Origin of the sequence: Hafnia sp. CBA7124, from assembly GCF_002355555.1 — a bacterium.
Classification (GTDB): domain Bacteria; phylum Pseudomonadota; class Gammaproteobacteria; order Enterobacterales; family Enterobacteriaceae; genus Hafnia; species Hafnia alvei.
In genome coordinates, this window is sequence record NZ_AP017469.1 from 1900196 (window position 1) to 1957866 (window position 57671).

The following is a 57671-nucleotide window of genomic DNA, read 5'->3' on the forward strand; positions in this document are numbered from 1 at the left end:
CGCACAGCGTAATGTGAATGTTGGAGAAAATATTAGTGTAGGGCAGAGCCTGATGGCCATAGTTCCAATGGATCAGTTTTGGATAAATGCTAACTTTAAAGAAACTCAGTTAGGTCGTGTCAGAATTGGGCAAAAGGCAAGCTTTACGACTGATATATATGGAGATAGTGTTGTTTATACTGGATATGTAACGGGTATTAACATGGGGACAGGCTCAGCATTTTCATTACTTCCTGTTCAAAATGCTTCAGGGAATTGGATTAAAGTAGTTCAACGTGTTCCTGTTAAAATTATGGTTGATATTGACCAACTCGAAAATAATCCACTTAGGATTGGTTTGTCTACAAATGTGAAAATTAAAACAATTGGTGGTGAGGCGTCTTCACTTCCGAAAACGCAACGCGGCACACCAGTGTACAGCAGCAAGACGTTGGTTTTAGATACTGCCGATGTAGATCGGGAGATTGTCGAAATTATTAATACCAATTAAGATATTCTATGACGACTCAAACGAATAATATGTCTCCTCTCAAAGGTATGAATCTAGTTTTAGTGACTATTGCATTGTCGATGGCGACTTTTATGCAAATGCTCGATTCAACTATATCAAACGTAGCTATACCTACCATTTCAGGATTTCTTGGTTCTTCAACAAATGAAGGTACTTGGGTTATTACTTCATTTGGTGTTGCTAACGCAATCTCCATTCCAATTACAGGACGACTGGCCCTACGATTTGGTGAATTAAAACTTTTTATTATATCGGTTTCATTATTTTCCTTAGCTTCTCTTTGTTGTGGTTTATCTAACAGCTTAGATGTGCTGATTTTTTTTAGAGTGATTCAGGGGGTAGTTGCAGGGCCATTAATTCCTTTATCTCAAAGCCTGCTATTGCGGAACTATGCACCAGAAAAAAGAAATATTGCACTTGCCTTGTGGTCTATGACAGTCATTATAGCTCCGATATTCGGTCCTATTTTAGGTGGGTATATCTGTGATAATTTCAGCTGGGGATGGATATTTTTGATAAATGTTCCCTTTGGTATTATTGTTGTTTTAACAACTACAGTTGTCTTGAGAGGTAGAGAGACAGACATTGTTCCTGTGAAGCTAAACTTGGTTGGACTTAGCTTGCTGGTGCTAGGTGTTGGCTGCTTACAAATAATGCTAGATAAAGGCAACGACCTTGACTGGTTTAGTTCTAATCTGATAGTTTCGCTGTGTATTATATCGGTTCTCTCTATTATCCTTTTAATTATTTGGGAGGCAACGTCACCTAATCCGTTAATTGATCTAAGTTTATTTAGATCTCGCAATTTCTGCATTGGTGTTCTAGCCATAAGTTGTGCATATTTAATATATTCTGGGGCAATAGTCTTGATGCCACAATTATTGCAAGAGGTCTTTGGATACACATCGGTATGGGCCGGATTGGCGTATTCGCCTATAGGTATTATTCCTCTTATAATTGCACCCATTATTGGCCATTATGGCAATAAAATAGATATGAGGATATTAGTAACATTCAGCTTTATCGTTTATTCGGGATGCTATTATTGGAGAGCTATAACTTTTAACACAGATATAGATTTTACAGCAATTATTGTACCTCAATTTATCCAAGGCTTTGCGGTTGCTTGCTTTTTCTTACCTCTTACGACAATCACGCTTTCTGGGCTAGCTCCCGATAAATTTGCAGCCGCAACGAGCATGAGTAACTTTTTTCGTACGCTAGCGGGTTCAATAGGTACGTCGATCACTATCACACTATGGAGTCGAGGAGGATCTTTTCATCATAGTAATTTATCTGAATCGATATCCACTTTTAGTGAGGAAAGCGTAGAACTAATAAAAAAACTTAGCTATGAAGGGTTGGATTTATCACAGTCGTTGCAATATATAAATACTCAGGTTACACAACAAAGTTTGTTAGTTTCTGCAAATGATATTTTTTATTACTCATCAGGCATTTTTCTAATGCTTACACTAATTGTGTGGTTTGCACGCCCTCCATTTAATACTAAACCTGCTACATGATATTACTTTATGGATACTAGGAGAAACGTTTCTCTTAGTATTCAAGTTTATTTATTGATTTTTGGTCACAATGTCTAGATAGTAAAATAAGTGTGGGTTTACTTAAACACCTAGGCCTCATTTCTCATCGCGTTAAGCACTGCTTTAGTGTTGCATGCTAGCACAGAATTTTCATAGACTTCCCAATAGTCGAATGCAACATTTCGTTAGCTAGTAGTCGAGATATTTAAATAATTATTGCAATATAATATACAAAGAATCTTTAGCAGTTTTTCGACAGGTTCGACATCTATTGATCGCTGATAGAAGTATATTGTGAGTTAAGCTCTTTGCAATGCTAGTGATTTATGGATAGGGACTATATTGAGTTTTCAATGCATTTATGGCGAGTAGGGGGTTTTACAGAGCCAAAAAATAAAGAGTAGGAGGTTTTGAATAATACAGTGAGTCATTGAAAATGATAATTTCTAGCCTTAGTATTTAATCAAAATAAATAATTAATATTGTAAGTCTGCTAGAGCAGGTGCCGACCTTTCAAATAGTAAGGTCGGTATCGAGGTGGTCCAAATAACCTTAAAGAGCTTTATTTAACTCGTAGAGATCTATGCTATCGGCTTCCTTATTATTTAAACTCTCTTTTTTTCTAAGAGTTGCTATCTCTTGAGATAACGAGTACATATCATTCTTGATTGAAGAGTAACTCTGAAATATAGCTATATTATCTTCGTTTGTATCTGACATTCTCTTTTTAATTTTATCTATTCCGTGGCTGATTTTCTTTAGTTTGAAGTAAAAAAATATCATTATAAATAAAGATATAATGATATAGGTAAATATTACTATCGGAATTAAGGTTATTGAGTTCATATTAATAGATTTTAAATTATTTTCCCAAATGGTAAATTATCGTAAGGAATGGCTTTGCTATAAGCATTACTATATATGCTACATAGCAAAGCGTGGTCCTATAGCTATTTTATCAACGAAATTATATATTCACTCTGTGTTAGGTAAATCCACATTGGTGCTGTAATAACAAACATGATCGTACTTACTGCTAGGGATGATGTGCCTGTTCTTACATAAGTATCATAACGACTAGCGATAATAATACCTGAGAATGCAGGCGGAAGAGCTGCAATTAATACAAGCATCTGCAGTTTTTCCGTTTGAATACCAAACATTATACCGGCGATAAGAATTATAGCGGGCGTGAGTATTAATCGATAGAAAGTGTTGAAGACGATTTCGCGATCAAATTCAAATTTATGAGCAGATAGTGTAAGACCGGCCGCAAACACGGCTACCCCGGCATTTGCCTTGGCGATTAGGTCAAATGTAGGATCTAAGATTGGTGGAAAATGTATGTCTAGCATAACAAGGCAAACTGCTAATACTGGGGCCCATACAACAGGTTCTTTAAGTGCAGAATATAATGCACTTAGTTTACTGGTGTCAGAGCTGTTAGCACTTGATTGAGGGCCTAGCAAAAAGAGGCCCAATGGTATAGTTATTGCGTTGACTATAATTGCAACGATGGCTACCACTAAACCTGTTGCCGTCCCTGTACCATAGATTGGTTCTAGCACAGCAAACCCTAGGAAACCAACTGTGGGTGATCCTGCAATCAGTGCGCAAACTGCTGACTCTGGCTTAGTTCTTTTAAATATGTATTTGCAACTAAAATAACTAAGCATGAAGAGTACAACTAGAACGACAGTACTTACTAGCGTTAATGTTGAGTCTTGAAATATTTCAGCTCTATTTGATTTAGTTATTGATACGAATAATGCTGCAGGCAAAGCATATGTAAGAACCATTTTATTAAATGCCTTGGCTTGAGTTTCTGTGAAAGAATTTTTCTTTCCAGAAATATAGCCTAGAGCCATAATAATAAATATAGGGACGAGATCAACCATAAAAATATGGAACATTTAGAACCTCTCGGTTTTATTATATGAATTTAAGTTTACAAAAATTCTTTGCGAATTTTTTCACCATGCTCGTTTAGGTTTGGTGCTGCTGGGCGTTTTTTTGGATCTGGATACCCGCTGAGTTTTATTGGGTTCCCTGGCATCTTAATGCCACCTGATTCAATAAGCATATTTCTATCAACAATCTGTGGTAACTCCATTGCCTCTTTAACTGTTAATAGTGGTGCTACCGGCACGCCAAAATTCCTAATAATTTCTACCCACTCATCACTTGCTTTAGTTTTAAGGGTGAATTCTAGCTCAACCTTCAGTTCAGCTTGGTTTGCAACTCTTAAAGCATTACAAGAGAATCGAGGGTCATCTGCAAGATCGGTTCTCCTAATTCCATTGCATAATTTTTCAAATAAAGAATCATTGCCGCAACATATAGATATATATTTATCATCCGTCATGTATATATCAAATGGAGACATCGAAGGATGTCTATTTCCTATTCTCTCAGGTGCTTTCCCAGTAGCAACATACGCCATAAGTCCGTGTTCAAGAAAGGCTATTGTTGAATCAAACATTGCTATGTCAACATGTGATCCCCTGCCATTTCTATCTCGGCCATATAATGCACTGGTGATTCCACAAAACATAAATACACCCGCGCATAAGTCTGAAATGGAGGTACCAACACGTGTCGGGGGAGAATCTGGAAATCCAGTTTCCATCATAATTCCACTCATTGCCTGTATAATAGTATCGTAGGCAGGTGAGTTTTTAAGTTCTCCGGTCTGTCCGAAACCAGAAGAGGACGCATAAATGATATTTGGGTTTATTTTTACAATATCTTGGTATGAAAAACCTAACTTTTCCATTGTCCCTGGGCGAAAATTTTCAGCTAATACATCTGCTTTTTTTACTAGGGCTGTGAATACCTCTCTATCACACTCATCTTTTAGATTTAATGCGATACTTTCTTTTCCTCTATTAACAAAACTGTAATATAAAGATTCGTTATCAATAAATGGACCATAACTTCTCGTATCATCCCCGTGTTCTGGGATTTCTACTTTAATGACTCTAGCGCCTAAGTCAGATAATAGCTGTGTTCCAAATGGGCCATTTAATACGTGTGTAAGATCTATAACCAATAGACCATCAAATGGCCCTTTGTCATTGTCAGTTTTAGTTGGCATTAAATCACCGATTATTTTACAGAATTTGTCTTCGGGTTTAAATTTTTAAGATGCCCACTTTCAACGCCAGCGGATGCATCAATAATACAGTTAATGAGAGTGGGGTGTTTATTGTTTAAGCTGTTTTTTAGGGCATTGAGCAACTCATCAATTGACTTAGCACATACACCATACCCACCGAAAGCCTCCATCAATTTTTCATATTGCGAGCTCATTAGCAATGAAGTAGGAGCTGGGTCACTTGATGTGCCATTAATTTCATCACCTCGATATATGCCACCATTGTTAAATACAATAATGGTCACTGGAAGCTTATAGCGACATATGGTTTCTATTTCCATACCACTGAATCCGAATGCGCTGTCACCAACAATAGCCACAACTTGTTTGTTTTCTGTAACCGCAGCTCCGATTGAGTAGCCCATGCCAATGCCCATTACTCCCCATGTACCACAATCTAATCGGCGGCGAGGGTGATACATATTAATAATATTCCTAGCATTATCCAGAGTGTTCGCTCCTTCGTTAACTAAATAAATATCTCTCCATTTTTCCAGCTCATTATTGATTGCACCGAGAGCATTGAAATAGTTCATAGGCTCGGTTATTTGCTCAATTTTTAAAGCCATTTTTTCTGCATTAATTTTTTTGTGTTCTTCTATAGCATCTATCCAGTCATTGTATTCATTCAAAGAGAGGGGATTAAGAGAAGATAATAGCTCTTTAATAACAGAGCACATATCTCCAACTAGCGGAGCTTCAATCGGTCTATTGCTATCAATCTCCATAGGCTCGATATCGACTTGTATAAAGCGCGTTTTACTTGACCAATGAGGGCCTTTTCCATGACCTAATAACCAATTTAATCTGGCTCCGAGCAGAATCACAACATCTGCATTTTCGAGAACAAATGATCGAGCAGTTGCTGCAGATAAAACATGATCATCTGGCAAAACTCCCTTGGCCATTGACATAGGTAAAAATGGGATCCCGGTCATTTCAATGAATTTTTTTATTTCATTTTCTGATTGAGAATATGCTGCACCTTTGCCGAGAATAACTAAAGGCTTCTTCGCTTCGCTTAATACTTGTAATGCCTTATCTACAGATTTCTTTGAAGGAAGCATATCTGGTGCAGGATCCTCAACAACAAACACCGATTTTTCAGCATCTGTTTCTTTTAAAGCCGCTTCAAGAACACTGGCTGGAAGGTCTAAGTAGACGCCACCTGGACGACCGGATACTGCCGCGCGAATTGCACGAGCGATACCAATACCAATATCTTCTGGTTTGTTAACTCGATATGAGGCTTTAACAAATGGCTTTGCGATATTCATTTGATCTAGCTCTTCATAGTCGCCTTGCTGCAAATCTACGATTGAGCGATCACTTGAGCCGCTAATTTGAATCATCGGAAATGCATTTGTAGTGGCATTTGCGAGGGCGACTAGCCCATTTAGGAATCCAGGCGCTGATACAGTTAAACAAATCCCTGGTTTCTTTGTGATGTAGCCACTTATCGCGGCGGCATTTCCAGCATTTTGCTCATGCCGAAACCCGATATAGCGGATACCTTCGTTTTGTGCAATTCGGGCCAAGTCTGTAACTGGAATGCCTACAACGCCATAAATGTTTTCTACTCCATTGGCTTTAAGAGCCTTAACGACAATATGCATGCCATCGGTCATTGCGCTATTATTTTCCATAATACGTTATACCTTGATATTTATTAATGAGAGGTATGGCAACAAGCATGTTGTTGCCATATACATTTTTAAATGACTTTATTAATCTTTAATTCTGATACTTCTTTTTCTGTATAGCCAAGTTGATTCAAAATCTCTTCTGTATGTTCACCAAGCAATGGTGCAGCTTTAATTTCTGGACAGAATCCAGAGAATTTAATAGGACTACCCACGGTTAGGAACTTACCACGTCCAGGTTGTTCCACTTCTACTACAGAAGCGCTCTCACGCAGAGACTTATCATATGCAATATCTTTCATACTCATCACAGGAGCACATGGAACGCCGTACTTTCTCAAAATCTCCACCGCTTCAAACTTATCTTTATCCGATAGCCATTTTTCAATATCAGAAAAAATATCAAAGATATGAGGCTGACGTGCCTTTGCAGTATTATATTTTGGATCATCAATCCATTCTTTTTTATTAAGAACGATGCACGTGTTTTCCCAATTTTGCTCTTGTATTGTGAAGTAAATGTATGCGTTCGGGTCCTCCTCCCATCCTTTACATTTTAATACCCATCCTGGTTGGCCACCGCCGCCAGCGTTACCTCCACGAGGTACGACATCTGTGAATACGCCATTTGGATACTGCGGATACTCTTCTAGATAGCCAATCTTTTCTAAACGTTGCTGATCTCGTAGTTTTACACGGCACAGATTTAGCACGCTATCTTGCATAGATACTGATACTTTCTGGCCGACGCCTGTTTTTTCACGGGCTAATAAAGCAGTAAGGAGCCCAATTAGTAAGTGCATTCCTGTGTTACTGTCACCCAAGGCAGCCGAACTTACTGTAGGCGGACCGTCCCAAAAGCCCGTTGTAGATAACGCACCACCAACAGCTTGAGCCACGTTCTCATAGCTCTTTAAGTCGTTATAGGGTGAGCATTCGTTAAATCCTTTAATTGAACCAAAAATAAGTCTTGGGTTTAATTCATGAATATGTTCCCAACTTAAACCCATATGGTCTAATGCGCCTGGATGAAAATTCTCAACAAGAATGTCTGCGTCTTTTATAAGTTTCTCCATGATAGACTCGCCCTCTGGAGTTTTAGTATTTAACTCTAGTGAACGTTTATTGCTATTTAGCATCGTGAAATATAAAGCATCTAGATCAGGAATATCTCGTAATTGTCGACGAGTGACGTCTCCGATACCTGGTCTTTCAATCTTAATTACATCTGCACCATACCATGCCAGCATCTGAGTACATGATGGGCCAGATTGTACGCCCGTAAAATCGAGAACTTTAATACCGCTTAAAGGCAATTCCATATAGAAACCTATATTTGTTGTGAGTGGATTTTTATTATTTAGTTATTCACTTAAACCTATCGACAACGGCCATATTGAAGTTTTTTTGTGGTTTATAAAAACAATGTTTTTCGGTTACATCTTTTTTAAATAGTTTCATTGTGGTAATAATTATTTTCTAAATGCACAGTCAATGATATTTTTTTCAATATAAATAAATATGCTTTGTTTATTTGCTGTTGAATTGTTTTTTAGATGAAAGTATCAAATTTAATATCAATTTTGTAATTTATCATTCAGATGTTTAAAATATCACATCAACTTAACTCGTTTAAATTTCATTAAAGAAGTGATGTTTTTCTATTATCGGTTTACAATTTATTTAATTGACAGGCGTTACTCCGTCCTTTTCGTGAAAATGAACGAGGGAGTCACTATTTAGGATATAACTATATAGAATTGATCATGGTCACAAAACAAACGCGTATAGCCAAACCCTGATGGAAGAGGGTTCCTCATCAGCTGTTGTCGGCCACGCCATCGGCATAAGAATCTATCTACGCAGTAGGGGCGCATGTGTATTAGGCGAAAATTCAGAAGCCTCAGAACTAATCAATATAATGAAAGCCGGAAGCCGAATGGATCAGAGTGATTGTTCTGTAAAAGTCTAACATTGGAGTTTTGCTAAACGGTACAAAAAACCCTACGCGAGCACGTAGGGTGAGATAATATTTAGTGATGTAGCATATCGTCAACGACCTGTTGCGTTGTCAGCTGATAAGGGTAGTAAGTAGGCCAATTATTCATTTCTGTCAGTAGTGCTTCTTGAGAGGTATTGCCCATGAATATATGGAAATGACTCGATTTGCGCGGGGCAATAATATGATCGCTAAATTGCACATATTTAGGTGCTTGGCTGCCAGCATCTTTACACTCAAAGAGATAGCGCACTCCTTTCTTCCCTGATGTGTAGTTCAGAATTTTGTATCCGCTATAATCATACTTGCAGGAACTTTCCTTGTTCCCGCGCTGGAACGACATTACGCCATTTTCAATGCCGATAATATCCACATCGCTGGCGTATCCCTTACGATAATAGGATTTAATCTGCTCAAATGTTTGACTGGAGTCTTTTTTAGCTTTCATCTTGAACACTGGATCGAGCTCACCGCTTTGCAAGTATGGATAAACTGACTGCCATACACCGTCCCAATCCGTCAGTTCTCTGTCTTTAACATTCTTATCGCTGAAAACACCGAGGGCTGCCTGCTGCTCAACTTCGCTCATTGGCTTACCATGCGAATGATGTCCATGAGATTGTACATAGCCGCTAACTAAAAGCGCAGCCAGAGCCAATGAAAGCTTACCAATATAATTTGCCAAGATACTCTCTCCCTATGAGTTAAGATTTGCAATGATATATTATAACATATCATTACTCAATCCCGTTTCTATCGGATGTGACATCACTGGGTACAATCGCTCGCCTTCTGCAAACAGGCTGATGGCCGTATGGTGGGAGTGGTGGGGCTCTGAACGATTCACTCATAGATATCATTCTGATTCGGTGGGGCACATAAACTCAGCGGTTCCAGCGCTACCCTTAGCCAAATATTGAAATAGGCTATATTCGGCTCGAAGTAAAAATATGATGGATATTTAGTTGATGAACCAATGCATGAGGGTAGGCATAATTTGATGATGTACTTCTGAATATGTGGAAAATGTAAATGATGATTTTCTCAAGGGGCAGGGGACTCTCCCCTTGAGAAGGGCGAGCATCATAGCTTCGATGATACTCACTGAATAGGACATTTTCCTAAAGAGAAATTCTACCTGTCATTAGCAGACCAATAACGATGGCATCCAACAAAAGTAGAAGTGCCAAATAGATAATTTCTTTATTCTGTAAAATAGGCTGATTATTTCCTTTTTCTTTACGTGACCAAATAAATACAGGTAGCCCGCAAGTGAGGAGAATAGGCACCAGTGCAACATATTGAATTTGGCTGGCATATAGAATAAAGAGGCAGAATATAGCACCCAAAACACCGCTAGTAAGCGCTAATCCTCTGCCTTTCTTAGCATACTGATCATATTGGCGATTAAGGCAGATTTTTACCATATATAACGTTGTTGTAATGTAGGCGGGAACCACCATTAGGGCACTAATGTTATACATCGTATTCCATGCATCGTTTGAAAAATAAACGAGTAGCATCGCTGCTTGCATGACGAAACTGCTGACCCACAACGAAACATTTGCCGCCTGCTTTTTATTCGTCCGAGCGAAGGCCTGAGGGAATGTACCTTTCTGGCCTGCCACCATCGGGATCTCAGCGCAAAGCATCGTCCATGCTAACCAACCGGCTAATACGGAGATGATTAACCCGATGTTCATTAGCCATTCACCCCATGGCCCTACAACCTTAGCCAACACGCCCGCAGTTGAAGGATTGCTGACTTGAGCTAATTCCGCCTGAGGCATTACGCCAAAAGGCAAGACTGACATCAACATATAGATGATAAGAGCTATTATGAAACCTAGCAGAGTCGCTTTACCGACATCTTTCTTGTTTTTGGCTCGACCCGAAAGAACGACCGCGCCTTCAACACCAATAAAGGCCCACAATGTGACTGTCATAGGCGCAAGAATTTGCGACATCAGCGAAATGGATTCTGAATGATTATTCACCTTTTCAAAGATGTGTGGTGCAGTACCCCAAAAGTTTGTTAACAGCTGTGAATAATTTATTAAAAAGCCCAGCAACAGGACGAATAGCACTAGCGGGATGAGCTTAGCGATTGTACCTATTGTATTTATAAAGCCTGCTACTTTTGTCCCTGAGAGAACAAGGAAGTTATAGCCCCAGATTAATACCGACCCACAAATGATAGAATTGAGGTTATTTCCGTCCGTAAATACACCAGGGAAAAATTGATTAAATGCATCCATCAGGATTACGGCAAAAGCGACGTTACCGAAGGCTGTCATCAGCCAGTAGCCCCAGGCAACATTAAACCCTATGAATGAGCCAAAACCTTCCTGTGCATACATATACACACCTGCCTGTAGGTCAGGGCGTAAGTCAGATAACAGACGAAATGAATTGGCTATAAAATAGATACCAATACCCGCAATGATCCACGCAATAAGGACGGGGCCTATTGCGGATGTTGCTGCTGTATTTTGAGGAAGGCTAAATACACCACCACCTAACATTGAGCCAACGACTATCGCGATTAGCGCAATGAGTCCAAGTTTATGCTCTCCGCTTTTACTTTCATTATCAGTTGCATTAGCTACCGACGTTGAGGATTGATTTGACATAAATAAGATCCTGACATGGTAATAGGAATCAACCCAACTCTATGAGAGTCAGGTTGTCGATATTAAAAACTCGCTATTGGCGGCCTTTTTTGATTGTTGAAGCAACCTGACGTTTAAAGCGAACATGCTCCGGCTTTTTCACCGCGTCACGTTCATCTTCAATTATTGCTCTCACCCAAAAGTCACCATTTTCATCGACATTGACGCCTTGTATTTCATGCTCAAAGCCAGGGTAATGCTTATCAAATTCTTGCAGGGCACGCAGATAGCCCATGATCCCTTTATCACCATGAGGTAAACGCTCACCGGGCATTAATACAGGGATTCCCGGTGGGTATGGAACCAACATACTCGCCGCAATACGACCAGAAAAATCATCTAGACGGATATGTTCTGCCTTATAGCGGAGTACTTTTTGATAAGCAGCAGCAGGTGTCATGACCGGCTCTGGATCAGTATTCACGGCAGCACTAATATGGTTCATAAGATCCAACTCACGCATCTTTTCATGCATTTGCTGGCAGAGTTGTTTAAGCGTCATTGTGTCATAGTGTGGCGATTTACCCTTCAGTGATGGAATAGCGTCTACAGCCAAGGCGTCGGTGTCATAGAGTTTTTTGAAGGCCAGCAAACTTTCAATTAACGTTCCCCATTTGCCTTTCGTAATACCAACAGAAAACAGAATAAGGATCGTATAGTCACCAGTGCGCGCAATTTCGATGCGTCTATCATCTAGGAATTTTGTGATCAGATATCCAGGGATCCCTTGATCTTCATAGCCGCCGTCGAGATTGATGCCGGGGCAGGTGATTGTGACTTTTACGGGATCAAGCATACTGTTCGTGTTGATTAGGTCATTATCCTGAAAACCGTGCCAACGCTCACCCGCTCGCAGCTCCCAGCAGTCAGCGCTTTGATTGAGTAACTCAAGAGGTGCCTGTTCAAAGCTGTATGTCGTATTCGTTGCCTTATCGTGAACCTCGGTCGGCTGCAAGACATCGAAGAACCATGAAGATTGACCTTCCTGCTCGTGGATCTGGCGCTTAACCGATACCACTGCTTTACGAAAAGCGATAGCTTCATCGATAGACTCTTGTACTAAAGAACGTCCCGATTCTCCCTGCATCATACTGACCGCAACATCAATAGAGGCAATAATTGGGTAGAATGGAGATGTCGTGCCATGCATCATGAACGAATCATTGAAGTCGTCATAATCTAGCGGCGCTCGACTACTTTTTTTCACATGGATCATTGATGCCATTGATAACGAAGGCAGCATCTTGTGTGTCGACTGTACAGAGAAAATGGTAGGGCGCTCAGGAGTATCCTCAGCATCCATAGCAAAACGATTTTTATACATGGGATGGAAACGCGCATATGCATACCATGCTTCGTCAAAATGAATGCGCGGGACGCTGGCGCCTAACTCTTTAACGACGTCATTAACGTTGTAGCAGAAACCATCATAGGTGCAGTTGGTGACAACGGCGTAGGTTGGCGATGAGCTAACAGCGTCAGAAGTGAGTGAGCTTTTAGCAATGAGCTCATCAATACTCTCTTTTTTTAAGCGCTGATTTGGGATCGGACCGATGAGGCCATAGGCGTTTCGTGTTGGCTTGAGATAGACGGGACGCGCTTGTGAAAGTGTCAGCCCATGATTTAACGACTTATGACAGTTACGATCCACTATCGCAATTTCATCTGCCGCTACGGCTCCTTGGGCAACGATTCTATTCGAGCCTGATGAACCTGATACGCCATAAAAGGTCCAATCAGCCCCGAAAAGCTCAGCGGCAATATCTTCCGATTTTTTGGATGGTCCTGCATGGATGAGATAGTCACCCATTTCTGCGGTAGCAACGCCGATATCAGCGCGCATCATATTTTCACCGAAGAAGTTGATAAACTCAGCGCCAACAGGGTGTTTTAGATAGGCCATACCGCCCATGTGGCCAGGGCAATCCCAATAATAATCGCCATCCTCGGTAAAATTCTTTAATGTTTTAAAATAAGGTGGTAGAAAGTTCTCTGCATATCGATGTACAAGAGTATAAATTCGATTAGCAGTAAATGTTGCCGTTTCCGAGAATAAATAAATATATTCAGAGACTTCTTTGAGAAGAGCTAGAGGAGTTTGAGTCGTTATATCTTCTTCAGATAATAAGAATAATGGCGTCGACGAATTTCTTTGACGGAATGATTGAACAAATTTCTGACACTCTGCGCTCATGTCAGGATTGTTTGCGTCCCAGTAAATGCCGATGGCACTATATTTCTGACTTTCCTGGATAAGTCTTACAGCATCATTCAGGTTATTTGCAACAGAAGTTGAAAATCCTCTTTCAGCGACTGCTAGTTTGAGTTCTTCCAGTGATTGTAAGGCTGGACTATCTTGTTCTAGCCTCGGAGATGACACAAATAAAATATTATGATTAAACTTCATAATTAAATTCCTTTAGTTTAAATATATAATGTCTAACAATATGAATGAGCGATACCACCTCTAAATGATTAGAGGCCTAGTCCTTTCTTGAGATGACGTTGTTTAGCTAAAATTTTATCGTATCATTTAAAAATAAAAATCCAGTAAACAGATCAAGAACGATTAGGGAAATGAGAAACTTCATCTCCTCTGGCTGGAATATATTCCTTTCACCACTATCCTTGATTCGTGCAAAAATAAACAATGGTAAACCCAGTGTTAATAAAATAGGGACCATGGCCAAGTATTTTACTTCACTGGCATAAACCATAAATAAACAAAATAAAATACCTATCAAAGAAGTGACTAATGCAGTTTTCCGGCCGTTTGGGGCGTATTTTTTATATTCGCCAGTCATGCATAATTTACATAGATAAGCCGTAGACATTAAATACGCAGGCAACACGGTTAGAGCTGAGATCGCCAGCATTGCTAGCCAAGCATTACTAGAAAAGTAAACCATTAATACAACAAGTTGCATTAAAATACTGCTAGCCCAAAGAGATACAGAGGCTGCTCCTTTATTATTTTTTCGTGCAAAACTTTTGGGGAATGTCCCATTCTGGGCCGCCGCCATAGGGATCTCAGCACAAATCATTGTCCATGCTAACCAGCTGGATAATACTGAAATTAGTACGCCAATGTTGATAAGCATTTCTCCCCATTCGCCAACGACCACCTTCAAAATTCCGGCTGTCGACGGTGTTGGTATCACGCTGAGCTCTTTTTGAGTCATGACGCCAAAGGGTAAGATTGAAATCAAAATACATACGACAAGTGAAATAACAAAGCCAATGAACGTTGCTTTTCCGACATCCTTCTTATTTTTTGCTCTACCGGATAACGCCACTGCGCCTTCAACCCCAATAAAACACCACAGGGCTACATCAAGAGGTGATGTGATTTGTGAGAACACCGAGCCTAAGTGCTCTTGAGGCAAGGATGGATTATTTCCCCATATATTGCTTGTGATCTCGGTTACATTGAGAAGATAAACAAGAATAAATATAAATACGATTAGAGGTATTAATTTTGCTATGGTGCCTACAATGTCAATTTTTCCAGCGAGTTTTGTTCCTGATAATACTAAGAAGTTAAATCCCCAAACAAGAATAGAGACACCTATGACAGAAGTGATATTGTTCCCGCCACGAAAATCACCAGGTATAAAATAGTTCAGCGTGTCCATGACCATAATTCCGAAGGCAATATTGCTGAATATGGTCATCAGCCAATAGCCCCAGGCGACAATAAATGCGCAAAAGGCACCAAAACCTTGCTGAGTATAAGTATAGATACCGGTTTGTAAGTCTGGTCTAATATTAGATAAAATTATAAACGTTCTAGAAATAAAAAACATACCAAAGCCACAGATTAACCAAGCAATAGCGACAGGCCCAACCTCGGAGTTTGCCGCCATATTTTGAGGTAATCCATCAACACCACTGCCAATCATCGAACTAACGACAATAGCGACAAGGGCCAATAAACCTAGTTTTTGGTTGTCATCTTTTCCTTTTATGCCTGTAGGCATAATCATGCTCCTCTCTTCGAAAATATTATTTGATATAGTTAGGCTGGTATTGAATGAATGGGAGCATTGTATTTGATGAGTGGATTCTCCATGAGATATTTATTTTTGGCATATAGTCTATTACGGAAATAACGTAAAGTTGTTATAACTAAACCGTTTATAGTATGTTGAAAATAAAAAAATTGGCCTTTTTGACTAAAAGGAAAATTCTGCATGATACATACCTTTAGACGATTTCATTGATTAGCTAATACAATAGCCTCGCATCTTTAAACAAATGCATAACGTTAATTGATTTCAGTATTTCATAGACGAGAAGTAAACCAATTGACAACTATTCTGGTTTGGCAATTTTTTTACTTATAGAATGAAGAAAATAATTGGATTACAGGACTGTATAGGGAGTTAAATTCTGGTGGGTAGGGTTTTATTACATATGAAGATCATGCACTTATTTAGTTTGGATGGGGACTTATAAACTCGTGTGCGCTGTAAACCAGTAGAAATATCATACTAAAGCTAAATAGGCTCTGATTGCGGGGCTAGTGCACCATATTATCATTTCAAAAATGATAAGCATTATAAGGAACTACCATTAGAATAGTTCTTGTTTATGGGACCGCTCGGCGATTAAAAGCTTCATGTTTCAACAATGACTCTTAAACGCTATGACCTCATCGCCTATGAGACTCATTCCTACTAAGGGATTAGCATTGTGAAATATTAGAGACTTAGCTTCTTAACGACTTTCATATTGAAGCCCGTTCTAACAAAGGGCTTTTAACATGGACTGTTCTTCTATGAGACTCACTATTTATGATATGCAGTGCACTCAAACGCCCAATTTCATAGTGAGGCAATTGAACCGTAGATAATGCAGGTAAGAACAGTTCACCAATGCCTACCATATTATCATACCCCAAGACACCTACATCCTCTGGAATGCGGATTCCACGACCAAGCAGCACCTGATAGACAAGAAAGGCTATTCGGTCATTACCACATACGACGGAATCAAAGGTCAATCTACCCTTAGGCATATTCGCCTGCACCATTGCGGGAATATCCTGATAATGCTCGTCACCAAATTCCATATAACAATGCATCAATGCGTCTGGATCTATTCCTGCTTCATGAAAAGCGCGTTCTAAACCCTTTAAACGACGAATTGTCGCTGGATGATTGGCAGGAAGATGTAGGCATAGAGGACGGCGATATCCTCTCGCCAACAGTGACTTTATAGCGTCGTACTGTCCCTGCTCATCGTTTGGGATATAGCTTGCAATAGGTTCATGTAGACTTTCACAATTTGCTAATACGCATGGCAAAGACAGTAGTTTATGAGGGACTGGTACCTGACGTAGCCCCATAGTGGTATAGATAATACCACTGGGTCTATGGGAAAGAAGCAGGTCAACCATCGTTTCTGGGCTATCGTCTGAGAACATATTCACGACGAAACTGTTCCATCCATGTGCTCGCGCAGTTTCTTCAATTGATAAAGTGATATCAACGGAAAAGGGAGTTGTGACCGTATCTAGAGCTAAAACACCTATTGTGTCGGGAGTTGCACGGGCTCCGCGGATTTTTTTCGCAGATAGGTCGGGAACGTAATTTAAATGATTTATGGCTGTCTGAACGCGATCTAACGTCTCAGCTTTTAGTTTTTCAGGACTGTTAAGTGCTCGTGATACCGTCATTAATGATACGTTTGCCAGTTTTGCTACATCTTTTAGTGACGCCATAATTACCAGTCCTAATGATATGAATCCTAACCTAAGTTCTAATTGCATCAGGCTATACAACTCTGTTTCTGATGTAAAAGAATGCTTTTATTTAGTGCAGTCATCGATTTAAGAAGAGGGCGCCTAGCCTGTTTGTCGGACAGCCACTTCACGAAGATATCGTTTATACGTGAGCCAGTCTCTTCCATAGTTTTAGAGGCAAACCTATCCATCGGGTCAAAAGCTCGCAGCCTGTTACATTTTACATCGTATCCCATCATTCGTGTTGAATTGCTGAGCCTTCAGAAGACCTGTCGAAAATATGATCTCTCTCTCAATTATTTTATGTTAACGTTAACTTATGTGATTAACATCATAAAGTGCAGCAAAATAGCGAGATGAACTCATTTTGTTAACGTTATCATTTCTTCATGCCCCCTATATGAGATTGCTATGATGAAGAAGCATCATTCTCGCAGTTACCCATTATTAAGTGCTTTGTTATTTTTCTTTTTTGTCAGTTGGTCATCTTCAAGCTCATTGCTTTCAATCTGGCTCCATCAGGAGGCCGGACTGAAAGCCACTGATACTGGTATCATTTTTGCTGTTTTGTCAGTTTCAGCATTATGCGCTCAGGTATGTTATGGATTTATTCAGGACAGACTGGGATTACGCAAAAATCTGCTTTGGTATATTACCGCGCTATTAATTCTTTCTGGGCCTGCGTATTTGCTCTTTGGATACTTACTGAGCATCAATATTCTGTTAGGCAGCGTATTTGGCGGCTTATTTGTCGGTCTGACATTTAATGGGGGTATCGGCGTTTTAGAGTCCTATACCGAGCGTGTCGCTCGACAAAGTACCTTCGAGTTTGGCAAGGCGCGCATGTGGGGATCACTCGGTTGGGCTACCGCGACCTTTTTTGCGGGCTTACTCTTTAATATTAATCCGAATCTTAATTTTTTAGTGGCTTCCTGCTCAGGCCTAGTTTTCTTCTGCCTGCTTGCTCGTTTGAAAGTTAGCACTCCTGCAAGTTTGGAAAAAGTTGAAGTGGGGGCTGAAAGAGTGACATTGGAAGATGCATTAAGACTCCTGACACTCCCACGGTTTTGGGCTTTGGTATTTTTTGTGGTTGGGACCTGTATTTATAGTGTCTATGACCAGCAATTCCCCGTTTATTTTGCCTCACAATTTGCAACCCTGAGAGAAGGGAATGCAATGTTCGGCTATTTAAATTCGTTTCAGGTCTTTTTAGAAGCGGGCGGTATGTTCTGTGCACCTTGGTTAGTCAATCGCATTGGTGCCAAAAATGGTCTTATATTTGCTGGCATGGTAATGGCCTTACGTATGATCGGCTCAGGTCTGGTTGAAGGGCCTCTGCTGATTTCAATTACAAAGTTACTCCATGCCGTCGAGTTGCCAATTCTGTTGGTCGCTATATTTAAGTACAACAGCATAAACTTCGATAAGCGCCTTTCCTCAACGCTATACCTTGTAGGTTTCGCTTGTACAAGCTCCGTCATCGCTTCCGTTTTATCTCCTCTTGCTGGCTATAGCTATGAAAAATATGGCTTTGCGCAATCCTATTTACTGATGGGATTGATGGTGTTTAGCACCACGTTTATTTCAATATTTCTTTTGCGAGGCCATAAGTCCTCTACAGCAGGTGTGCTTTCGCGATCTTCTTCCCTTTGACTGAAAAAGAGTATTTTTTATGACATTACACATTGCCGATGCAGAACAGGTGCTGACAGAAAAAAGCGATCAGCTAAATACGCGCTGGTATCCCTATTATCATTTGGCTGCACGGGCTGGCTGGATGAATGATCCTAATGGACTTGTTTGGTTTGATGGATGGTTTCACGCATTTTATCAACATCATCCCTATTCAACTGAGTGGGGGCCGATGCATTGGGGGCATGCTCGCAGTCGGGACCTTATGCGCTGGGAGCACTTGCCTGTAGCACTAGCACCTGAAGGTCCAGAGGATAAGGATGGCTGTTTCTCTGGTTCTGCGGTTGTTAACGGCAATGAGCTAGCTCTTATATATACAGGACATAAGTTCCATGGGGATCCAAGTAGTGAAGATAATCTCTATCAGGTTCAGTGCCTTGCTACTAGCCGTGATGGCGTCAACTTCACGCGTAAAGGACAGATATTAGATACGCCATCAGGACTGCATCACTTCCGAGATCCTAAGGTTTGGAAGGAAGGAGAGATGTGGTACATGGTCGTCGGTGCACGTGTTGAGGATACTGGGCAGGTGAGATTATATCGCTCAGAGGATCTCCATCATTGGCATGAGCAAGGAATACTTGCTGAAGCACCGCACGGCATGGGTTACATGTGGGAATGTCCTGACTTTTTCACCCTCGATGATAAACAGGTACTGATGTTCTCTCCTCAGGGGATGGCTGCTGAAGGTTATGCTAACCGTAATCTTTTCCAAAGCGGTTATATAGTGGGTCGATGGCAACCCGGTGAAAAATTCATCCAAGAAAGCAAGTTTCAAGAGCTCGATCACGGCCATGATTTCTACGCCCCGCAAAGCTTCCTCGCTCCAGATGGTCGGCGTATTGTTATCGGATGGATGGATATGTGGGAATCGCCTTTACCTGAACAGCAGGATGGATGGGCAGGTATGTTTACTTTGCCACGCGAGTTAGTCATCACGCCAAACAACCAACTACAAATGCGTCCTGTGCATGAAGTCGAAAGTCTTCGAGAGGAATGGTATAGCTGGCCAGTCAGCACATTAAAAAATAAACAATTATGTGTCATGCATAATTGTGAGGCCGCAGAAGTCATCGTTACTTGGGATACCTCGCTTAGCGAAGCTGAACAATATGGAATCGCACTTGATGATGGGATGAGATTATATATTGATAATCAAGCAAAACGTCTGATCCTTGAGCGGAATTATCCGCAGCATAACCTTTGTGGTCAACGTAGTATCCCTATGCCAACAGGTGATGAGTTAAATCTTCGCGTATTCTTTGATCGTTCATCCGTCGAGGTGTTTGTGAATGACGGCGAAGCTTGCCTAAGTAGCAGAATCTATCCACAACAGCGCCAGTTAAATGTTTTTGCATGGTCGGGAAACGCCGTTCTAAAAGAATGCGGCGCTTGGAATCTGAGATAAGTAAAAAATTTGATGTCGTCGTTTTCCACCGACGACATCAAACCTATTGCATAATATCCGCTTGGCAGGGACACATTCTATGATCGTGAAGAACGGATTGTTGTTATGTATCGGCGCATTTTCTAGCACTCTTTATGCCCAATCCCATTTGACCTTAGAGCAGCGTATTTCTCAATTAGAGGAAAGATTGATTGCAGCAGAAAAAAGAGCAGGCGTAGCAGAGGCGGAAATTAAAACATTAAAGAATAAGCCCGCTGAGAATAATAAAATCAATACAGATATTACTAACAATAAAAACACATCAGAATTTATTTTTAATCAAAAATCCAAGTTGAAATTTTATGGAGATGTTGAGTTTAATCTAGATAGTGCTAGCCGAACAGGTAGCTTAACATCCCTAAAAACAAATGCGAATAAGAAATTAGCTCCCAGTGAAAGAGAACGTTGGGATGTTAATGGCCGTATATTACTCGGCGTAGATGGCGTTCAGCATTCAAGTAATGGGAAGTACGCTGGATTTACGGTTCAGCCACTTGCCGATATGAATGGAAAAATGAATCTTGATGATGCTGCATTCTATTTTGGCAAGGAAAATGATTGGTTAATGAAAGTAGGGCGCTTTGAAGCCTATGATATGTTCCCACTCAATCAAGATACGTTTGTTGAATATTCAGGAAATACGGCCAATGACCTATACAGTGATGGCTATGGTTACATCTACATGATGAAAGAAGCGCGAGGGCGTAGCAACAGCGGTGGAAATCTACTAGTAAGTAAAACGATTGATAATTGGTACTTAGAACTAAACACATTAGTCGAAGATGGCAGCTCACTTTTCGTAGATCAACGCTATCACGGAGAAAAATTAGATAATAAAAAGAATGTTGTGTATTTTCGTCCCGTAGTTTCTTGGCGCTCGAGCAATTATTCATTGGCTGCAGCAATGGAAACTAATACGGTTAATAATGCGTATGGGTACACTGATAGTCAGGGGCGTTGGCACGATACATCTGAAAGAACTGGCTATGGTTTGACTATGACATGGAACTCCTTGAGAACTGATCCTCAAGACGGAATGATAGTTAACTTAAATACCGCGATGATGGATGCTAAGGATGAGCAAGATTTCAGTGCTGGTATAAATGCACTCTGGCACCGTGTAGAGCTTGGGTATATATATGCGCATAACAAAATATCAAACTTTAACGCTGCCGGTGTTAATGGTGAATGCGGTAATGATTGCGCCATATTGGCACCTGGAAAATACGACATCCATACCATACATTCTTCGTGGAAGGTGCCGGATATTATGAATATGCCAAATTTTAATATTTATCTTGGTGCATACGCTTCATGGTTGAATTCATCTGCAGAAGAAGATTCGAGTAATCAGCCGCGCTACGGGGCTCGTCTACGTTTTAAATACTTGTTTTAAAGTATCGTTTATTTCGAGGAGTTATCATGAATATCTGGACACTGGGTGATGCGGTTGTTGACCTGCTACCTTTATCAAATATGCAATACCAGGCTTGTGCAGGGGGAGCGCCATTCAATGTGGCTGTAGGAACAGCGAAGCTAGGTTGTCAAAGTGGATTTATTGGTCGGGTGGGTAAGGATACATTTGGCTATTTTCTCAAAGAAAGTTTAGATAAATACGGCATTAATACCCATCATATGCAGTTCGATGATAGATTTAGAACCAGTACAGTTCTGGTTTCTCTGGCTGCAAATGGAGAACGCGAGTTTACCTTCTTAGTTAACCCTTCGGCAGATCAGTTTTTGACTTTAGATTCTCTGCCGCATTTTGAGCAGGATATCCTCCATTTTTGCTCATTAGCTTTGGTTTCAAAGGAATGTCGCAACACATTGGCCTCTGCAATTACTAAAGTTAAAGACCAAGGCGGGCTTTTGAGTTTTGATGTCAACTTACGAGAGCAAATGTGGTGTGATCGCGAGCAAATGTTTACGATTATTCATCAGTTTGCATCTCAGGCTGATATTTTAAAACTATCGGAAGAAGAGTGGTATTGGCTAGCCGGAACGCATGATTTCGCTAAAGCAATTGATGTGCTTCATTCAATTCCATCCAAGCTGAAGGTCGTGACATATGGCGAGCAGGGTTCGATGGTGTTATGGCAAAACCAAGTGATCCATTTTAATGGTTATGCTGTTAATAGTGTAGATACTACCGGTGCTGGAGATGCATTTATGGCTGGCCTCCTGGCGGGTATTGCGAAAAATAATTTGCCCGTTAATCTGCCAAACCTGTATCGAGTCATGGCTCAAGCCAGCGCATGTGGTGCTTTAGCTACTACGCAAAAAGGGGCATTAACTGCCTCCCCAGACTCAAGTGCGGTAGAGATATTTATTCGTGAAACATCTCCACTTGGATATGAGATTGCAGATGTTTAGGGACGATAATATAGAGTTAACCTTATTCAAGTTATAAGCACTATCGAATGTTTAAATTAGGTAAGGTAATAGGCTGGGCTTAATAAGCCAATTAAATTATTCAATTCTATAATTGATTTTAAACTATTGTTTGCATCTCTTGAAATAAATATGCCTGTAATTGTTCAATGACTTTTACATTAACAATCATTCGGGTGGCTGTTTTATCAAATTTGAAAATCTTAATCAATTTAACCAGAGGATCATTTTGAAAAGCCGATAAACGCTATCTGCATAGTATTCAGGTCAATGTGCTCTCAGTGATGCTCTTAACTTTAACTGTGCTGTCACAATAATATCAGAGACTCTATGAAATAAAAAAATCCACGCTGATGCGTGGATTTTTTATGAGTCAGCAAGAAGGGGACTTTTAGACGTTAAACAAGAAGTTCATTACGTCGCCATCTTTAACGATGTAGTCTTTACCTTCTGAACGCATTTTTCCGGCTTCTTTCGCGCCTTGTTCACCCTTGTAGGTGATGAAGTCGTCGAACGCGATGGTTTGAGCGCGGATAAAGCCTTTTTCGAAGTCGGTGTGGATTTTACCAGCAGCCTGTGGTGCGGTAGCACCAACAGGAATGGTCCATGCACGAACTTCCTTCACGCCAGCGGTGAAGTAGGTTTGCAGATTCAGCAGCTCGTAACCTGCGCGAATAACGCGGTTCAGACCCGGCTCTTCCAGACCAAGTTCAGCCATGAATTCGTCACGGTCGGCATCGTCCAGTTCGGCGATATCAGATTCAACTGCGGCACACACGGCAACTACCACAGAACCTTCTTTCGCCGCGATTTCACGCACGGTGTCTAAATACGGATTGTTTTCAAAACCGTCTTCGTTCACGTTAGCAATGTACATGGTTGGTTTCAGCGTCAGGAAGCTCAGGTAGCGGATAGCCGCCTTGTCTTCATCGGTTAAATCCAGCGCGCGCAGCATGCCTGCGTTTTCCAGCTGTGGCAGACATTTTTCCAGCGCAGCCAGTTCAGCTTTTGCGTCTTTATCGCCGCCTTTGGCTTTCTTCTGCACACGATGCATCGCACGTTCGCAGGTGTCTAAGTCAGACAGCGCCAATTCAGTGTTGATAACGTCGATATCGTCAGCAGGATCAACTTTGTTGTTCACGTGAATGATGTTGTCGTTTTCGAAACAACGAACAACGTGGCCGATCGCTTCGGTTTCACGGATGTTGGTCAGGAACTGGTTGCCCAGGCCTTCACCCTTAGAGGCGCCTTTTACCAAACCTGCGATATCAACGAATTCCATGGTGGTTGGCAGGATGCGCTGTGGTTTTACGATCTCAGCTAGTTTGTCCAGACGCGGATCAGGCATAGGAACGACGCCGGTGTTCGGTTCAATGGTACAGAACGGGAAGTTCGCTGCTTCGATACCCGCTTTGGTCAGCGCATTGAACAGAGTGGATTTACCAACGTTTGGCAGGCCCACAATACCGCATTTGAATCCCATGTGTTATCACCTTAACTTATTGAATATCAACAACTAAAATTTAGCATGTTGAAGAAATTGGAAATTATTCGCCAATTATACACGCAAAGTATCTTTTTCTCGAATCATCCATCGGGAAAGGGCGCGCGTATATCATCAGCGTGGCGTAGATTTGAACCCGTTCATACGCGCCATTGCGCGATCGATGCCTTCTTTCAGTAGCACTTCGGTACAGCGCAGCGCTTCATCAATAGCGTCGTCAATCAGCGGTTGTTCGCTGGCTAGCGGCTTACCAAGCACAAAGCCGACAACCTTGCTTTTATCGCCTGGATGGCCAATACCGATGCGTAGACGGTAAAAGTTTGGGTTATTACCCAGCTTGCTCTGAATATCTTTTAGGCCGTTATGACCACCGTTTCCGCCGCCTAACTTTAATTTGGCAACGCCCGGTGGTAGGTCGAGTTCGTCGTGTGCAACCAGAATTTCATCAGGTTGAATACGGTAAAAGGTGGCTAGGGCGGCAACGGCCTTACCGCTTAAGTTCATAAACGTGGTTGGTACCAATAAACGCACGTCGTTGCCTGCGAGATTTAGGCGCGCGGTATAGCCGTAAAATTTGCTTTCTTCCTTCAGTGACTGGCCGTTGCGTTCAGCCAGCGCATCGACAAACCATGCCCCTGCGTTATGACGTGTTTGTGCGTATTCCGCTCCGGGATTGGCAAGGCCGACAATTAGTTTGATAGTCACGTTTTGTTCCACGTATCAGAGAAGAAATTCAGCCGCGCATTTTACCCCTATGCGGCGGGAATGCAAAAGCTTGGCTCAAAGGAAGGCGTTAAGTTAAAAAATAGTCATGAATTGGATAAATCATAAGCACACTATAGAATCAGTAGTGTTAAGGGTAATGTAAAATTAACGTAAAGAAAGATAAGCGAAAAAGCACAAATTGTGATGTATGGCGCAATAACCATACGCCATATGAGTCTATACTTTAAGCATAAGGAAAGATTGAACGCCGGAAGGCGTAACACATTAAGTGTTTTAACTTGAGGAGGTGATTTATGAAACGTAAAACTGCCATGAGGCTCGGTAACGTTTTTATGGGATTAGGCCTGATCACCATGGTTGGCGGCGTAGGTTACTCCGTTCTTGCCCAGCTGCCTCAGCTCAATTTACCTCAGTTTTTGTCACACGGCGCTGTTATGAGTATCTTCGTTGGGGCGCTGTTATGGTTGGCCGGTGCGCGTATCGGTGGTCATGAACGTGTTGCCGACCGTTACTGGTGGGTTCGCCACTTTGATAAACGCTGTAATCGTAATACTCGTCATTCTTAACCTTTCACAAACGGTTATTTTGAGTAATAAGATTGTGTTTAAGAAGTTGTTAGTGAATAACATTCAATGAATATTAGCCTAATAAAATAAAACGCCGCACTGCTTTCGCAACGCGGCGTTTTTTTGTCTGCGTCCTACCCAGTACAAACAAAAAACGGCGGATTTCTCCGCCGTTTTGCTGCATGTTGAACGAGAACTTAGTGTTCGAACATCGCAGAGATAGATTCTTCATTGCTGATACGGCGGATAGCTTCAGCCAACATGCCAGACAGCGTCAGGGTGCGAACTTTCTTCAGCGCCTTGATTTCGTCAGACAGAGGGATGGTATCGCAGACGATGATTTCATCAATCACAGAGTTTTTGATGTTGTCGATCGCGTTGCCGGAGAAGATTGGGTGGGTTGCGTAAGCAAATACACGTTTAGCACCACGTTCTTTCAGTGCTTCAGCGGCTTTACATAGCGTACCACCGGTGTCGATCATGTCATCAACCAGCACGCAGTCACGGCCTGCAACGTCACCGATGATGTGCATCACCTGAGAAACGTTAGCGCGAGGGCGACGTTTGTCGATGATAGCCATGTCAGTATCGTTAAGCAGTTTAGCAATAGCACGGGCGCGAACAACACCACCGATATCTGGAGAAACCACAATTGGGTTTTCCAGATTCTGTTGCAGCATATCTTCCAGCAGGATCGGGCTACCGAATACGTTGTCTACCGGCACGTCGAAGAAGCCTTGAATCTGTTCAGCATGCAGGTCCACGGTAAGAACGCGGTCAACACCTACGCTTGACAGGAAGTCAGCCACGACTTTCGCCGTGATTGGCACACGCGCAGAACGCACACGGCGGTCCTGACGGGCATAGCCAAAGTAAGGGATAACTGCGGTAATGCGGCCGGCAGAAGCGCGGCGCAGCGCGTCAACCATAACAACCAGTTCCATTAGGTTATCGTTGGTTGGTGCACAGGTGGACTGGATGATGAAAATATCACCACCGCGTACATTTTCGTTGATTTGTACGCTCACTTCGCCGTCGCTAAAACGACCTACAGCGGCGTCACCAAGGCTGGTGTACAAACGGTTGGCAATACGTTGTGCTAGTTCCGGGGTAGCGTTACCAGCAAAAAGCTTCATATCAGGCACGAGAAGAACCTCAGGCTTGCGTCCAGAGAAGTTGGCAGTACAGACACGTTAAACAGGGGGTGGTGATAGCGTGCTGCAATACCCTACGGGTGTTTCAGAACTCAAATATTCAAAGCAGTAACAGCGAATGTACATCACTTTGAATATGTCTAAGTTCTCTTCATTTGCCAAACAAGACAAATGGCCGAGTCGAAACGTGGCTACTTGCGCTAAATTGTGCTCATAGTTCGCGCTATTGATGCGTTGCTGATACTTAAAACGCGTATCGAGCAGGGCGCATCAAACGTAAAAATCATTTTACGGACTCAATAAGCTCTGAGCGGACAAGGTGTAACGGTGAGGTATTAACGCCACGCGCAACAAAACCCTTGATCCACTCGGGGGCTCTGCTAAGCACCTGACGGGCAGAAGACTCGGTGTCAAATTCAGCAAACACACAAGCACCTGTGCCAGTCAGACGCGACGGCGCGTATTGTAACAGCCATGAAATGACCTGTTCAACCTCACGGAAACGTTTTCTTGCGGTAAGTTCGCAATCATTTGCGTACGGAATACGGAGAAGTTCCTGCAAAGACCGCACAGGAGTGTCTCTTTTCAGCTCCGGATCGCCGAAGATCGCCGGGGTAGGAATATTTACACCGGGGTGTGCAACAAGGTACCATTTTTCTTCAGGATGTGCGGGATGTAACAATTCACCAACACCTTCTGCAAAAGATGCAAAGCCATTAACAAAAATAGGTACATCCGCGCCGAGGGTTAAACCTAACTTTGCCAGCTCGCTGTCGCTGAGATTGGCTTGCCATAATGTATTGAGTGCTACTAGCACCGTTGCTGCATCGGACGAACCGCCACCAAGACCTCCCCCCATCGGAATGATCTTTTCTAGCGCGATATCCGCCCCGCAGTGTGAGAAACGCTCAGGCAAATTGTCGCGCAGCAGTTTTGCTGCCCGAATAATGAGGTTTTGTTCATTTGGCACGCCGTCGATGGGCGTGAGTAAATTGATCTGACCGTCATTACGCGGCGTGATGGTGAGTCGATCGCCATAATCCAAAAACTGAAACAGCGTCTGTAGATTATGGTAGCCGTCTGGACGACGGCCCGTGATGTATAAAAATAAGTTTAGCTTGGCGGGTGCAGGCCAAACGCGGGTGGTCGACATCATTTTTGCAGCGTCCAATTATCCATTTTGAGCTTGATACGCTGTTCACCCTGCGTAATTTCTAGCTGAGCGGGTAGAGACGGTTTGCTGTCGGCATCATATTTTAGGTAGTTCACTTTCCACGTGAGTCCATCTTTACTGTAGGTCAGGTCTTGCAAACGATACTGGCTATCAAGGGTGAACTCTGTTGCGTCACCCGGCAGGCCTAGCATCCATAGACGCAGGCTCTGTAGCGGAATTTGCATGCCGGTCAGTTTTTGGATCATTTCATCTGCGTTATCGCTGACATAGCGCTTGCCTTTATTGTCTGTCAATTGCACCACGCCCGGAATGACGTTTAATTCCATTTCAGTGCTGCCTAGCGGATTAGTCAGCAGCAGTCGATAGCGTTCGGGTGCCGTTTGTTGCCAGAAGAAGCGGGCATATACTTTTTGCTTATCGGAAAGATAGGCAAAAGCACCGCGAGTTTGATATTCAGCGATTTTCTGAACCTGAGACTCATGTTCGCGCCACTGTGGTGCGGTAGGGCTACCGGCAGGACCTTTGTGCTGCGTGGTGCTACAGGCGGCCAATAAAACACAGCTAAGCGGCAGTAATTTAAGTAATTTTAGTTTTTGCATCGGGTTGTCCGTTCAGATTCTCGAGGGTGGAGCGGAGAATGATCATTGCGGCTAACGCTAGCGGTCTTATCTAGCAGCGTCAATGCTTTCTGCGTGTGGTGTAACAAATATTAAGGGTAAAAGTCAGGGAAATTGATTCAATAAGATACATCCCGATTTCGTGTGGCTTTTATTGATCTCGCGCATCAAGTAGAATGCCCACATAAATAAACGAATATACCCGTCATACTTCAAGCTGCATGTGCGTTGGCTGCGTTCAATCACCCGAATCACTTACTTGATGTAAGCCTATCGGGATTCGTTCTCTCGCCGTCTGCCTGCAACGCGAATTATTTAGGGTATCTGAAGCGATACTATTCGACGATTTGTCATGAGCCTGCTTGCACTTGGAATCAATCACAAAACTGCACCGGTAGCACTCCGTGAGCGGGTGACGTTTTCACCTGAAACACTGAACCATGCTATTGAAAGCTTACGCCAGCAACCACTGGTGCAGGCTGGCGTTGTGCTGTCTACGTGTAACCGCACCGAGCTGTACCTCAGCATGGAGCAACCGGAAGATGTGCCACCGCAGGATCTGCATAAACAGATCGTTGATTGGCTGTGCGCTTACCACAAACTTTCCCCTGACGAAGTCAATAAGAGCCTCTATTGGTATCAAGATAACGATGCCGTGAACCATTTGATGCGTGTAGCCAGTGGATTGGACTCTTTGGTATTGGGCGAGCCGCAAATTTTAGGGCAGGTCAAAAAGGCCTATACGGAATCTCAACGTGAGCAGTCGATGTCTGCTGACCTTGAGCGTCTGTTCCAAAAAACGTTCTCGGTCGCCAAGCGTGTACGTACTGAAACAGATATCGGCGCCAGCGCCGTCTCAGTGGCTTTTGCCGCCTGTACGCTGGCGCGCCAGATCTTTGAATCGCTTTCTGAAGTCAATGTGCTGCTGGTTGGCGCGGGTGAAACCATCGAGCTGGTGGCGCGTCATCTGCGTGAACATAAAGTGCGGCATATGATGATTGCTAACCGCACCCGCGAACGCGCTCAGGCGCTAGCGGATGAGGTTAACGCGGAAGTGATTACGTTACCCGAAATTGATGGGCGTTTGGCGCAGGCCGATATCATCATTAGTTCCACCGCAAGCCCGTTGCCGATCATCGGTAAAGGCATGGTTGAACGCGCGCTTAAAGCTCGCCGTAACCAGCCGATGCTGTTCGTTGATATCGCGGTTCCCCGTGATATTGAGCCGGAAGTCGGTAAATTAGCCAGCGCCTATTTATATAGCGTCGATGATTTGCATTCGATCATTCAAAGCAATCTTGCGCAGCGCAAAGCCGCAGCCGTTCAGGCTGAGCATATTGTGCAGCAGGAAAGTGCCAATTTTATGGCCTGGCTACGAGCCCAAGGTGCGGTGGAAACTATCCGAGATTATCGTTCACAGGCCGATCAAATGCGCGCCGAAGCGGAAGCAGAAGCGCTGGCCGCGATTGCACAGGGTGCCGATGTTGAAACCGTCATCCATAAATTGGCGCATCGGCTAACCAATCGACTGATTCACGCACCAACCAAATCCCTCCAGCAGGCCGCGAGTAACGGCGACATCGAAAAATTACAGGTGTTGCGTGACAGTCTCGGGCTGGACCAAAATTAGTTCCTCTTATTACATACAGGTAAATAGCCACGCATGAAGCCTTCTATCGTTGCCAAACTAGAAGCATTACAAGAGCGTCACGAAGAGGTGCAGGCGCACCTCGGAGATGCCGGAGTGATTGCCGACCAAGACCGTTTCCGCGCGCTGTCACGTGAGTACGCGCAGCTGACCGACGTCACTCGTTGTTTCCAGACCTGGCAACAGGTACAGGAGGATCTCGCCACGGCTGAGCTGATGCTAGACGATCCTGAAATGCGTGAAATGGCGCAGGAAGAAATTTCAGAAGCCAAAAATCAGATCGCTGACTTAGAACAACAGTTGCAAATTCTGCTGTTGCCGAAAGACCCAGATGATGAGCGCAGCTGCTATTTAGAGATTCGCGCAGGAACCGGCGGTGATGAAGCCGCATTGTTTGCTGGCGATATGTTCCGCATGTACAGCCGTTATGCTGAGGCGCGTCGTTGGAAAGTTGAAGTGATGAGTGCTAACGAAGGCGAACACGGCGGCTTCAAAGAAGTTATCGCCAAAGTGATCGGCGAGGGTGCCTATGGGCGCTTGAAGTTTGAATCTGGCGGTCATCGCGTGCAGCGCGTACCGGCAACGGAATCACAAGGCCGAATCCATACCTCTGCCTGTACCGTTGCGGTGATGCCTGAAATTCCAGAAGCTGAATTGCCGGATATCAACCCAGGCGATTTGCGTATTGATACCTTCCGCTCATCGGGCGCGGGCGGACAGCACGTTAACACCACGGACTCAGCGATTCGTATTACTCACTTACCAACCGGTATCGTGGTTGAATGTCAGGACGAACGTTCCCAGCATAAAAACAAAGCAAAAGCGTTGTCGGTGCTAGGGGCGCGTATTCGTGCGGCTGAAATGGCTAAGCGTCAGCAGGAAGAAGCATCAACGCGTCGTAACCTGTTAGGCAGCGGCGATCGTTCTGACCGTAACCGCACATATAACTTCCCGCAGGGCCGCGTGACCGACCACCGTATCAACCTGACAATTTATCGTCTGGATGAAGTGATGGAAGGGAAGCTGGATTCGTTGATCGAGCCTATCGTTCAAGAATACCAAGCCGATCAGTTGGCATCACTTTCTGAGCAAGACTAATGCGATTTGACCAGTGGCTAAAACAGGCGATTGAAAGGCTATCTAACGGTGAAAGCCCTAAGCGTGACGCCGAGATCCTGCTTGGTTTTGTCACTGGCAAAACACGTAGCTATATTTTAGCGTTTGGCGAAACCGTGCTTTCACCAGAGCAGGCGCGACAGCTAGAGCATCTGCTGGCGCGCCGCGAACGGGGTGAACCAGTGGCTTATCTGGTTGGAGAACGCGAGTTTTGGTCGCTTCCGCTAGAAGTGTCACCGGCGACGCTGATCCCTCGTCCAGATACCGAATGTTTGGTGGAAAAAGCGCTCTCGCTGTTGCCTGCAACGGCCTGTAGGGCGCTGGATTTAGGGACCGGAACGGGCGCTATTGCCTTGGCACTCGCAAGTGAAAGACCGGATAGCCAGTTTATCGGCGTGGATTATTCGGCGGATGCCGCGGCACTTGCATTGCGTAACGCAACACGTCTAAACCTCACTAATGCTTCATTTTTCACAGGAAGCTGGTTTGAGCCAGTCTCCGGGCAGAAGTTTGCGCTCATTGCGAGTAATCCCCCTTACATCGATGCAGCCGATCCGCATCTATCGCAGGGCGATGTTCGCTTTGAACCTGCCAGTGCGTTAGTGGCTCCTGAGCAGGGGCTGGCAGATTTACGCCATATTGTTGAATATGCGCCCGATCACCTCATCCATGAAGGGTGGTTGATTATGGAACATGGCTGGCAGCAGGGCGAAGCCGTACGCCAACTGCTTACGGCTCGCGGATTTGTGCAGGTCGCCACGCAGAAAGATTATGGTAACAATGACCGGATTTCTTTCGGCCAGTGGATAGCCAAATAGTGGAACACACGTCTTTATCGTGCCCAATGTCGTTGACTACAGAAAGAGGAAATAACGTATGGAAGCTTATATTGGGATAAAACATCTGCATTTGCTGACGGTGGCAATAAGCGTTGTGCTATTCATTCTGCGTTTCTTCTGGAAATGCCGTAATTCAGCTATGATAGAGCGCCGTTGGGTGAAGATTGCGCCACATGTGAACGATACCCTGTTATTTGTAACCGGTATCGCCTTGGTCTTTATTACTCGATTTTATCCATTTACCCCGCAGGGGACTTGGCTGACGGAAAAACTGGTCGGTGTTATTATTTACGTTGTGCTTGGCTATGTTGCTTTAGGCAAACGACCACGTAGCCAAAAAGTAAGATGTTTTGCTTTCGTGGCAGCACTCGTATGTTTGTACTTAATTATTAAACTGGCAATGACGAAAATGCCGTTGCTGATGGGGTATGTATGAGTTCCATAGCTGATTTTGAGTTTAACCGCTTCCCTCTGAGCGAAGGGGTTATTCTAGTTTCGCAAGCTATACGTCGTGATTTTCCTGCCGATACAGTGCGCGAAACATTGCAGCAGCTGACGGAGCAGGCGCTGGCGCATATCGATGCGGAATTAGATCAGGATCAGAAACTTGAGCAGCTAATCGATCTGTTCTTCAATGAGTGGGGATTTGGCGGGGTGGGCGGCGTATATCGTCTTTCTGACGCGCTCTGGCTGGATAAGGTGCTTAGCTCACGTCAGGGAACGCCAGTTTCTTTAGGCATTGTTTTCCTGCATATCGCGCACCAGCTTGATTTGCCTTTGCAGCCGGTCATTTTCCCAACTCAACTGATTATGCGAGCCGATTGGCTCGATGAAGAAATGTGGCTGGTTAATCCGCTCAACGGTGAAACGCTCAACGAGCATACGTTAGAAGTTTGGTTGAAGGGCAATCTTGGCTTAATGGCCAGCCTTGAAGATACCGACTTCGACGAAGCAGAAAACAGCATGGTGGTGCGCAAAATGTTGAGCACTCTCAAAGCAGCGTTGATGGAAGAAAAACAGATTGAATCTGCGCTGCGCGCCTGCGAGGCCTTGCTGGAATTTGACCCCGAAGATCCCTATGAGATTCGCGATCGCGGCTTGATTTATGCGCAGTTGGATTGTAATCATATTGCGGTTTCTGACCTCAGCTACTTTGTTGAACAGTGTCCAGAAGACCCTGTATCCGAAGTGATTAAGGTTCAGATACACTCCATTGAGCAGAAAAATATTGTTCTGCACTGATTTATTTTCCCCCATGAGCGCCGACTGCGCTGATGGGGTTTAAATTCGTTATTTTTGCCTCCATTTATTGATTCTTATGCCGGACGTTTTGTTGTCGCAGTTGCAGTCGCGACTTCAGAGCCACAAGGTATACACGGTTACTTGAACATTAAGGCGCAAGCATGAAACAGAAAGTTGTCAGCATTGGTGATATCAAAGTCGCGAACGATTTACCGTTCGTTCTTTTCGGTGGCATGAACGTGCTGGAATCGCGTGATTTGGCGATGCGTATCTGTGAGCACTACGTTACCGTTACTCAAAAACTGGGTATCCCTTACGTCTTCAAAGCTTCTTTTGATAAAGCCAACCGTTCTTCCATTCACTCTTATCGTGGCCCAGGTCTAGAAGAGGGTATGCGCATCTTCCAAGATATCAAACAGGCTTTCGGCGTTAAAATTATCACTGACGTTCATACACCAGAACAGGCGCAGCCGGTTGCCGACGTGGTTGATGTGATCCAATTGCCAGCATTTTTGGCGCGCCAAACCGATCTGGTTGAAGCGATGGCAAAAACTGGTGCGGTGATCAACGTGAAAAAACCACAGTTCCTGAGCCCAGGCCAGATGGGGAACATCGTTGATAAGTTTGAAGAAGGCGGCAACGACAAAATCATTCTGTGCGATCGCGGTGCAAACTTCGGCTATGACAATTTGGTTGTTGATATGCTGGGCTTCGGCGTGATGAAAAATGCCTCTAAAGGCAGCCCGGTAATCTTCGACGTGACACACTCCCTGCAGTGCCGCGACCCGTTTGGTGCGGCATCTGGCGGACGTCGTGCGCAGGTAACCGAACTGGCTCGTTCAGGTATGGCGATTGGTTTGGCTGGCCTGTTTATCGAAGCTCATCCAGATCCAGCCAATGCTCGTTGCGATGGCCCATCTGCGCTGCCGCTTGATAAACTTGAGCCATTCTTGGTTCAGATGAAAGCGATTGACGATCTGGTGAAAAGCTTCCCAGAGCTAGATACATCTAACTAATCTTATTGAGATTTTAGTTAGGGTATAAAAAAGGCACGCGTGTAGCGTGCCTTTTTTTATCTCTAACAAACGCTGTACTAAGAAGCTGCGCTCTCGTTCAAATGCTTAACTGCATCTGGCAGGGTAGAGAAGAAGGCGAGTTTGCCTGAGATTGGCGCGATCCGAGCGCGAGCAAAGGTTTTCAGCGGTTGGAAAGGAATATCGGTGATAATCAACTGTTTCCCTTCTGGTAACGCCTCAACGAAGCGCTGGAATGCGTTCAACCCACCTGCATCAAGCACGGGAACCGCGTCCCACTGCATGACGATGGTATCGTAATCTTCACTTTGTACCAACAGCTCAGAAAAGATACGCTCGGCAGCCGCGAAGAATAGCGGCCCGCTAACGCGTAGCATCAGCGTTGACGTCTCGGCTGATTCACTCAGTACGCTTAAGCGCGTCATCCGTGCAATACGGCGCATAAACAGCAGCGATGCCAGCACAATCCCCACGGTGATAGCAATCACCATGTCGAATAGCACCGTCAATGACATACACATCAACATAACGATGATGTCGTCTTTGGGGGCGCGACGCAGCAGATAAACCACTTTATGCGCTTCGCTCATATTCCATGCCACCATCAACAGCAGTGAAGCCATTGCGGCCAGTGGCAGGAAGGAAAGCCACGGTGCGAGCACCAGCAGGGCGAGGATCACCAGCAACGAGTGAATAACGGCTGATATTGGTGAAGTTGCTCCCGCACGCACGTTAGCCGCTGAGCGCGCAATCGCCGCGGTCGCGGTGATACCGCCAAAGAAAGGCGCCGCAATATTACCTAACCCTTGACCGATAAGCTCTCCATTAGAGTTGTGCTTTTTCCCGGTCATACCGTCGAGAACCACGGCGCACAGCAGAGATTCTATGGCACCCAACATCGCCATAGAGAAGGCCGCCGGCATCAACGCAGTCAGCGTGTTCCAGCTTAAATCAAGGGGCTGTCCATTTCCCGATGGCAGATTCCACGGCAACACAAACTGCGGCAGGATCGGCGGTATGCCTTGGCCTTGAGTGCCATCGGCTAGCAGGTAGCTAAAGCGAGAGCCGATAGTGGCTACGTGGGTATCAAATAGCGCAAAAATCCCCATGACGGCGGTGCCGGCCAGCAGTGCGGGTAAATGCCCCGGTAAACGCAGGCCTAAGCGAGGCCAGAGAATTAATACTGCCAGCGTGGTTGCGCCAATCAGCGTGTCGGCCCAGCTAATGGTGGGCAGCGCCTGCGCTAGCGCAGCGACCTTCATGAGATAGCTTTCGGGCACGTGTTCGAGGTGTAAACCGAAGAAATCCTTGATTTGCATGGTTCCAATGGTAATCGCAATACCAGAGGTAAAACCGAGAGTGACGGAAAGGGGAATATATTCAATCAGGCGGCCAAAACGAGCCAGTCCCATCAGCAGCAAAAACACCCCAGACATCAACGTCGCCAGTAACAGACCGGATAGACCAAACTGCTGTGACACCGGATAGAGAATCACAACGAAAGCCGCTGTTGGGCCTGAAACACTAAAACGTGAACCGCCGCTTAACGCGATCACGATACCTGCAACGGCTGAGGTATATAAACCGTACTGAGGCGGTACGCCGCTGCCGATGGCAAGGGCCATCGCCAAAGGAATAGCAATAATGCCGACGGTGATGCCGGCAATAATATCTTTAACAAAGCGCTGTGCGTTGTAAGGCTCACGCCAGCAGGCTTCTATTAGCGCGCTAAACGGCATCACGCCGTTAATTTTATGCGTTTTCATTATACGAATTGTTAGCTAGTGACCTAGCTCCCTAAGAGAGGTTCAACGACTACACCATTGGCATCTGGCCAAATGGACTCCCGCTGGTGACAAAATGGGCACAATTTTGGTACACCCCAAGCTTGCTTCATTGCGATAAATCCTATGATTCACACAAAAAAATCACTCAAGCGACGAATCGCTTTTTAGCCGGAAATAACGAATGAAACAGAATCTCAAAGAAGGGCACAATTTCTAACCACTGTTTTCATCAGACCTAGAACTAAGCGACTGATTCAACCACCATCGATGATAGTTTACACCCAGTTGGCAGAGGTTGCCTTGACTAAAGTCTATAACTCTCGCTCAAAGTCGAAAAAAATCTGGTTTATCAAGCTCAAAGAGTTAATCAAACTTGACGCCAATATAGCGTACACTCTCTCTAAAAAGTGAGGGGGAAAGAATGAGTTATATTAGTAGTAATTAAGAGTGGAATAAAAATCCTATATTGACTCTTATGATAATATTTATTCTTATTAGAAGATAAATTCGCATGAATTCGACATTCGTTAAGTTATTTTTTCGCGTTTAAACATGACTTATCTACCAGCGTAACTATTTTTAGTTGATTATTACCACGCTTCTATTATCGACTATTAACCTTTAGATAAGTCTATACACAGCGTTATTAATAACGTGTTGTTAGGCCTAACTGTGAGTTTATCAATTGCCTTTTACTATTATTTTAAGCAATGGAGTTCGAGAGTGAACTATTCGTCATCAGCTAAGTTATTTGTTTTCATGGTTTTTTTGTTAATTGTACTAAGCGCATCCGCATTAACCTATCTGATGAATAATTAGCCAGCGTTTACGGGTGTTGGCATGTAAGCCTTCTTGAGATGAACAGCAGAGTACAATTTTTCAGTTAAATGACGCATGCTTATATTATAGATGAAGCGTTAATATATCGATGCGAATCCCTAATTGAGACACGGGTTATTAACGGCTAATTTGCAGAAAGTCGTTGTATCGGTAGTGGTATCGCTGGTGAATAACGTTATTTCTTTGTGATAGTTCCCGTTGTTTATTGCTAAGCCATTGCTCAATATTGATAGCATATTGCGTGACAGCAATGGCGAAGCGAGATGATGTCAATCTCTGCTTTTAGTCCGCATAACGGTTAACGAGCGGTTAACTTGAGAAAACGAGATATCACGGTTGTTACTATCTGGTGATCGTCGAGTTGCGGAGCACCAGAAACAGTGATGGTGCCTACACATCCGGTGTCTTTAATGATGAGCGGAAAGCAGCCGCCGTGCGCGGCATAGTCATTTAAACCTAAGCCGTAGCGTTCTTCTAACGTGGAGTTGCGTTGCTGTAAGCGTAGGCCGATGGCATAAGAGCTTTTGTGAAAGCGATTGACCACATTGCGTTTTCTGCGGATCCATTCGGCGTTATCCGGCGATGTGCCACGCATCGCGTAATGAAACAGCGTGTGCCCAGCTAACTGAATATCGATACTGACGGCAACGCCGCGGCGCTCCGCTTCCGCTTTTAACTCAGAGCCAATTTCCCATGCGGTATCGGTATTAAATGAGGAAAACTGCAAGCTGGCTTCTTCTGCGGCAAGCAGGGCTAATTCGTCTTCAGTATTCATTGCGTGTTTTCCTTCATCTAAAAATGGCAGCATAACGTTTGGTATCGCACAGAGCTAGACCGGTTAGTTATAACTCAGTACGTTCAACGTTAATCCAGCAGCGGTGCTCATCAGAAATCTTATTCGCCAGATAGCAAAACGCCGTCTCTGCGGGCAGAAACGGCGTTTAAGAAAGAGTCTAAATTAGCGGGCGAGGGCGGTAACGGCGCTCACCAGTGGGCCACCCACGGTACGCTTTAAGGTCAGAATGGCGATACCTTTAACTAAAGAGACGGCGCTACGGCGGATGGTGCTATCGATGTAGTCTTTGTCTTTTTGCACAGACAACCAACCCATTCCCTCAATTTGAGCGAGCAGAGTGGCTGCTTTTACTTGCTTGGAGTCAAAACGAATCGCCACCGAGCCTGCGTAAAGGCGATGGGTGATCTCTTCAATTCCGTCTGTCGCTTGCAGTTTCTTGATCGCTTCTTTGATCTGCTTTGGATTGCGCTGAATAAAATCCGAACGGACACGAATGCGATTTTGAGTTTGGTGCAGGTAAGGTGACATGTGGACCTCATACATGATAACCGTAATGAGAATAATTTATATTAATGAAATCACTCTGTCTATCCCTTGCCGACTTTTTCCGCACTTTCCGATCGTATCAATTCTCACTTTCGGTCATTAATTGATGGACCGCAAACATAGCGCTAAAACCTTATTTTTAGTGTGAATACCTATAGCTTTATACGATAGATTAGCCTTAGACATCCAAAGTGCTTTGCACTTGAACGCCAATGACGAACGGGATTTTTTCATGCAGTTAGAAGATTTAAGCGGGCTCATGACGCTACGTCGCTTTGTTGAGGTGGCTCACCATATTCCAGGGCGCATCCGTTTGCGCTTCACCAACCGCCTGATTTCAGGTCTGAGTAAGAACAAACTGTCTGCACTTGAAGAAATATGCCATCCAGAGGGCTATTTGCGTAGCTATTCATTGAACACTGCCACGGGAAGTCTGGTGCTGGAATACAGCGCCGCGCACATTTCACCCGCCACGCTCAATCAGCTTTTCGGCGATGACGATGCCCTCGCTCATCAGGCTCTTGAGCAGATTTACTCCACTCTTTCACATTCAGAAAGCAAATAAGGGATCACACTATGAGTAACGACAACAATAACCCAATGAATCAGGGTGCACCTTATTACCCACCGTTTGGCTACCCGTATTACCCGCCAATGCCTGAAATGCAACAACAGCCTGCTCAGCAGATGCCCCCACAGCCGCAACAGCCGCCGATGGGCTGGCCACAGCAGCCTGTTTGGTATCCGCACATGATGCCGGGATTCCCGCCAATGGGTTACCCAATGCCGCAACAGCAGCCAATGATGCCACCTCAGCAGGCTATGCCACATCCGCATCATCCACATCACCATCATCACGCTGCCGCACCGGGATTTGACTGGAGCTCACAGGCACAGGGTATGGTTGAAGGCATGATGGGCGAACAAGCGGGTTTGCTGAAAAATATCATCAGCACCATTGGCGCTGACGATAAAGAATTCTGGAAAGGCGCGATGATCGGCGCGGCGGCCACGCTGCTGTTGACCAATGAAAGCGTACGCAACATGTTGATGCAAACCGTCGCTAACGCAGGCGATTTGCTGAAAACCGGTGGTGCGAAAGTGAAAGATGGTGTGATGAGCGGAGCAGAAACGATTAAAGAAACCGCAACCACCAGCAGCACGATTTTCCGCGACACGCTGAAAGCGGGTAAAGAAGGGTTCACTGAGTCCGTAGAACGTCATCGCCAGCCTGCGCCTGCTGCCGCTGCGATGGTCGAAGGGCAAGAGTCTGAAGGAAACCTGGATGAGCAACAATCGTGATGAATTAAGTTCCGTTAGCCGCGCGTTGATTGCTGGCGCCTTGGTGGGAACGACGACGTCCTGTATTGAACAGTGGCGTAGCTATCAAAACGGTGAGAAAAGCCTGAATCAAACGGCGGCAAAAGTGGTGAGCGATGCCACCAAAGCCGGGTTGGTTAGCGGTGCCGTGATGGCGGTTGCCAGCGCTACGGCAGGCCGCCCGCTCCTAACCATGTTGACCGTGATCAGTGCCGGTGCAGCCGGACTGTATCTGATGGACGCAATGAAGAATAAGGAAAACGACAATGAATCAGCCTAACTATCCTTATGGTTATCCGTATTACTACTACAACAACAATGGGCAAGGCTACGTTAATCCACAGCAGATGCCTGCGCAGCCCGTTGCTCCTCAGCCTACGAACTATCGTCAGGCAAATGGGCGCACTCACTTGCTGACTGGCATGGTGGCAGGTGCCGCCATTGCGTATTTATTGACGAATCGTCAGGTTCAGCAGGGCATCACCACCACGGCGAGCAAAGCATGGGGAACCGTGCGAGGCGAAGTTGAGGAGCTTAAAGAGCGTCTGGCAGATTTACAGGCTGAGCTAGATTATTACCACAGTAAGGAACAGGACACCGAGTGAAAGCTATCTCTCCTGACATGATTGTTGTTGTACACCGTCTGCCAGGGCGTATACGCGTGCGCGTTCCTCAGCTACGCACCATGCCAGATTGTGCGGCATGGTTGAAGCGTCAGCTGCTTTCATTCCCCGGTGTGACGGGGACACGCCTGCGGCCTGAGGCACGTTCGGCTGTTATCACCTATGACGTGGCGGCGACCAGCGATGAACAGCTGTTAGCTAAGCTGCGCAGCCTTGATTGGGCGCAGCGTACCGAAGGCGAATACGAAACGGAATACTGTGGCGGTGATAACCTGCTTAACATCGGTGGGCTTGCGCTTTCTCAGCTCTTACCCAAAAAATGGGCGGCGCTGCCAACCTTATTGCTGACGTCATCGACGTTGAGCGAAGGGGCGCATCAGCTTGCCCAACGTAAGCTGAAAGTTGAAGTCTTAGACGCTCTGGCACTCGGATTGTCGATGGCGCGCGGCGATTATCGTACCGCGATGCTGACCCAATCGCTGCTGACGCTCGGCGAATATATGGAGCAAGAAACCAGTCGACATTCAGACGCGTTGCTGGCGAGCCTCATGCAGCCGCGTGAGCATCCTGTTTGGGTTGAACGTGATGGGCAGAGCGTTGAAATTCAATCAGAAGCCTTAGTGAACGGCGATGTGATGCTATTGGGGCCGGGTGATAATATTCCGGCCGATGGCACTGTGATTCGCGGCGTCGGGTTAATCAACCAAGCGTCGATGACAGGTGAGGGCGTTCCCGTTCGCCGTGAAGTCGGTGCGTGGATTTATGCCGGTACGCAGGTGCAAGATGGCAATATCGCCGTGCGTGCGGAGCGCGTGGGCGATGATTCTTCCACGGCCAATATCCGTCGCTTTATCACCGACTCGCTAAGCCAGCGCAGCGAGACGCAGAAGGTCACGCAGGAAATGGCCGATCGCCGCGTGGCGATCACCATGGGCGTGGGCGCTGCGGTATTTGCGATGACCCGTGACTGGCAACGTCTGGCTTCGGTATTCTTAGTCGATTACTCGTGTGCGTTAAAGCTCAGTACGCCAATCGCGTTCAAGTCGATCATGTATCGTGCGGCTCGCAACGGCCTGTTGTTGAAAGGCGGCCGTGCAATCGAGCAATTGGCCGCGGTCGATACCGTCGTCTTCGACAAAACCGGTACGCTCACCCATGGCGATATGCTGGTGACCGATGTGGTGAGCTTCGATCCTGAGCGCACGTGGGCTGAGCGGTTACTGGCCATTGCTGCTTCGGTTGAAGAGCACAGCAATCACCCATTGGCACGAGCGGTGGTAGCCGCGGCAGAGCATCACGAACTGCCGCACATTAACCACGGCGAAGTGGAATACGTGATTGCCCATGGCCTGTTGAGCGAGTTGGACGATCATCAAATGGTGATTGGTAGCCGTCACTTCCTCAGTTGTCACTATGATATCGATTTTGCTCCATATGCGGATGAAATTGCCGAGCTTGAACAACAAGGTCGTCATCTTCTGTTTATCGGTTTAGATAATCAGCTTGTGGGCATGATTGGTCTACAGGACAACGTGCGTGATGAGGCAGCTCAGGTGATTTCCCAACTGCGCGAGCATGGCATTAATAACGTTGTGTTGCTAACTGGCGATAAAGCGGAGAAAGCGGAGCAATTAGCCGCGGAGTTGGGCATTGATCGCTTCTATGCGCAGGCTACGCCAGAAAGTAAAGTTGAGGTTGTTCGTCAGTTACAAGAGCAGGGACACCGCGTCTTGTTCGTCGGCGACGGTATCAACGATGCTCCGGTGCTGACGCAGGCAAACGTGGGCTTAGCTATGAACCAGAGTACGGAGCTGGCTCAGCAGGCAGCAGACGCCGTGCTGTTGCAGGATCACCTGCACGGTATTGTGGCAGCGCGTGAGCTCTCTTTGGAAGCGATGAAGCTGGTCAACAGCAATATTCGTCTGACGGAGTGGGTGAACAGTTCCATTATGCTGGCTGCGGCGCTGGGCTGGTTAACGCCAACCGCCAGTGCGTTGCTGCATAACGGTACTACGCTGGGGGTGCTATTGCGCTCTTTGGCAGCCAAGAACGCCGGAAAGTAGGTGGCTAACGATTCTCGGCCTGACGCAATAGTGTGAGGCCGAGAATAATCATACCCCAACTTAAATTTTGGATATAAAAAAGCCCCGAATTTTCATTCGGGGCTTTTTTATAAAATATGGCGGTGAGAGAGGGGTTCGAACCCTCGATACGCTTTCGCGTATACACACTTTCCAGGCGTGCTCCTTCAGCCACTCAGACACCTCACCGTTTTGTTGCCGTGCTATGCACTGCAACGGGGCGCTACTATAGGGATTCACCCCCTCAGGGTCAAGAATAATTTCAGCAAAAACGCGTGTCTGGCGAGGGAATAGCCAATCAGAGTGCTCTGACATCATCCTTGGCCGAGATGTACTACAGTTACCAGATGAAAGTTATCAAACAAAGTTTTCAAGTCAGTTCTCTCATAATCACAATTCTCTAATCAGCCAAAAGGAAAACGTTATGTCGATTGAAAAAGTTGTCTATCGTGCAAAAGCGAAAGCCACCGGCGGCCGAGATGGTCGTGCTACCTCATCTGACGGTGTGTTAGATGTGAAGTTGGGGGTACCAAAGGAAATGGGCGGCGCGGGTGGGGCGGTGACCAATCCTGAGCAACTCTTTGCCGCAGGATATTCGGCCTGTTTTCTCGGTGCGCTGAAATTTGTGGCATCAAAAGAGAAGGTCAAAGTTCCCGCCGATGCACAGATTGAAGGCACTGTGGGAATAGGCGAAATACCAGGAGGCTTTGGGATTGAGGTTCAGCTAGATATCAGTTTGCCAGGTATCGAACGCAGCGTGGCGGAAGAGCTAGTGAAAAAAGCCCATCAGGTATGCCCATACTCCAACGCCACCCGCGGGAATATTGATGTGAAGCTGAACGTCATTTAACTATTCAGTACGTCAGTACGAACGCATGAATGACAAAAAGCAAAAAGCAAAAAGCCCTGAATTTTCATTCAGGGCTTTTTGTTAGAATATGGCGGTGAGAGAGGGGTTCGAACCCTCGATACGCTTTCGCGTATACACACTTTCCAGGCGTGCTCCTTCAGCCACTCAGACACCTCACCGTTTATCGCGACGTCGCCGTTGCGATGGGCGCTAATGTAGGGAAAACAGCGTGATGCGTCAACTTTATTTTTATCAAAACCAACTGTTTAGCTAAACAATCAGCAGATTGTTGTTTTCCTCAACGATAGCTGGCGTCTTTTACAACATTCCCTCAGTGTCCGTAGCGTTTTTGCCATTCAGCGTCCAATGCCACTTGCCACGATGGATGAGGTTCTGCGATGGCGCTAAACAGCGGTTTCTGCTCGGTAAATAGCGCACGCTGAGCCGGTGGTAAACGCTCAACGTCTAACACGCTCGGATCTCCCCATTGTTTGCTATCGGCCTTGCGCGCCTGTGCCTCCGGTGACATCAGGAAATTAATCACAACCTTGGCAGCGGGTTTAGCGCGTGCGTTGAAGGGGATCGCTAAGAAATGCACGTTGGTGAGTGCCCCCTGATTTAATGCGTAAGTTTGTGCATTGGGCGGCAGGCTACCGGCGGCAATGGCCGCTGGCGCAATACCAGGGTTAAACGTAATCGCCATATCAAGCTCATCATCGTTAAACATCTGGATCATCTGTGCATCGCTGGTGGGGAAGATTTTCCCTTGTCGCCACAGGTACGGATGCAGGGCGTCAAGATATGCCCACAGCGGTGCCGTATCACGGGCAAACTTTTCTGGATCGACAGGTTTGTCTAGTGCAACGCCAGACGTTAATCCAATCAGCGCTGTTTTCAAGAAACTGGAACCGTGGAATTGAGGAGGGCGTGGATAGGTGATTCGCCCAGGATGAACTTTCGCATAATTAAGCAATGCGGAAAGATCGGCAGGAGGATTCGGTGTGGCTTTTACATCGTGGATAAAGACCAGTTGCCCGACGCCCCAAGGCGCTTCAAATCCGTCGGTTGGTACGGTGAAATCCTGCGTTACCGGTAGTTTTTTATCCACCCACTGCCAGTTGGGTAAAGCCTGTACGAATGGGCCATACAGCAACCCATTCTGTTTTAAAGCATTGAAATTTTCGCCGTTGACCCACACTAAATCAGCGCTGCCATTTGCGGTATTACCCGCGGCTTTCTCTGCGCGAATGCGGTTGACCGTTTCGGCAATATCAGCCACTTTGACCTGTTTTAGCGTAATGCCGTAGCGGGTTTGCAGCTCACCTGTTGCCCAGTCGAGATAGCTATTCACCTGCGTGCTACCTCCCCAAGCGTTGAAATAAACCGTTTGACCTTTTGCCTGTTGCTGAGCTTGCGCCCATGCAGTAGTGGATCCAGTGGCATCAGCGTACACCGTAGGGGCAAGCAAACACAAACTGGTCAAAAGGGTAGGGAGTAGATTTCGCAGACGCATAATCAGCCTTATCAATAATGAAAATCAGATTGTAATGGCCTTTGTATATAAAAACATTAGCGTCAAGCCAGATACATGATGCTGGTGTAAGTTTTTAAAACCAGTAAACATGAATAGTTACGCCAATAAACTGGATAAATAATGACTAAACAGACGAAATAACAACATTAATTCTGGTGTTTTGGATATTTATCCCGCTAAATGAGAACGAGGCTTGAACAAAAGATAACGGAATAATAGCCAACAAGCCCGCCGAGTCTAGGCTCAGGTAACTCTCAGGAAGAGTGTGTACAACATCATTTAGCAAGGGGAAAGCGGTGAGCTCGACGACACCCATTCAACCATCTTCACACCGCAGCGCCATTCCGGCTGGCTCTGGTGCTCTATTCTTTATCCAAACCTTTTCAACGCTTGGTTTTGCCGTGCTTTATTCTACCTTGGTTCTTTATGCGACCAAGCGCTTAGGATTTAGCGAAAGCGATGCCAATGCCATGATGGGCGTATTTGGTGCGTTTAACTATGGTCTCCACTTGTTTGGTGGCTATCTCGGCGGCCGTTGTCTGAGCAACCGTAACCTCTTCATTTTAGGTATGGTATTGCAGGTGATCGGCTGTTACATGATTGCTGAGATGGGCGTATCTGGTCTGTATTGGGGATTGGCGATGTTCCTCACCGGCAGCGGATTAAACGTCACCTGCCTGAACATGATGCTGACTCAGCGCTTTGCGCCGGACGACGATCGCCGTGAGGGCGCATTCCTGTGGAACTATGCGGGCATGAACCTTGGCTTTTTTGCCGGTTTTGCCGTCGCCGGTTATTTCCAACTCAGTGAAAACTATCGTGCACTGTTCTTATTTGCCACTATCGGCAATGCGGTTGCCATTCTGGTGACGCTGTCGCGCTGGCAAATTTTGGCGGACATCAACACGCCGCTGAAGCAGGCATCGCGTAAATCGTTCTATTTGCGCATGCTTGCGGGCTTAGTGGTGTTGGTGGCATTGGTGCCGATTATTCGTGTGCTACTGACCCACGCCGATTTCAGCAGCTATTTTGTGGTGGTGCTCGGCATTCTGATTTTCATCATGCTGTGCATTATGACGCTGCGTCATCGTGAAGCCGACGAACGCCGCCGCATGGTTGCCTATCTGATTTTAGCCGCGGGCTCTCTGGTGTTTTGGTCACTGTATCAGTTGGCACCTATGGGGCTGATGCTGTTCTCTGAACATAATATCGATCTGAATGTTTATGGTCTGCGCGTGGCGCCTCAGTGGATTCAGAACATCAATACCGTCGTGATTGTCGTCGGCGGGCCGCTGATGGCGCTACTGTTTAAACGCCTGCGTGAACGTGGCTTAAACATTGATATACCTTTGCAATTTTGTGCCTCACTGTTTTGCATGGGATTAGGTATGCTGGTTCTGCCACTGGGGATCCAACTTGCAGGCGGTGATGGTTTAGTCGCATTCAAATGGATAGCGTTGAGCTATGTGCTGCAAAGCTTTGGTGAACTGATGATTTCGCCGATTGGTTACGCGATGATCGGCAAACTGGCACCGGCACGTCATCAAGGTTTGATGATGGGCTGTTGGATGATGGTAACCGGCGTGGCCTCCGTGCTGGCCGGATATGTTTCGGGGCTGATGCCGCAAAATAGCGGTAGTACGCCGTTGGAAACTAACCCAGGCTATAGCAGCGTATTCAATGCGCTAGGCTGGGGTTCTGTCGCTACGGGCGTAGTGTTGGTGTTGTTAATCCCGCTGCTGCGTCGATTAATTGCCCAACAGCGTCAGGCTAGCTAATACTGCAACGAGCGAACAATACGATTAAGACAGAAAAACTGGAGGCACGAAGTGGATATCATTTACTACCATCCGTTTTTTAATGCGCAGATTTGGCTGGATGGTATGCGGAAACGTTTACCGGAAGCGAATATTCGCCAGTGGCAGTCTGGGGATGATAAGCCCGCAGACTACGCGCTGGTTTGGCAACCGCCGTTTGAGATGCTGGCTAAGCGCCAAGATCTACGCGGTGTATTTGCGCTGGGCGCGGGCGTTGACGCGATTTTAGCTCAGGAAAGGGCAAATCCCGGAACATTGCCGAAAGGTGTTCCGCTGGTGCGTTTAGAAGACACAGGAATGGCTTTGCAGATGGAAGAGTATGCCGCTGCTGCTGCGCTGCGCTATTTCCGTCGCTTCGATGAGTATGACCTACAGCAGCGTCAGGGTGTATGGCAGTATCTGGCACCGCATGACGCCTCTCAGTTTGTGGTGGGTGTTTTGGGAGCGGGAGTTCTGGGCGGAAAAGTGGCGGAGCGGTTGGCTTCATTTGGCCTACAGGTTCGCTGCTGGAGCCGCACGGAAAAGCATTATAGCGACGTTCAGAGTTTCTTCGGTCAAGATCAGTTTGCGTCGTTCCTGCAAGGGACTCAGTTGCTGATAAACCTGCTACCGAATACGCCAGAAACCGTGGGTATTCTCGACCAGTCACTGTTTGCGCAGCTCAATGCGGGTGCCTATATCATCAACTTGGCGCGCGGTGCGCACATGAAAGAGGATGATTTGCTGGCGGCGCTGGAATCTGGACAGGTTGCTGCGGCAACGCTCGACGTGTTCGCCAAAGAACCTTTGGCGACCGATCATCCTTTCTGGAAACACCCTCGCGTGACGATTACACCACACATCGCCGCTATCACGCTGCCAGAGGTCGCGATGGATTATGTCGCACAGAACATCTTGGCGATTGAGGCGGGGAAAACGCCGGAAGGTGTAGTAAACATGGATTTAGGTTATTGATGCTTTAGAAAATATTCATTGCTGTATGAATACGTTCTATTTGCTAACCTTATAGGGACACGCCTGCTGGTGCCAAAACCAGCGGGCCTTAGACAGGAGAAGCCATGTATCCCGTAGATTTGCATATGCACACCGTGGCAAGTACCCACGCCTACAGCACCCTTCATGACTATATCGCCCAAGCAAAAAAGTGTGGCATCAAACTTTTCGCCATTACCGATCACGGCCCTGACATGGCCGATGCGCCGCATTATTGGCATTTTATGAACATGCGTGTGTGGCCACGTATTGTGGATGGCGTGGCTATTTTGCGCGGCATCGAATCCAATATTAAGAATACGCAGGGCGAAATTGACTGCACGGGGCGAATGTTAGACGAGATGGATCTGATTATTGCGGGATTTCACGAGCCGGTTTTTGCACCGCGCGATCGCGATAGTCATACCGAAGCTATGATTGCCACGATGGCCAATGGCGATGCAGACATTATTAGTCATCCGGGTAATCCGAAATTTCCAATCGATATTCGCGCGGTGGCTGAAGCCGCAGCGCGTTATAACGTGGCGTTAGAGCTGAATAACTCCTCATTCACACATTCTCGAATTGGCAGTGAAGCAAACTGTCGCGCCATTGCCGAAGCGGTGCGCGATGCCGGTGGCTATCTGTCGTTAGGGTCAGATTCGCACGTCGCATTTTCACTGGGTAGTTTTGATCACTGCGTCCGGATCATGAATGAGGTAAACTTCCCGCAGGATCGGGTGCTCAATGTAACGCCGCGCCGTCTGCTCGATTTTCTGGTTGAACGAGGGAAGAAAGCCATCCCCGAACTGACTGATTGGTAATCAACTAGCGATTTGCTTGAAGTGACAATGTCACATTTTAAGCCGTTTTTGTAGGCCACATTTTCAGGCCATATATTTCAGGATTAAAGATGAACGATTTTTCTATCATCTGCCGTTTGTTGGGAAGCCTGTTTTCCCGTCAGCCGCAGGATGCTGTACTGACTCCCGTATTTGATCTGATGGTGCAGGGTAAGCTTCAACAGTTTTGGCCCATTGAGCAAGACGCGCTGCTGACCCGTTTGCAAACCGCTGCTAAAGATCGCACCGCGTTAAGCGCTGATTACGACGCCATGTTTAGCGGTGCCGATGCGTCTGTCGATATACATCGGAGCGATTATCAAGAGAATGCGACCGAGCAGGAAGTTCGCGATTTCTTAACCCAGCGTGGAATGCCTTTAGGCGAGCAGCCTGCGGATGCCTTTGGGCAGTTGCTGCTGGCCGCATCATGGTTGGAAGATCAGTCTGCCGAAGACGAAGTTCAGGCACAAATCACGCTGTTCGATGAGTATTTGCTGCCGTGGTGCGGAAAGTTTCTGGGCAAAGTCGAAGCGCATGCCACCACGGCGTTTTATCGCACGCTGGCTGAATTGACGCGTGAAGCACTTCAGGCTATGTGGGATGAACTTTCTGAAGGCGAAGACTCTGCCGAAGACGCAGAATAAATGCTTCAATCTGATAAATAAAAAGCCGGTGTTCATAATTGAACACCGGCTTTTTATTATGGGAGAGAGCATTAGTCAGTGAAAGGAATAATGATTTCGCCCGGTTTAACTTCGATACCTTTAGCCAGTTTTTTCGCCAAGGCTTCTTTTTCGCTCTTATTCGGATCTAACGTATAAACGGCTTTTTCGTTGAAATAGGTTTTCAACGATTGGTTCAAATACGGAACCACCGCTTTCATCACGCCAGACATTTTTTCAGGTTTGACCGTGTAATCGGTTAATTCCATATCCCGCAGGAAAATGGCACCTTGCTCGCTGTTATAAACCGGCTGAGCCTGTAGCGTGATTTGCAGATCGCTGGTCTGTGGGCCGAGAATGGAGCTGATATTGACTTTGGCATGACCCGTTAGGGTAACTTTATTGGGATCAGTACGCCCAATTTGGCTGTTTAGTTGGTCGACGGTAATGTCGGCGTCAACTAATCCAGAGATACCAATTTGTTTCTGGAAATTATTATACTTTTGCAGATATTGGTTCATATCCTGCTCAGTAATGGTGTATTGGGTCAGTTTATTACAGGCTGCTAATACCAGCCCCGCAGCAACGATCCCTGCTATATAAATCGCCTTCTTCATATCATCTGACCTCTAAATACAGAATAAATAAGTGTGCTAATTAACATGCTGATGTTATCGACCTGATTGTGTCATAGATCTGCCAGAGAAAAAAATAACGTATGTTTCATCCTGTTAATACACATTTATGACAGGACGAGAGGCCTCTTTTTTCATAGATATTAAGGCAAAGTGTGCGAATGAATTTAGAGGGAACGCCCTGCGTTCTGAATCAGATAATGACGAAAATTCAGAACGCAGTAAGTAAGATTAAGATGATGTGCTTTAGTTTCCGCCCAGCACGGCAGGAGCGATGCTGCGTTGATTGAACTGCCAGTACAGGAGAATCAGCGTGAGCACGCCGACCACGCCGAGTAAAAACCAGGGCAGTTCAGGCGTTCCGAGCGCTTGACCGGTGTCATACATCCAGCCGCCGCCGGTATAGCCAATAGCGCCACCCAGCGCTAAGCCTAAACGGCTAAAGCCCATATAGCTGCCGCGCGCACGCGGGTCAGCCAGCGAGGCGCTTAACGTTTCACGTGCGGGTTCGGCAATAATGGAGCCAAAATAGAAGCAGCAAATTAAAATAAACAGCGTGCGAAGTTCCGTTGCGAGACCCACAGGGAACAGGCTGATGGTCATAATCAATAATCCAAACATCAGCCGTGTTTCGAGGCGGAAATGTTTTTCGCTCCAGCGAGCAATTGGGTAGAGCAGCGTTAGAGACAGCGTGGCTTCTATGGCGTACATCCATTTGACCGCCTTTGGCGTGCCGGCAATTTCGTTAACTATAATGGGCAGCATTAGCATCACCTGCACGGCAAGCATGTAGTAACCCGTCAGCGTCAGCACATAGAGCAGAAAACGGCGATCGCGAATGACGCGCATCATGCCTTCTTTGATCGGCGCACGAACTGTCGAAATTCGATAGGCGGGTAATAGCCACGCATTACAGGCCGCCGCTAGCACAAAAATGGCCGCACCCACCCAGCAGACATAGTGAAAGTCGTACTGAAGCAGCCAGCTACCGATCAGCGCGCCCACCACGGCACCGGCGCTGTCTTGCATCATCAACAATGAATAAAAGCGGCTACGCTCATGCGGGCGGGTCAGTTTAATCACCAGCGCGGTACGCGGCGGATCAAACAGCGTTCCACCCAGCGCAGAGAGCGCGCAGGAGAGCCACAGAATCCAAGGTTCGCTGGCAACCGCCATCGAGGCGAAACCCGCTGCACGCAACAACATGCCAATCACGATCATCGGTTTTGCACCAAAGCGGTCAGCGATGGCACCCCCAAAAATCCCTAATCCTTGCTGGACTAATTGTCGTAATCCCAGTGCCGCTCCCACGACCACCGCTGCCCAACCAAGTTGGTCGACGAAGCGAATTGAAATAAGAGGGAAAACGACAAAGAAACCGAGTACAACCAGTAAATTGTCTAATAATAAAAAGTACTTACCCAAGCTCCTAGCTTGCGACACCAGCGACATGTTTCACCATCAGCGAGAAAATAAAAAAGGAGGGATTGACTCGTTCATTTTCTACCCATTTTCAGCGTGGGTATAGGTTTGATTAATAATATTTTTCTGCAAATAGTCGACCTCATAATACTTTTCATTATGAGCAGTGAGAAATTAACCGTTAACTGGATTACAGAAATAGAAGAAAAAGGCCTTAACAGCAGCTAAGTGCGCAATATTGCTACAGCTAAGGTATTACCCGCCATACAAAGAGCGGTTATAGTGATAAGTAATAAAATGTTTGCATGTGGGGCTGGAGAATTGATGTTTGGCTATCACAATAGCGGGCCAAAAGTCCGTTTAACCACCGACCGTCTAGTGGTGCGTTTGGTTCATGACCGCGATGCCTATCGCTTGGCCGACTATTACGCAGAAAACCGCGAATTCCTAAAACCGTGGGAACCTGTACGCGATGAAAGTCATTGTTATCCTTCGGGCTGGCAGGCGCGATTAGGGCTTATCAATGAGCTGCAGAAACAGGGCAGCGCCTACTATTTTCTGTTGCTTGATCCCGATGAGAATGAAGTTCGAGGCGTGGCTAATTTTAGTAACGTGCTGCGCGGCTCTTTCCATGCCTGCTATCTCGGCTATTCACTCGGTGAGAAATGGCAGGGTCAAGGGTTGATGTATGAAGGTGCGCAGGCGGCAATTCGTTATATGTTTCGTCAGCAGCGGCTGCATCGAATTATGGCTAACTATATGCCGCATAACCAACGCAGTGGGGATTTGCTCAAACGTATGGGCTTTGAGAAAGAGGGCTATGCCAAAGATTATCTGCTGATTAACGGTAAATGGCAGGATCACGTTTTGACTGCGCTGGTTAATCGAGAATGGACTGCGCCGCGCTAACTGTTTGCGTTCACAAGGATCTAAGACCAATGAAAAACCCATTATCTGCACTGGAAGCTCGCGTGATTGGCTGCTTTCTTGAAAAACAGGTCACCACGCCCGATCAATATCCACTTTCGCTCAATGGCTTAACTACCGCCTGCAATCAGAAAACCAACCGTGAGCCGGTGATGGATCTCAGCGAGTCAGACGTACAGTCCACGTTGGATTTATTGATGAAGAAGCATCAGGTGCGCTCGTTAAGCATTCCGGGCAGTCGCGTGATGAAATATGAACATCGGTTCTGTAACTCCGAGTTTGGCAACCTGAAATTCTCTGATGCCGAAGTTGCGGTGGTGTGCTGCCTGTTACTTCGTGGGCCGCAAACCCCCGGCGAGTTGCGCACGCGAACCAACCGCATGCATGAGTTTAGCGATGTGACGCAGGTTGAACAGGTGCTCAATGACCTCGCTTCGCGCGAGGATGGCCCTTTTGTGGTTCGTCTAGAACGTGAAGCGGGTAAACGTGAAAGTCGCTATGCGCATCTCTTTAGCGGTGAGGTTGAAAACGTTGCGACCTCGCCTATTGAAAGTACCTACAGTGCGCCGGTTGATAATGGATTAGCCGAGCGTGTCGAAGCGCTTGAAGCCGAAGTGGCAGAGTTAAAAGAGCGCGTACAAAGTTTGCTGGATCACCTTGCTGATTAAGAGAACAAGAATGACGAAATTACGTATTGGCGTTGTTGGCTTAGGTGGTATCGCGCAAAAAGCCTATTTGCCTATTTTGAGTCAGGCAGAGCGCTGGCAACTGGTCGGTGGTTTTTCTCCCACGCTGGCTAAGGCGCAGGGGGTATGTGATAGCTACCGAATGACGGCATTTTCTCGGCTAGATGAACTGGCCGAACAGTGCGATGCGCTGTTTGTGCACAGCAGCACCAATACGCATTTCGACGTCGTGCGCGAGCTTTTGCAGCGCGGCAAACATGTTTATGTTGATAAACCGTTGGCGGAAACGCTCGATCAGGCCGAGCAGTTAATTGCGCTGGCTGAACAGAAAAATTGTCGTTTGATGGTAGGGTTTAATCGCCGGTTTGCGCCGCGCTATGTACAGATTAAACAGCAGGCTAGCGACGTAGCCGCAATTCGCATGGATAAACATCGACATCAAAATATTGGCCCCAAAGATGTGCGTTTCACCTTGCTGGATGACTATCTGCACGTGGTGGATACCGCACTATGGATGAGCGGTAAAAACTTAATGTTGAAGTCGGGAACTTTGCATACCAACGACGTGGGGCAAATGATTTATGCCGAGCATCATTTTAGCGCAGGGCAGATTCAGGTCACTACCTCTATGCACCGCGCGGCGGGCTCGCAACGTGAAGTGATGCAAGTTGTCAGCGGCGGGGCGATTTATGATGCGCAGGATCTTAGGAGCTTGCATATCGAACGCGACACAGTTTTGAGTGAATTGCCAATATCTGGCTGGCAATCAACCTTAGAACAACGAGGATTTGTTGGCGCAGTAAATCATTTCATCGACTGCGTTGAGAACCAAACGGCGCCAATAACCTCAGGCGAGCAGGCGATTGCTGCTCAGCGAATTATTGAAGGCTTACTTTCACAGTAGGCATATTGGCACACATTTTGTCCCTATCATCTTGGTTTGTAACATCTCTAACTAGATCTTCCGTGTGAGATAAGTAGACTAGTGCTCCTAAATTGCCCTTGCTGCATTCAGCAAGGGTCGCAACCGTTGAAAAAACTAACTCATGAATTTATTAAAATCACTGGCGGCGGTCAGTTCGATGACCATGTTTTCGCGCGTGTTGGGATTTGCGCGAGATGCGCTTGTGGCGCGTATTTTTGGTGCGGGAATGGCGACGGATGCCTTTTTTGTCGCATTTAAACTGCCGAATTTGTTAAGGCGTATCTTTGCCGAAGGCGCATTTTCTCAGGCATTTGTGCCTATTTTAGCGGAATACAAAAGCCAGCAGGGCGAAGAGGCAACGCGGACTTTTGTTGCCTACGTTAGCGGTATGCTTACGCTGGTGCTGGCGGTGGTGACCGTGCTGGGTATGCTCGCTGCGCCGTGGGTGATTTATGTGACCGCGCCGGGCTTTGTCGATTCGCCGGATAAGTTTGCGCTGACTTCGTCGCTTTTGCGCATCACGTTCCCCTATATCTTACTGATCTCTTTGGCCTCGTTAGCGGGCGCAATACTGAATACGTGGAATCGATTCTCGGTGCCGGCTTTTGCTCCGACCTTTTTAAACGTCAGTATGATCGGCTTTTCTCTGTTTGCGGCTCCGTATTTCCATCCGCCGGTGATGGCACTGGCGTGGGCGGTCACCGTGGGTGGCGTATTGCAGTTGGCTTACCAACTGCCACACTTGAAAAAGATCGGGATGCTAGTCCTGCCGCGTTTGAACCTGCACGATGCTGGCGTTTGGCGTGTGATGAAGCTGATGGGACCCGCCATTATTGGTGTTTCCGTGAGCCAGATTTCACTGATCATCAACACCATCTTCGCGTCATTCTTGGTGTCGGGCTCGGTTTCTTGGATGTACTACGCTGACCGTTTAATGGAGTTTCCATCTGGTGTTTTGGGCGTGGCATTGGGCACGATTTTGCTGCCGTCATTAGCGAAAAGCGTATCTAGCGGACGGCATGAAGAGTATTCCCGGCTGATGGATTGGGGGCTGCGTTTGTGCTTTGTGTTGGCGCTGCCGAGCTCAATTGCCTTGGGGATTTTATCTAAACCGCTGATTGCGTCGTTGTTCCAATATGGTCAATTCACCGCATTTGATACCGAGATGACGCAGCGAGCGCTGATTGCCTATTCAGTGGGTTTGATGGGACTTATTCTGGTGAAAGTGTTGGCACCCGGGTTTTACTCCCGCCAGAACATTAAAACACCGGTGAAAATTGCTATCGCTACCCTGATTCTGACTCAGTTGATGAACTTGGCTTTTATTGGGCCATTGAAACACGCAGGGCTTTCTCTTTCTATTGGGCTTGCGGCCTGCCTCAACGCCAGTTTGTTGTATTGGCAATTGCGGAAGCAAAAAATGTATACCCCTCAGCCGGGCTGGATTCTCTTCTTGGTTAAGCTGGTGGTCGCGGTTGCTATCATGACCGTGGTGCTCATCGGCATGATGTGGTTTATGCCCGCGTGGGACTCAGGCAATATGCTGATGCGTTTATTACGCTTGATGGCGGTGGTGGTGGTGGGCGCGGGCTCCTATTTTGCAGCATTGGGGCTGCTTGGGTTCCGCGTACGAGACTTTACGCGCAACGTTGTGGTGTGATGATTTTTGTTAGGTAATAAAAAACCGGCCATGTAGGCCGGTTTTTTTATGTCAGAACAGTATGACTTCAGTACAACATGACTGATGATAAACGAATTACATACGTTCTACGGTTTCGATACCCAGCGTATTTAAGCCAGTTTTCAGCGTTCTTGCCGTCAGCGCAGCTAATTTCAGGCGACTATTACGTTGCTCTTCGCTCTCAGCCGTCAGGATTGGGCACGCTTCGTAGAAGCTTGAGAACAGACCCGCTAAGTCATACAGGTAGGTACACATGACGTGCGGAGTGCCTTCACGAGCGACCTGAGTAATGGTTTCTTCAAACTGAATCAGGCGAGCAGCCAGCGCTTTTTCGCGATCTTCAGTCAGGACGATATCACCGGTCAGGGATTTTTCATCAATACCGGCGCGTTTGAAGACGGAAGACACACGCGTATACGCGTATTGCATATACGGCGCGGTGTTGCCTTCGAACGCCAGCATATTGTCCCAGTCGAAGATGTAATCCGTGGTACGGCTTTTTGACAGATCCGCGTATTTCACGGCGCCAATGCCAACAACGTCAACCAGCTTCGCCAACTCTTCGCTGCTTAAATCTGGGTTTTTCTCTGCGATCAGTTTGCCCGCGCGTTCAACCGCTTCGTCCAGCAGATCAGACAGTTTAATAGTGCCGCCTGAACGGGTTTTGAATGGCTTACCGTCTTTGCCTAACATCATGCCGAACATGTGATGTTCGAGGCTGACAGAGTCTGGTACGTAGCCCGCTTTACGCACGATAGTCCATGCCTGCATCAAATGCTGGTGCTGACGGGAATCGATGTAGTAAAGCACGCGGTCTGCGCCCAGCGTTTCGTAACGGTATTTCGCACAGGCGATATCGGTGGTGGTATACAGGTAGCCGCCATCCTTTTTCTGGATGATGACGCCCATAGGTTCACCGTCTTTGTTTTTGTATTCGTCGAGGAATACAACGGTAGCGCCTTCGCTTTCTACCGCTAAGCCTTTGGCTTTCAAATCTGCAACGATGCCAGGCAGCATGCTGTTGTATAGGCTTTCACCCATGACGTCATCTTTGGTTAAGGTGACGTTCAGACGCTGATAGTTTTTCTGGTTTTGCGACATAGTGATGTCGACCAGTTTGCGCCACATTTCGCGGCAGTATTCGTCGCCGCCTTGCAGTTTAACTACATAGGCACGTGCGCGCTCAGCAAACGCGGCATCTTCGTCATAATGCTTTTTCGCTTCGCGATAGAAGGCTTCCAAATCGGAAAGGTCCATTTCATTCGCGTGCTCGTTCTGCATTTTTTCCAGATAGGCGATCAACATGCCGAACTGGGTACCCCAGTCGCCGACGTGGTTAGCGCGAATGACGTTGTGGCCGAGGAATTCTAAGGTACGAACGGATGCGTCACCGATGATGGTGGAGCGCAAATGACCAACGTGCATCTCTTTAGCGACGTTTGGTGCGGAGTAGTCAACCACGATAGTTTGTGGTTTCACCGGAGCAACGCCTAAACGTTCATCCGCCAGCGCAGCTTCGACCTGTTTTGCCAGCCATGCAGGATCTAAGAAGATATTAATAAAACCCGGACCCGCGATTTCAACTTTGTTCGCGATACCGTCTAGCTCAAGATGGGTCAGCACCTGCTCTGCCAGTTGTCGTGGAGCAATACCCAGAATCTTTGCCGCGCCCATGACGCCATTGGCCTGATAGTCGCCGAATTGCGCTTTCGCGGATTGACGGACAAGAGCTTCGCTGTTAGCAGGAGCGCCTGCAGCCACCAGAGCTTGGGTGACTTTATCTGAAAGAAGTGCCTGAATATTCACCGGGTTACCTTAAGTTTGTAACGCCAGTCGTGCGTGACGACGGCGTTTTATATGTGAGATCGTTAATCGAGGTGCATTCACACCAAAACAGCCGATAATTATATGTCAATTCGCGGCGTGAGTCAGCAAGCATGCGCTTATACAGCGAAGATAGCCGCCATAAATAGGACGTGGAAGTCTGTGAAAAGAGCAGGTAAAGTACGCAGCCTTGCGGATAGCGGAGAACCGAGAAAATGACATTTTTGGCAGAGATTGAAACACTGCGCGATTTAGATGCAGATTTGGATCGTTTTACCACGCTGCTACAGGGATTTGCTGATAAGCTTGAGCTCGATTTATCGGCATTCAGTGCGGACCATATCTCTTTGCGCTGTCACCAGAATGCCACGGCCGAACGTTGGCGAGCTGGGTTTGAACTCTGTGGTTCTTTGCTGTCTGAAAATATGATTAACGGACGGCCCATTTGTTTGTTTGATCTCAACCAGCCGCTGCGC

The 57671-nt window shown here is 46.1% G+C and carries 49 protein-coding genes and 2 tRNA genes (2 of these 51 running past the window's edge); 28 read left to right on the forward strand and 23 right to left on the reverse strand.

The annotated features are described in order from the left end of the window. Both CPY98_RS08705 and CPY98_RS08710 read left to right on the forward strand, forming a co-directional pair. Positions 1 to 490: the final stretch of an EmrA/EmrK family multidrug efflux transporter periplasmic adaptor subunit gene (locus CPY98_RS08705; RefSeq protein WP_096387371.1), read on the forward strand. 662 nt of this gene lie to the left of the window's left edge; the window shows 490 of its 1152 coding nt (coding positions 663–1152); the start codon falls outside the window, past its left edge; its stop codon occupies positions 488 to 490. A gap of 8 nt (positions 491 to 498) precedes the next feature. After that, positions 499 to 2037 carry a DHA2 family efflux MFS transporter permease subunit gene (locus CPY98_RS08710; protein ID WP_096387373.1) on the forward strand — a complete coding sequence of 513 codons (1539 nt, stop codon included), beginning with the start codon at positions 499 to 501 and terminating at the stop codon, positions 2035 to 2037. Between the two features lie 971 nt (positions 2038 to 3008). Here the strand turns inward: CPY98_RS08710 and yfdV are convergent. The 9 genes from yfdV to CPY98_RS08760 form a co-directional block, all read right to left on the reverse strand. Further along, entirely contained in the window at positions 3009 to 3971 is a 963-nt protein-coding gene (gene yfdV, locus CPY98_RS08720; protein WP_043492932.1) for a transporter YfdV, read from the reverse strand. Between the two features lie 35 nt (positions 3972 to 4006). After that, positions 4007 to 5155, reverse strand: coding sequence for a CoA:oxalate CoA-transferase (yfdE, locus tag CPY98_RS08725; RefSeq protein WP_043492935.1), 1149 nt, complete (start codon positions 5153 to 5155; stop codon positions 4007 to 4009). An 11-nt stretch (positions 5156 to 5166) separates the two neighbouring features. Beyond that, on the reverse strand, positions 5167 to 6861 hold the full coding sequence (gene oxc / locus CPY98_RS08730; RefSeq protein ID WP_096387376.1) for an oxalyl-CoA decarboxylase: 1695 nt from the start codon (positions 6859 to 6861) through the stop codon (positions 5167 to 5169). A gap of 68 nt (positions 6862 to 6929) precedes the next feature. Continuing rightward, the gene (frc, locus tag CPY98_RS08735; protein ID WP_043492949.1) at positions 6930 to 8180 is read right to left on the reverse strand and encodes a formyl-CoA transferase; all 1251 of its coding nucleotides are present in this window, start codon (positions 8178 to 8180) and stop codon (positions 6930 to 6932) included. A 711-nt stretch (positions 8181 to 8891) separates the two neighbouring features. After that, on the reverse strand, positions 8892 to 9530 hold the full coding sequence (zinT, locus tag CPY98_RS08740) for a metal-binding protein ZinT (protein ID WP_369828320.1): 639 nt from the start codon (positions 9528 to 9530) through the stop codon (positions 8892 to 8894). Positions 9531 to 9978: 448 nt separating this feature from the next. Further along, positions 9979 to 11490: a basic amino acid/polyamine antiporter gene (locus CPY98_RS08745; RefSeq protein WP_096387381.1), complete on the reverse strand. Its 1512-nt coding sequence runs from the start codon at positions 11488 to 11490 to the stop codon at positions 9979 to 9981. Between the two features lie 73 nt (positions 11491 to 11563). After that, entirely contained in the window at positions 11564 to 13936 is a 2373-nt protein-coding gene (locus CPY98_RS08750; RefSeq protein WP_096387384.1) for an Orn/Lys/Arg decarboxylase N-terminal domain-containing protein, read from the reverse strand. A gap of 106 nt (positions 13937 to 14042) precedes the next feature. Then, complete coding sequence (locus tag CPY98_RS08755; protein WP_096387387.1) at positions 14043 to 15509, reverse strand: basic amino acid/polyamine antiporter; 1467 nt, start codon at positions 15507 to 15509, stop codon at positions 14043 to 14045. A 749-nt stretch (positions 15510 to 16258) separates the two neighbouring features. Next, positions 16259 to 17254 (reverse strand): LacI family DNA-binding transcriptional regulator, encoded by a 996-nt coding sequence (locus CPY98_RS08760; RefSeq protein ID WP_096388734.1) that lies wholly within the window; start codon positions 17252 to 17254, stop codon positions 16259 to 16261. Between the two features lie 432 nt (positions 17255 to 17686). Between CPY98_RS08760 and CPY98_RS08770 the strand changes: the two genes are divergently transcribed. The 4 genes from CPY98_RS08770 to CPY98_RS08785 all read left to right on the forward strand — a co-directional run bounded on the left by CPY98_RS08770 (position 17687) and on the right by CPY98_RS08785 (position 22787). After that, positions 17687 to 18928: an MFS transporter gene (locus CPY98_RS08770; protein WP_096387392.1), complete on the forward strand. Its 1242-nt coding sequence runs from the start codon at positions 17687 to 17689 to the stop codon at positions 18926 to 18928. A 19-nt stretch (positions 18929 to 18947) separates the two neighbouring features. Next, a complete protein-coding gene (locus CPY98_RS08775; protein ID WP_025801831.1) occupies positions 18948 to 20375 on the forward strand; it encodes a glycoside hydrolase family 32 protein in 1428 nt (475 codons plus the stop codon). 79 nt (positions 20376 to 20454) lie between these two features. Further along, entirely contained in the window at positions 20455 to 21810 is a 1356-nt protein-coding gene (locus CPY98_RS08780; RefSeq protein ID WP_096387395.1) for a carbohydrate porin, read from the forward strand. A gap of 26 nt (positions 21811 to 21836) precedes the next feature. Next, positions 21837 to 22787, forward strand: coding sequence for an aminoimidazole riboside kinase (locus CPY98_RS08785; protein ID WP_096387398.1), 951 nt, complete (start codon positions 21837 to 21839; stop codon positions 22785 to 22787). A gap of 409 nt (positions 22788 to 23196) precedes the next feature. On the opposite strand, the gene ychF is transcribed toward CPY98_RS08785, so the two are convergent. Then, the gene (ychF, locus tag CPY98_RS08790) at positions 23197 to 24288 is read right to left on the reverse strand and encodes a redox-regulated ATPase YchF (RefSeq protein ID WP_043492959.1); all 1092 of its coding nucleotides are present in this window, start codon (positions 24286 to 24288) and stop codon (positions 23197 to 23199) included. Positions 24289 to 24423: 135 nt separating this feature from the next. Then, a complete protein-coding gene (gene pth, locus CPY98_RS08795; RefSeq protein WP_025801839.1) occupies positions 24424 to 25014 on the reverse strand; it encodes an aminoacyl-tRNA hydrolase in 591 nt (196 codons plus the stop codon). A 314-nt stretch (positions 25015 to 25328) separates the two neighbouring features. On the opposite strand from pth, the gene ychH reads away from it, so the two are divergent. After that, positions 25329 to 25601: a stress-induced protein YchH gene (ychH, locus tag CPY98_RS08800; protein ID WP_025801841.1), complete on the forward strand. Its 273-nt coding sequence runs from the start codon at positions 25329 to 25331 to the stop codon at positions 25599 to 25601. Between the two features lie 197 nt (positions 25602 to 25798). Here ychH and prs read toward each other — a convergent pair whose 3' ends face one another. The 3 genes from prs to lolB form a co-directional block, all read right to left on the reverse strand. Next, positions 25799 to 26746 carry a ribose-phosphate diphosphokinase gene (prs, locus tag CPY98_RS08805; protein WP_008813270.1) on the reverse strand — a complete coding sequence of 316 codons (948 nt, stop codon included), beginning with the start codon at positions 26744 to 26746 and terminating at the stop codon, positions 25799 to 25801. Positions 26747 to 27038: 292 nt separating this feature from the next. After that, positions 27039 to 27911, reverse strand: coding sequence for a 4-(cytidine 5'-diphospho)-2-C-methyl-D-erythritol kinase (gene ispE / locus CPY98_RS08810; RefSeq protein ID WP_043492961.1), 873 nt, complete (start codon positions 27909 to 27911; stop codon positions 27039 to 27041). Then, positions 27908 to 28528 (reverse strand): lipoprotein insertase outer membrane protein LolB, encoded by a 621-nt coding sequence (gene lolB / locus CPY98_RS08815; RefSeq protein ID WP_040045140.1) that lies wholly within the window; start codon positions 28526 to 28528, stop codon positions 27908 to 27910. Before lolB ends, ispE begins: the two co-directional genes overlap by 4 nt. 370 nt (positions 28529 to 28898) lie before the next feature. Here lolB and hemA point away from each other — a divergent pair, with 370 nt between their 5' ends. From hemA to kdsA, 6 genes are all read left to right on the forward strand, one after another. Further along, positions 28899 to 30176: a glutamyl-tRNA reductase gene (gene hemA / locus CPY98_RS08820; RefSeq protein ID WP_096387401.1), complete on the forward strand. Its 1278-nt coding sequence runs from the start codon at positions 28899 to 28901 to the stop codon at positions 30174 to 30176. Between the two features lie 33 nt (positions 30177 to 30209). After that, positions 30210 to 31292 carry a peptide chain release factor 1 gene (gene prfA / locus CPY98_RS08825; RefSeq protein WP_025801849.1) on the forward strand — a complete coding sequence of 361 codons (1083 nt, stop codon included), beginning with the start codon at positions 30210 to 30212 and terminating at the stop codon, positions 31290 to 31292. Continuing rightward, complete coding sequence (gene prmC / locus CPY98_RS08830; RefSeq protein ID WP_096387404.1) at positions 31292 to 32128, forward strand: peptide chain release factor N(5)-glutamine methyltransferase; 837 nt, start codon at positions 31292 to 31294, stop codon at positions 32126 to 32128. The genes prfA and prmC overlap by 1 nt, the downstream gene beginning before the upstream one ends. A 58-nt stretch (positions 32129 to 32186) precedes the next feature. After that, complete coding sequence (locus CPY98_RS08835; protein WP_043492964.1) at positions 32187 to 32585, forward strand: SirB2 family protein; 399 nt, start codon at positions 32187 to 32189, stop codon at positions 32583 to 32585. Next, entirely contained in the window at positions 32582 to 33391 is an 810-nt protein-coding gene (gene sirB1 / locus CPY98_RS08840; RefSeq protein WP_025801854.1) for an invasion regulator SirB1, read from the forward strand. The genes CPY98_RS08835 and sirB1 overlap by 4 nt, the downstream gene beginning before the upstream one ends. Before the next feature lie 161 nt (positions 33392 to 33552). Then, complete coding sequence (gene kdsA / locus CPY98_RS08845) at positions 33553 to 34407, forward strand: 3-deoxy-8-phosphooctulonate synthase (protein WP_004090343.1); 855 nt, start codon at positions 33553 to 33555, stop codon at positions 34405 to 34407. A 77-nt stretch (positions 34408 to 34484) separates the two neighbouring features. On the opposite strand, the gene dauA is transcribed toward kdsA, so the two are convergent. From dauA to CPY98_RS08860, 3 genes are all read right to left on the reverse strand, one after another. Next, on the reverse strand, positions 34485 to 36191 hold the full coding sequence (gene dauA, locus CPY98_RS08850) for a C4-dicarboxylic acid transporter DauA (RefSeq protein ID WP_043492965.1): 1707 nt from the start codon (positions 36189 to 36191) through the stop codon (positions 34485 to 34487). A 1159-nt stretch (positions 36192 to 37350) separates the two neighbouring features. Then, a complete protein-coding gene (locus tag CPY98_RS08855) occupies positions 37351 to 37827 on the reverse strand; it encodes a heme-degrading domain-containing protein (protein WP_025801859.1) in 477 nt (158 codons plus the stop codon). 183 nt (positions 37828 to 38010) lie between these two features. Then, on the reverse strand, positions 38011 to 38376 hold the full coding sequence (locus CPY98_RS08860; RefSeq protein ID WP_096387407.1) for an HMA2 domain-containing protein: 366 nt from the start codon (positions 38374 to 38376) through the stop codon (positions 38011 to 38013). A gap of 250 nt (positions 38377 to 38626) precedes the next feature. Here CPY98_RS08860 and CPY98_RS08865 point away from each other — a divergent pair, with 250 nt between their 5' ends. From CPY98_RS08865 to CPY98_RS08885, 5 genes are read left to right on the forward strand one after another with little or no spacing between them, the layout of a single operon-like run. Then, a complete protein-coding gene (locus tag CPY98_RS08865) occupies positions 38627 to 38959 on the forward strand; it encodes an HMA2 domain-containing protein (RefSeq protein ID WP_025801863.1) in 333 nt (110 codons plus the stop codon). A gap of 11 nt (positions 38960 to 38970) precedes the next feature. Beyond that, on the forward strand, positions 38971 to 39696 hold the full coding sequence (locus CPY98_RS08870) for a YtxH domain-containing protein (RefSeq protein ID WP_025801865.1): 726 nt from the start codon (positions 38971 to 38973) through the stop codon (positions 39694 to 39696). Next, entirely contained in the window at positions 39680 to 39994 is a 315-nt protein-coding gene (locus CPY98_RS08875; RefSeq protein ID WP_004090330.1) for a hypothetical protein, read from the forward strand. The genes CPY98_RS08870 and CPY98_RS08875 overlap by 17 nt, the downstream gene beginning before the upstream one ends. Further along, positions 39981 to 40319, forward strand: a complete 339-nt coding sequence (locus CPY98_RS08880; protein WP_025801869.1) for a YtxH domain-containing protein — start codon at positions 39981 to 39983, stop codon at positions 40317 to 40319. Before CPY98_RS08875 ends, CPY98_RS08880 begins: the two co-directional genes overlap by 14 nt. Then, the gene (locus tag CPY98_RS08885) at positions 40316 to 42400 is read left to right on the forward strand and encodes a heavy metal translocating P-type ATPase (protein WP_227660094.1); all 2085 of its coding nucleotides are present in this window, start codon (positions 40316 to 40318) and stop codon (positions 42398 to 42400) included. The genes CPY98_RS08880 and CPY98_RS08885 overlap by 4 nt, the downstream gene beginning before the upstream one ends. A gap of 117 nt (positions 42401 to 42517) precedes the next feature. Here CPY98_RS08885 and CPY98_RS08890 read toward each other — a convergent pair. Further along, positions 42518 to 42607: transfer RNA gene (locus CPY98_RS08890), tRNA-Ser, on the reverse strand. A gap of 235 nt (positions 42608 to 42842) precedes the next feature. Here CPY98_RS08890 and CPY98_RS08895 point away from each other — a divergent pair. After that, positions 42843 to 43268 carry an organic hydroperoxide resistance protein gene (locus CPY98_RS08895; RefSeq protein WP_040045131.1) on the forward strand — a complete coding sequence of 142 codons (426 nt, stop codon included), beginning with the start codon at positions 42843 to 42845 and terminating at the stop codon, positions 43266 to 43268. 89 nt (positions 43269 to 43357) lie between these two features. On the opposite strand, the gene CPY98_RS08900 is transcribed toward CPY98_RS08895, so the two are convergent. Together CPY98_RS08900 and CPY98_RS08905 are read right to left on the reverse strand one after the other, a co-directional pair. Beyond that, a tRNA-Ser gene (locus CPY98_RS08900) sits at positions 43358 to 43447 on the reverse strand. Positions 43448 to 43599: 152 nt separating this feature from the next. Beyond that, complete coding sequence (locus tag CPY98_RS08905) at positions 43600 to 44781, reverse strand: ABC transporter substrate-binding protein (protein ID WP_096387410.1); 1182 nt, start codon at positions 44779 to 44781, stop codon at positions 43600 to 43602. A 317-nt stretch (positions 44782 to 45098) separates the two neighbouring features. On the opposite strand from CPY98_RS08905, the gene CPY98_RS08910 reads away from it, so the two are divergent. The 4 genes from CPY98_RS08910 to CPY98_RS08925 all read left to right on the forward strand — a co-directional run bounded on the left by CPY98_RS08910 (position 45099) and on the right by CPY98_RS08925 (position 49077). Further along, a complete protein-coding gene (locus CPY98_RS08910) occupies positions 45099 to 46580 on the forward strand; it encodes a peptide MFS transporter (protein ID WP_043492991.1) in 1482 nt (493 codons plus the stop codon). Between the two features lie 51 nt (positions 46581 to 46631). Beyond that, complete coding sequence (gene ghrA, locus CPY98_RS08915) at positions 46632 to 47573, forward strand: glyoxylate/hydroxypyruvate reductase GhrA (RefSeq protein WP_040045128.1); 942 nt, start codon at positions 46632 to 46634, stop codon at positions 47571 to 47573. 104 nt (positions 47574 to 47677) lie between these two features. Continuing rightward, positions 47678 to 48415: a phosphatase gene (locus CPY98_RS08920; RefSeq protein ID WP_096387413.1), complete on the forward strand. Its 738-nt coding sequence runs from the start codon at positions 47678 to 47680 to the stop codon at positions 48413 to 48415. 89 nt (positions 48416 to 48504) lie between these two features. Then, positions 48505 to 49077, forward strand: coding sequence for a molecular chaperone (locus CPY98_RS08925; protein ID WP_096387416.1), 573 nt, complete (start codon positions 48505 to 48507; stop codon positions 49075 to 49077). A gap of 71 nt (positions 49078 to 49148) precedes the next feature. On the opposite strand, the gene CPY98_RS08930 is transcribed toward CPY98_RS08925, so the two are convergent. Together CPY98_RS08930 and mdtH are read right to left on the reverse strand one after the other, a co-directional pair. Further along, entirely contained in the window at positions 49149 to 49712 is a 564-nt protein-coding gene (locus CPY98_RS08930) for a lipoprotein (protein ID WP_025801885.1), read from the reverse strand. Between the two features lie 264 nt (positions 49713 to 49976). Further along, complete coding sequence (gene mdtH / locus CPY98_RS08935; RefSeq protein ID WP_043493001.1) at positions 49977 to 51182, reverse strand: multidrug efflux MFS transporter MdtH; 1206 nt, start codon at positions 51180 to 51182, stop codon at positions 49977 to 49979. Positions 51183 to 51476: 294 nt separating this feature from the next. Here mdtH and rimJ point away from each other — a divergent pair, with 294 nt between their 5' ends. The 4 genes from rimJ to murJ all read left to right on the forward strand — a co-directional run bounded on the left by rimJ (position 51477) and on the right by murJ (position 55350). Then, positions 51477 to 52061: a ribosomal protein S5-alanine N-acetyltransferase gene (rimJ, locus tag CPY98_RS08940; protein WP_040045123.1), complete on the forward strand. Its 585-nt coding sequence runs from the start codon at positions 51477 to 51479 to the stop codon at positions 52059 to 52061. A gap of 29 nt (positions 52062 to 52090) precedes the next feature. Continuing rightward, complete coding sequence (locus tag CPY98_RS08945; protein WP_096387419.1) at positions 52091 to 52747, forward strand: DUF480 domain-containing protein; 657 nt, start codon at positions 52091 to 52093, stop codon at positions 52745 to 52747. 10 nt (positions 52748 to 52757) lie between these two features. Further along, positions 52758 to 53669 (forward strand): Gfo/Idh/MocA family protein, encoded by a 912-nt coding sequence (locus CPY98_RS08950; RefSeq protein WP_096387422.1) that lies wholly within the window; start codon positions 52758 to 52760, stop codon positions 53667 to 53669. 142 nt (positions 53670 to 53811) lie between these two features. Further along, entirely contained in the window at positions 53812 to 55350 is a 1539-nt protein-coding gene (gene murJ / locus CPY98_RS08955; RefSeq protein ID WP_043493007.1) for a murein biosynthesis integral membrane protein MurJ, read from the forward strand. 96 nt (positions 55351 to 55446) lie between these two features. Here murJ and argS read toward each other — a convergent pair whose 3' ends face one another. Continuing rightward, positions 55447 to 57177 carry an arginine--tRNA ligase gene (gene argS, locus CPY98_RS08960; RefSeq protein ID WP_043493008.1) on the reverse strand — a complete coding sequence of 577 codons (1731 nt, stop codon included), beginning with the start codon at positions 57175 to 57177 and terminating at the stop codon, positions 55447 to 55449. Between the two features lie 233 nt (positions 57178 to 57410). Here argS and CPY98_RS08965 point away from each other — a divergent pair, with 233 nt between their 5' ends. After that, positions 57411 to 57671, forward strand: the 5' portion of a protein-coding gene (locus CPY98_RS08965) for a VOC family protein (protein WP_096387425.1). 303 nt of this gene lie beyond the right edge of the window; only the first 261 of its 564 coding nucleotides appear in the window; its start codon is at positions 57411 to 57413; its stop codon lies beyond the right edge, outside the window.

What these genes read in the sequence shown, in the direction of transcription:
- CPY98_RS08710 (WP_096387373.1), top strand. Translation starts at nt 499, where the DNA reads ATGACGACTCAAACGAATAATATGTCTCCTCTCAAAGGTATGAATCTA.
- yfdV (WP_043492932.1), bottom strand. Translation starts at nt 3,971, where the DNA reads ATGTTCCATATTTTTATGGTTGATCTCGTCCCTATATTTATTATTATG.
- yfdE (WP_043492935.1), bottom strand. Translation starts at nt 5,155, where the DNA reads ATGCCAACTAAAACTGACAATGACAAAGGGCCATTTGATGGTCTATTG.
- oxc (WP_096387376.1), bottom strand. Translation starts at nt 6,861, where the DNA reads ATGGAAAATAATAGCGCAATGACCGATGGCATGCATATTGTCGTTAAG.
- frc (WP_043492949.1), bottom strand. Translation starts at nt 8,180, where the DNA reads ATGGAATTGCCTTTAAGCGGTATTAAAGTTCTCGATTTTACGGGCGTA.
- CPY98_RS08745 (WP_096387381.1), bottom strand. Translation starts at nt 11,490, where the DNA reads ATGTCAAATCAATCCTCAACGTCGGTAGCTAATGCAACTGATAATGAA.
- CPY98_RS08750 (WP_096387384.1), bottom strand. Translation starts at nt 13,936, where the DNA reads ATGAAGTTTAATCATAATATTTTATTTGTGTCATCTCCGAGGCTAGAA.
- CPY98_RS08755 (WP_096387387.1), bottom strand. Translation starts at nt 15,509, where the DNA reads ATGCCTACAGGCATAAAAGGAAAAGATGACAACCAAAAACTAGGTTTA.
- CPY98_RS08760 (WP_096388734.1), bottom strand. Translation starts at nt 17,254, where the DNA reads ATGGCGTCACTAAAAGATGTAGCAAAACTGGCAAACGTATCATTAATG.
- CPY98_RS08770 (WP_096387392.1), top strand. Translation starts at nt 17,687, where the DNA reads ATGATGAAGAAGCATCATTCTCGCAGTTACCCATTATTAAGTGCTTTG.
- CPY98_RS08775 (WP_025801831.1), top strand. Translation starts at nt 18,948, where the DNA reads ATGACATTACACATTGCCGATGCAGAACAGGTGCTGACAGAAAAAAGC.
- CPY98_RS08780 (WP_096387395.1), top strand. Translation starts at nt 20,455, where the DNA reads ATGATCGTGAAGAACGGATTGTTGTTATGTATCGGCGCATTTTCTAGC.
- CPY98_RS08785 (WP_096387398.1), top strand. Translation starts at nt 21,837, where the DNA reads ATGAATATCTGGACACTGGGTGATGCGGTTGTTGACCTGCTACCTTTA.
- ychF (WP_043492959.1), bottom strand. Translation starts at nt 24,288, where the DNA reads ATGGGATTCAAATGCGGTATTGTGGGCCTGCCAAACGTTGGTAAATCC.
- ychH (WP_025801841.1), top strand. Translation starts at nt 25,329, where the DNA reads ATGAAACGTAAAACTGCCATGAGGCTCGGTAACGTTTTTATGGGATTA.
- ispE (WP_043492961.1), bottom strand. Translation starts at nt 27,911, where the DNA reads ATGATGTCGACCACCCGCGTTTGGCCTGCACCCGCCAAGCTAAACTTA.
- lolB (WP_040045140.1), bottom strand. Translation starts at nt 28,528, where the DNA reads ATGCAAAAACTAAAATTACTTAAATTACTGCCGCTTAGCTGTGTTTTA.
- hemA (WP_096387401.1), top strand. Translation starts at nt 28,899, where the DNA reads ATGAGCCTGCTTGCACTTGGAATCAATCACAAAACTGCACCGGTAGCA.
- prfA (WP_025801849.1), top strand. Translation starts at nt 30,210, where the DNA reads ATGAAGCCTTCTATCGTTGCCAAACTAGAAGCATTACAAGAGCGTCAC.
- prmC (WP_096387404.1), top strand. Translation starts at nt 31,292, where the DNA reads ATGCGATTTGACCAGTGGCTAAAACAGGCGATTGAAAGGCTATCTAAC.
- CPY98_RS08835 (WP_043492964.1), top strand. Translation starts at nt 32,187, where the DNA reads ATGGAAGCTTATATTGGGATAAAACATCTGCATTTGCTGACGGTGGCA.
- sirB1 (WP_025801854.1), top strand. Translation starts at nt 32,582, where the DNA reads ATGAGTTCCATAGCTGATTTTGAGTTTAACCGCTTCCCTCTGAGCGAA.
- kdsA (WP_004090343.1), top strand. Translation starts at nt 33,553, where the DNA reads ATGAAACAGAAAGTTGTCAGCATTGGTGATATCAAAGTCGCGAACGAT.
- dauA (WP_043492965.1), bottom strand. Translation starts at nt 36,191, where the DNA reads ATGAAAACGCATAAAATTAACGGCGTGATGCCGTTTAGCGCGCTAATA.
- CPY98_RS08855 (WP_025801859.1), bottom strand. Translation starts at nt 37,827, where the DNA reads ATGAATACTGAAGACGAATTAGCCCTGCTTGCCGCAGAAGAAGCCAGC.
- CPY98_RS08860 (WP_096387407.1), bottom strand. Translation starts at nt 38,376, where the DNA reads ATGTCACCTTACCTGCACCAAACTCAAAATCGCATTCGTGTCCGTTCG.
- CPY98_RS08865 (WP_025801863.1), top strand. Translation starts at nt 38,627, where the DNA reads ATGCAGTTAGAAGATTTAAGCGGGCTCATGACGCTACGTCGCTTTGTT.
- CPY98_RS08870 (WP_025801865.1), top strand. Translation starts at nt 38,971, where the DNA reads ATGAGTAACGACAACAATAACCCAATGAATCAGGGTGCACCTTATTAC.
- CPY98_RS08875 (WP_004090330.1), top strand. Translation starts at nt 39,680, where the DNA reads ATGAGCAACAATCGTGATGAATTAAGTTCCGTTAGCCGCGCGTTGATT.
- CPY98_RS08880 (WP_025801869.1), top strand. Translation starts at nt 39,981, where the DNA reads ATGAATCAGCCTAACTATCCTTATGGTTATCCGTATTACTACTACAAC.
- CPY98_RS08895 (WP_040045131.1), top strand. Translation starts at nt 42,843, where the DNA reads ATGTCGATTGAAAAAGTTGTCTATCGTGCAAAAGCGAAAGCCACCGGC.
- CPY98_RS08905 (WP_096387410.1), bottom strand. Translation starts at nt 44,781, where the DNA reads ATGCGTCTGCGAAATCTACTCCCTACCCTTTTGACCAGTTTGTGTTTG.
- CPY98_RS08920 (WP_096387413.1), top strand. Translation starts at nt 47,678, where the DNA reads ATGTATCCCGTAGATTTGCATATGCACACCGTGGCAAGTACCCACGCC.
- CPY98_RS08925 (WP_096387416.1), top strand. Translation starts at nt 48,505, where the DNA reads ATGAACGATTTTTCTATCATCTGCCGTTTGTTGGGAAGCCTGTTTTCC.
- CPY98_RS08930 (WP_025801885.1), bottom strand. Translation starts at nt 49,712, where the DNA reads ATGAAGAAGGCGATTTATATAGCAGGGATCGTTGCTGCGGGGCTGGTA.
- mdtH (WP_043493001.1), bottom strand. Translation starts at nt 51,182, where the DNA reads ATGTCGCTGGTGTCGCAAGCTAGGAGCTTGGGTAAGTACTTTTTATTA.
- rimJ (WP_040045123.1), top strand. Translation starts at nt 51,477, where the DNA reads ATGTTTGGCTATCACAATAGCGGGCCAAAAGTCCGTTTAACCACCGAC.
- CPY98_RS08945 (WP_096387419.1), top strand. Translation starts at nt 52,091, where the DNA reads ATGAAAAACCCATTATCTGCACTGGAAGCTCGCGTGATTGGCTGCTTT.
- CPY98_RS08950 (WP_096387422.1), top strand. Translation starts at nt 52,758, where the DNA reads ATGACGAAATTACGTATTGGCGTTGTTGGCTTAGGTGGTATCGCGCAA.
- murJ (WP_043493007.1), top strand. Translation starts at nt 53,812, where the DNA reads ATGAATTTATTAAAATCACTGGCGGCGGTCAGTTCGATGACCATGTTT.